The 57,671-nt window shown below is 47.8% G+C and carries 55 protein-coding genes, 1 tRNA gene, 2 rRNA genes and 2 pseudogenes (2 of these 60 cut by a window edge); 16 read left to right on the top strand and 44 right to left on the bottom strand.

What is annotated here, in order from left to right; translation table 11 throughout:
* On the top strand, positions 1 to 128 hold the 3' portion of the coding sequence (locus L0B52_RS00870) for a homocysteine S-methyltransferase family protein (protein WP_235064653.1). The gene continues 919 nt to the left of window position 1, outside the view; only the last 128 of its 1,047 coding nucleotides appear in the window; its start codon lies beyond the left edge, outside the window; it ends in the stop codon at positions 126 to 128.
* Between the two features lie 58 nt (positions 129 to 186).
* On the opposite strand, the gene L0B52_RS00865 is transcribed toward L0B52_RS00870, so the two are convergent.
* From L0B52_RS00865 to L0B52_RS00825, 10 genes are all read right to left on the bottom strand, one after another.
* Entirely contained in the window at positions 187 to 1,188 is a 1,002-nt protein-coding gene (locus tag L0B52_RS00865; RefSeq protein WP_235064652.1) for an amino acid ABC transporter substrate-binding protein, read from the bottom strand.
* Between the two features lie 151 nt (positions 1,189 to 1,339).
* Positions 1,340 to 1,663 (bottom strand): Grx4 family monothiol glutaredoxin, encoded by a 324-nt coding sequence (grxD, locus tag L0B52_RS00860; protein WP_235064651.1) that lies wholly within the window; start codon positions 1,661 to 1,663, stop codon positions 1,340 to 1,342.
* A gap of 10 nt (positions 1,664 to 1,673) precedes the next feature.
* Positions 1,674 to 2,030 carry an iron-sulfur cluster assembly protein gene (locus tag L0B52_RS00855; RefSeq protein ID WP_235064650.1) on the bottom strand — a complete coding sequence of 119 codons (357 nt, stop codon included), beginning with the start codon at positions 2,028 to 2,030 and terminating at the stop codon, positions 1,674 to 1,676.
* 77 nt (positions 2,031 to 2,107) lie between these two features.
* Positions 2,108 to 2,548 carry a Fe-S cluster assembly sulfur transfer protein SufU gene (gene sufU, locus L0B52_RS00850; RefSeq protein WP_235064649.1) on the bottom strand — a complete coding sequence of 147 codons (441 nt, stop codon included), beginning with the start codon at positions 2,546 to 2,548 and terminating at the stop codon, positions 2,108 to 2,110.
* 10 nt (positions 2,549 to 2,558) lie between these two features.
* Positions 2,559 to 3,764 (bottom strand): aminotransferase class V-fold PLP-dependent enzyme, encoded by a 1,206-nt coding sequence (locus L0B52_RS00845; protein WP_235064648.1) that lies wholly within the window; start codon positions 3,762 to 3,764, stop codon positions 2,559 to 2,561.
* Complete coding sequence (locus L0B52_RS09595; protein ID WP_260088702.1) at positions 3,757 to 3,957, bottom strand: SufD family Fe-S cluster assembly protein; 201 nt, start codon at positions 3,955 to 3,957, stop codon at positions 3,757 to 3,759. Before L0B52_RS09595 ends, L0B52_RS00845 begins: the two co-directional genes overlap by 8 nt.
* Positions 3,861 to 4,883 carry a SufD family Fe-S cluster assembly protein gene (locus tag L0B52_RS09590; RefSeq protein WP_260088698.1) on the bottom strand — a complete coding sequence of 341 codons (1,023 nt, stop codon included), beginning with the start codon at positions 4,881 to 4,883 and terminating at the stop codon, positions 3,861 to 3,863. The genes L0B52_RS09595 and L0B52_RS09590 overlap by 97 nt, the downstream gene beginning before the upstream one ends.
* Before the next feature lie 9 nt (positions 4,884 to 4,892).
* Positions 4,893 to 5,663 (bottom strand): Fe-S cluster assembly ATPase SufC, encoded by a 771-nt coding sequence (sufC, locus tag L0B52_RS00835; RefSeq protein WP_311195340.1) that lies wholly within the window; start codon positions 5,661 to 5,663, stop codon positions 4,893 to 4,895.
* Between the two features lie 22 nt (positions 5,664 to 5,685).
* Positions 5,686 to 7,128: a Fe-S cluster assembly protein SufB gene (gene sufB, locus L0B52_RS00830; protein ID WP_235064647.1), complete on the bottom strand. Its 1,443-nt coding sequence runs from the start codon at positions 7,126 to 7,128 to the stop codon at positions 5,686 to 5,688.
* Positions 7,125 to 7,550 (bottom strand): SUF system Fe-S cluster assembly regulator, encoded by a 426-nt coding sequence (locus L0B52_RS00825; RefSeq protein WP_235064646.1) that lies wholly within the window; start codon positions 7,548 to 7,550, stop codon positions 7,125 to 7,127. The genes sufB and L0B52_RS00825 overlap by 4 nt, the downstream gene beginning before the upstream one ends.
* 389 nt (positions 7,551 to 7,939) lie before the next feature.
* On the opposite strand from L0B52_RS00825, the gene L0B52_RS00820 reads away from it, so the two are divergent.
* Genes L0B52_RS00820 through L0B52_RS00785 form a run of 8 tightly spaced genes read left to right on the top strand, consistent with a single transcriptional unit; the run spans position 7,940 to position 15,296 of the window.
* Positions 7,940 to 8,743: a 5-bromo-4-chloroindolyl phosphate hydrolysis family protein gene (locus L0B52_RS00820; protein WP_235064645.1), complete on the top strand. Its 804-nt coding sequence runs from the start codon at positions 7,940 to 7,942 to the stop codon at positions 8,741 to 8,743.
* A complete protein-coding gene (locus tag L0B52_RS00815; protein WP_235064644.1) occupies positions 8,736 to 9,809 on the top strand; it encodes a toxic anion resistance protein in 1,074 nt (357 codons plus the stop codon). Before L0B52_RS00820 ends, L0B52_RS00815 begins: the two co-directional genes overlap by 8 nt.
* Before the next feature lie 2 nt (positions 9,810 to 9,811).
* A complete protein-coding gene (locus L0B52_RS00810; RefSeq protein WP_235064643.1) occupies positions 9,812 to 10,663 on the top strand; it encodes a DUF4339 domain-containing protein in 852 nt (283 codons plus the stop codon).
* Between the two features lie 11 nt (positions 10,664 to 10,674).
* On the top strand, positions 10,675 to 11,259 hold the full coding sequence (locus tag L0B52_RS00805) for a hypothetical protein (protein WP_235064642.1): 585 nt from the start codon (positions 10,675 to 10,677) through the stop codon (positions 11,257 to 11,259).
* A 38-nt stretch (positions 11,260 to 11,297) separates the two neighbouring features.
* Positions 11,298 to 12,350: a lytic transglycosylase domain-containing protein gene (locus tag L0B52_RS00800; protein ID WP_235064641.1), complete on the top strand. Its 1,053-nt coding sequence runs from the start codon at positions 11,298 to 11,300 to the stop codon at positions 12,348 to 12,350.
* Entirely contained in the window at positions 12,347 to 13,024 is a 678-nt protein-coding gene (locus L0B52_RS00795) for a lytic transglycosylase domain-containing protein (protein ID WP_235064640.1), read from the top strand. Before L0B52_RS00800 ends, L0B52_RS00795 begins: the two co-directional genes overlap by 4 nt.
* The gene (locus tag L0B52_RS00790) at positions 13,021 to 14,898 is read left to right on the top strand and encodes a transglycosylase SLT domain-containing protein (RefSeq protein WP_235064639.1); all 1,878 of its coding nucleotides are present in this window, start codon (positions 13,021 to 13,023) and stop codon (positions 14,896 to 14,898) included. Before L0B52_RS00795 ends, L0B52_RS00790 begins: the two co-directional genes overlap by 4 nt.
* Positions 14,899 to 14,909: 11 nt before the next feature.
* Positions 14,910 to 15,296 carry an MliC family protein gene (locus L0B52_RS00785; protein ID WP_235064638.1) on the top strand — a complete coding sequence of 129 codons (387 nt, stop codon included), beginning with the start codon at positions 14,910 to 14,912 and terminating at the stop codon, positions 15,294 to 15,296.
* 203 nt (positions 15,297 to 15,499) lie between these two features.
* Here L0B52_RS00785 and L0B52_RS00780 read toward each other — a convergent pair whose 3' ends face one another.
* The gene (locus L0B52_RS00780; RefSeq protein WP_235064637.1) at positions 15,500 to 17,836 is read right to left on the bottom strand and encodes an autotransporter outer membrane beta-barrel domain-containing protein; all 2,337 of its coding nucleotides are present in this window, start codon (positions 17,834 to 17,836) and stop codon (positions 15,500 to 15,502) included.
* A gap of 157 nt (positions 17,837 to 17,993) precedes the next feature.
* Here L0B52_RS00780 and L0B52_RS00775 point away from each other — a divergent pair.
* Positions 17,994 to 18,326, top strand: a pseudogene (locus L0B52_RS00775) (ABC transporter ATP-binding protein); the annotation flags it as partial.
* A gap of 85 nt (positions 18,327 to 18,411) precedes the next feature.
* Here the strand turns inward: L0B52_RS00775 and pfkB are convergent.
* From pfkB to L0B52_RS00735, 8 genes are all read right to left on the bottom strand, one after another.
* Positions 18,412 to 19,356, bottom strand: a complete 945-nt coding sequence (gene pfkB / locus L0B52_RS00770; RefSeq protein ID WP_235064635.1) for a 1-phosphofructokinase — start codon at positions 19,354 to 19,356, stop codon at positions 18,412 to 18,414.
* A 14-nt stretch (positions 19,357 to 19,370) separates the two neighbouring features.
* Complete coding sequence (locus L0B52_RS00765) at positions 19,371 to 20,105, bottom strand: alpha/beta fold hydrolase (protein ID WP_235064634.1); 735 nt, start codon at positions 20,103 to 20,105, stop codon at positions 19,371 to 19,373.
* 2 nt (positions 20,106 to 20,107) lie between these two features.
* Complete coding sequence (locus tag L0B52_RS00760; protein WP_235064633.1) at positions 20,108 to 21,805, bottom strand: NAD-binding protein; 1,698 nt, start codon at positions 21,803 to 21,805, stop codon at positions 20,108 to 20,110.
* A 13-nt stretch (positions 21,806 to 21,818) separates the two neighbouring features.
* Entirely contained in the window at positions 21,819 to 22,190 is a 372-nt protein-coding gene (locus tag L0B52_RS00755) for a DUF6394 family protein (protein WP_235064632.1), read from the bottom strand.
* 150 nt (positions 22,191 to 22,340) lie between these two features.
* A complete protein-coding gene (gene argH / locus L0B52_RS00750) occupies positions 22,341 to 23,732 on the bottom strand; it encodes an argininosuccinate lyase (RefSeq protein ID WP_235064631.1) in 1,392 nt (463 codons plus the stop codon).
* Between the two features lie 67 nt (positions 23,733 to 23,799).
* The gene (gene aceF, locus L0B52_RS00745) at positions 23,800 to 25,395 is read right to left on the bottom strand and encodes a dihydrolipoyllysine-residue acetyltransferase (protein WP_235064630.1); all 1,596 of its coding nucleotides are present in this window, start codon (positions 25,393 to 25,395) and stop codon (positions 23,800 to 23,802) included.
* 10 nt (positions 25,396 to 25,405) lie between these two features.
* Positions 25,406 to 28,066: a pyruvate dehydrogenase (acetyl-transferring), homodimeric type gene (gene aceE / locus L0B52_RS00740; protein WP_235064629.1), complete on the bottom strand. Its 2,661-nt coding sequence runs from the start codon at positions 28,064 to 28,066 to the stop codon at positions 25,406 to 25,408.
* 250 nt (positions 28,067 to 28,316) lie between these two features.
* Positions 28,317 to 29,384, bottom strand: a complete 1,068-nt coding sequence (locus L0B52_RS00735; RefSeq protein WP_235064628.1) for a TRAP transporter substrate-binding protein — start codon at positions 29,382 to 29,384, stop codon at positions 28,317 to 28,319.
* A 132-nt stretch (positions 29,385 to 29,516) separates the two neighbouring features.
* On the opposite strand from L0B52_RS00735, the gene L0B52_RS00730 reads away from it, so the two are divergent.
* Positions 29,517 to 30,830 carry a S41 family peptidase gene (locus L0B52_RS00730; RefSeq protein WP_235064627.1) on the top strand — a complete coding sequence of 438 codons (1,314 nt, stop codon included), beginning with the start codon at positions 29,517 to 29,519 and terminating at the stop codon, positions 30,828 to 30,830.
* A gap of 28 nt (positions 30,831 to 30,858) precedes the next feature.
* Here the strand turns inward: L0B52_RS00730 and L0B52_RS00725 are convergent, their stop codons facing one another.
* The 9 genes and pseudogenes from L0B52_RS00725 to rsmI all read right to left on the bottom strand — a co-directional run bounded on the left by L0B52_RS00725 (position 30,859) and on the right by rsmI (position 38,641).
* Positions 30,859 to 31,575, bottom strand: coding sequence for an SGNH/GDSL hydrolase family protein (locus tag L0B52_RS00725; RefSeq protein WP_235064626.1), 717 nt, complete (start codon positions 31,573 to 31,575; stop codon positions 30,859 to 30,861).
* A 36-nt stretch (positions 31,576 to 31,611) separates the two neighbouring features.
* On the bottom strand, positions 31,612 to 32,541 hold the full coding sequence (gene epmA, locus L0B52_RS00720; protein ID WP_235064625.1) for an EF-P lysine aminoacylase EpmA: 930 nt from the start codon (positions 32,539 to 32,541) through the stop codon (positions 31,612 to 31,614).
* Positions 32,531 to 33,906 (bottom strand): annotated as a pseudogene (locus L0B52_RS09670) (Na+/H+ antiporter NhaC family protein). The gene epmA and the pseudogene L0B52_RS09670 overlap by 11 nt, the downstream one beginning before the upstream one ends.
* Positions 33,907 to 33,908: 2 nt before the next feature.
* The gene (mnmE, locus tag L0B52_RS00710) at positions 33,909 to 35,249 is read right to left on the bottom strand and encodes a tRNA uridine-5-carboxymethylaminomethyl(34) synthesis GTPase MnmE (RefSeq protein WP_235064624.1); all 1,341 of its coding nucleotides are present in this window, start codon (positions 35,247 to 35,249) and stop codon (positions 33,909 to 33,911) included.
* On the bottom strand, positions 35,246 to 36,919 hold the full coding sequence (gene yidC / locus L0B52_RS00705) for a membrane protein insertase YidC (protein WP_235064623.1): 1,674 nt from the start codon (positions 36,917 to 36,919) through the stop codon (positions 35,246 to 35,248). The genes mnmE and yidC overlap by 4 nt, the downstream gene beginning before the upstream one ends.
* Complete coding sequence (yidD, locus tag L0B52_RS00700) at positions 36,909 to 37,145, bottom strand: membrane protein insertion efficiency factor YidD (RefSeq protein ID WP_235064622.1); 237 nt, start codon at positions 37,143 to 37,145, stop codon at positions 36,909 to 36,911. The genes yidC and yidD overlap by 11 nt, the downstream gene beginning before the upstream one ends.
* A gap of 69 nt (positions 37,146 to 37,214) precedes the next feature.
* Complete coding sequence (gene rnpA, locus L0B52_RS00695; RefSeq protein ID WP_235064621.1) at positions 37,215 to 37,562, bottom strand: ribonuclease P protein component; 348 nt, start codon at positions 37,560 to 37,562, stop codon at positions 37,215 to 37,217.
* Positions 37,563 to 37,575: 13 nt separating this feature from the next.
* A complete protein-coding gene (rpmH, locus tag L0B52_RS00690) occupies positions 37,576 to 37,716 on the bottom strand; it encodes a 50S ribosomal protein L34 (RefSeq protein WP_235064620.1) in 141 nt (46 codons plus the stop codon).
* An 88-nt stretch (positions 37,717 to 37,804) separates the two neighbouring features.
* Positions 37,805 to 38,641 carry a 16S rRNA (cytidine(1402)-2'-O)-methyltransferase gene (gene rsmI / locus L0B52_RS00685; RefSeq protein WP_235064619.1) on the bottom strand — a complete coding sequence of 279 codons (837 nt, stop codon included), beginning with the start codon at positions 38,639 to 38,641 and terminating at the stop codon, positions 37,805 to 37,807.
* Between the two features lie 11 nt (positions 38,642 to 38,652).
* On the opposite strand from rsmI, the gene L0B52_RS00680 reads away from it, so the two are divergent.
* The gene (locus L0B52_RS00680; RefSeq protein ID WP_235064618.1) at positions 38,653 to 39,024 is read left to right on the top strand and encodes a YraN family protein; all 372 of its coding nucleotides are present in this window, start codon (positions 38,653 to 38,655) and stop codon (positions 39,022 to 39,024) included.
* 3 nt (positions 39,025 to 39,027) lie between these two features.
* On the opposite strand, the gene L0B52_RS00675 is transcribed toward L0B52_RS00680, so the two are convergent.
* Genes L0B52_RS00675 through pgeF form a run of 3 tightly spaced genes read right to left on the bottom strand, consistent with a single transcriptional unit; the run spans position 39,028 to position 41,422 of the window.
* Positions 39,028 to 39,450 carry a histidine phosphatase family protein gene (locus tag L0B52_RS00675; RefSeq protein WP_235064617.1) on the bottom strand — a complete coding sequence of 141 codons (423 nt, stop codon included), beginning with the start codon at positions 39,448 to 39,450 and terminating at the stop codon, positions 39,028 to 39,030.
* Positions 39,450 to 40,664 carry a phosphoglycerate dehydrogenase gene (gene serA / locus L0B52_RS00670; RefSeq protein ID WP_235064616.1) on the bottom strand — a complete coding sequence of 405 codons (1,215 nt, stop codon included), beginning with the start codon at positions 40,662 to 40,664 and terminating at the stop codon, positions 39,450 to 39,452. The genes L0B52_RS00675 and serA overlap by 1 nt, the downstream gene beginning before the upstream one ends.
* A complete protein-coding gene (gene pgeF, locus L0B52_RS00665; protein ID WP_235064615.1) occupies positions 40,661 to 41,422 on the bottom strand; it encodes a peptidoglycan editing factor PgeF in 762 nt (253 codons plus the stop codon). The genes serA and pgeF overlap by 4 nt, the downstream gene beginning before the upstream one ends.
* A gap of 36 nt (positions 41,423 to 41,458) precedes the next feature.
* Here pgeF and L0B52_RS00660 point away from each other — a divergent pair.
* The 4 genes from L0B52_RS00660 (at position 41,459) to L0B52_RS09665 (ending at position 44,024) form a co-directional block, all read left to right on the top strand.
* Positions 41,459 to 41,535: transfer RNA gene (locus L0B52_RS00660), tRNA-Pro, on the top strand.
* A 169-nt stretch (positions 41,536 to 41,704) separates the two neighbouring features.
* Complete coding sequence (locus tag L0B52_RS00655) at positions 41,705 to 42,490, top strand: factor H binding family protein (RefSeq protein WP_235064614.1); 786 nt, start codon at positions 41,705 to 41,707, stop codon at positions 42,488 to 42,490.
* A 75-nt stretch (positions 42,491 to 42,565) separates the two neighbouring features.
* Positions 42,566 to 43,933 carry a surface lipoprotein assembly modifier gene (locus L0B52_RS00650; RefSeq protein WP_235064613.1) on the top strand — a complete coding sequence of 456 codons (1,368 nt, stop codon included), beginning with the start codon at positions 42,566 to 42,568 and terminating at the stop codon, positions 43,931 to 43,933.
* Positions 43,902 to 44,024 (top strand): surface lipoprotein assembly modifier, encoded by a 123-nt coding sequence (locus L0B52_RS09665; RefSeq protein ID WP_409202295.1) that lies wholly within the window; start codon positions 43,902 to 43,904, stop codon positions 44,022 to 44,024. Before L0B52_RS00650 ends, L0B52_RS09665 begins: the two co-directional genes overlap by 32 nt.
* A gap of 50 nt (positions 44,025 to 44,074) precedes the next feature.
* On the opposite strand, the gene cydX is transcribed toward L0B52_RS09665, so the two are convergent.
* From cydX to L0B52_RS00585, 13 genes are all read right to left on the bottom strand, one after another.
* The gene (gene cydX, locus L0B52_RS00645; RefSeq protein WP_235064612.1) at positions 44,075 to 44,194 is read right to left on the bottom strand and encodes a cytochrome bd-I oxidase subunit CydX; all 120 of its coding nucleotides are present in this window, start codon (positions 44,192 to 44,194) and stop codon (positions 44,075 to 44,077) included.
* Positions 44,195 to 44,202: 8 nt separating this feature from the next.
* Positions 44,203 to 45,348: a cytochrome d ubiquinol oxidase subunit II gene (gene cydB / locus L0B52_RS00640; RefSeq protein ID WP_235064611.1), complete on the bottom strand. Its 1,146-nt coding sequence runs from the start codon at positions 45,346 to 45,348 to the stop codon at positions 44,203 to 44,205.
* Positions 45,349 to 45,359: 11 nt separating this feature from the next.
* Positions 45,360 to 46,904, bottom strand: a complete 1,545-nt coding sequence (locus L0B52_RS00635; RefSeq protein WP_235064610.1) for a cytochrome ubiquinol oxidase subunit I — start codon at positions 46,902 to 46,904, stop codon at positions 45,360 to 45,362.
* Between the two features lie 101 nt (positions 46,905 to 47,005).
* Positions 47,006 to 48,667, bottom strand: a complete 1,662-nt coding sequence (locus tag L0B52_RS00630) for an amino acid ABC transporter ATP-binding/permease protein (RefSeq protein ID WP_235064609.1) — start codon at positions 48,665 to 48,667, stop codon at positions 47,006 to 47,008.
* A complete protein-coding gene (gene cydD, locus L0B52_RS00625; protein WP_235064608.1) occupies positions 48,660 to 50,348 on the bottom strand; it encodes a thiol reductant ABC exporter subunit CydD in 1,689 nt (562 codons plus the stop codon). The genes L0B52_RS00630 and cydD overlap by 8 nt, the downstream gene beginning before the upstream one ends.
* Positions 50,349 to 50,458: 110 nt before the next feature.
* Positions 50,459 to 51,358 carry a DMT family transporter gene (locus tag L0B52_RS00620; protein ID WP_235064607.1) on the bottom strand — a complete coding sequence of 300 codons (900 nt, stop codon included), beginning with the start codon at positions 51,356 to 51,358 and terminating at the stop codon, positions 50,459 to 50,461.
* The gene (gene secF / locus L0B52_RS00615) at positions 51,355 to 52,245 is read right to left on the bottom strand and encodes a protein translocase subunit SecF (RefSeq protein WP_235064606.1); all 891 of its coding nucleotides are present in this window, start codon (positions 52,243 to 52,245) and stop codon (positions 51,355 to 51,357) included. The genes L0B52_RS00620 and secF overlap by 4 nt, the downstream gene beginning before the upstream one ends.
* 37 nt (positions 52,246 to 52,282) lie before the next feature.
* Positions 52,283 to 54,142, bottom strand: a complete 1,860-nt coding sequence (secD, locus tag L0B52_RS00610) for a protein translocase subunit SecD (RefSeq protein WP_235064605.1) — start codon at positions 54,140 to 54,142, stop codon at positions 52,283 to 52,285.
* Between the two features lie 72 nt (positions 54,143 to 54,214).
* The gene (gene yajC / locus L0B52_RS00605; RefSeq protein ID WP_235064604.1) at positions 54,215 to 54,574 is read right to left on the bottom strand and encodes a preprotein translocase subunit YajC; all 360 of its coding nucleotides are present in this window, start codon (positions 54,572 to 54,574) and stop codon (positions 54,215 to 54,217) included.
* 193 nt (positions 54,575 to 54,767) lie between these two features.
* Positions 54,768 to 55,196 carry a DUF2147 domain-containing protein gene (locus tag L0B52_RS00600; protein ID WP_235064603.1) on the bottom strand — a complete coding sequence of 143 codons (429 nt, stop codon included), beginning with the start codon at positions 55,194 to 55,196 and terminating at the stop codon, positions 54,768 to 54,770.
* Positions 55,197 to 55,337: 141 nt separating this feature from the next.
* Positions 55,338 to 55,631, bottom strand: a complete 294-nt coding sequence (locus tag L0B52_RS00595; protein WP_235064602.1) for a helix-hairpin-helix domain-containing protein — start codon at positions 55,629 to 55,631, stop codon at positions 55,338 to 55,340.
* A gap of 378 nt (positions 55,632 to 56,009) precedes the next feature.
* Positions 56,010 to 56,125, bottom strand: a 5S ribosomal RNA gene (rrf, locus tag L0B52_RS00590).
* Between the two features lie 110 nt (positions 56,126 to 56,235).
* Positions 56,236 to 57,671, bottom strand: a 23S ribosomal RNA gene (locus tag L0B52_RS00585); it runs 1,436 nt beyond the window's last position.

Genomic DNA, 57,671 nt, shown 5'->3' with positions numbered 1-57,671 from the left:
AGGTGGCTGAAGCGGTAGGACTGACTACCAAAGCCAGTCGCTACAGTGAAAACATGGCGAATCACTTTATGTACGGCAACAACGAACGCTTACCCGAACATATCAAAGCCTACGGCAATAAAGCCTAACATTACTGACACAAAAAACGCCGTGGTTAACACGGCGTTTTTTTGTGTCTAAAACAGACTAACGTAGCGGTGGCGCGTACATAATGCCACCGTTACTCCATAGGTTATTTAAACCACGTTCAATTTTAAGCTGTGAGTCTTTACCGACATTGCGCGCAAACGATTCACCGTAGTTACCCACATTAGCGACAATGCGCTGACAGAAGTCTTCACCGACGCCGAGTTTGGCCGATCCATTGGTTTCCAAGCCCAGTAAGCGACGCACATTCGGATTTTCGCTCGTAAGTTTCTCACTGATATTCGCTTGCGTAATCCCCATTTCTTCGGCGTTAACCATACAGAAGTGTGTCCAGCTCGCTAAATCTTTGAACTGCGCGTCGTCTTGACGAACCACTGGTCCTAGTGGCTCTTTCGAGATCACTTCTGGGAGAATGATATGCGCGCTTGGGTCTTGTAATTGCTCACGCTGAACATACAACCCCGACACATCAGAAGAATACACATCACAACGACCATTATCGTAGGCTGTTTTTACTTCTTCAGATTTTTCGAAAATCACCGGATTGTAGTCCATGTCATGCGATTTGAAATAATCCGACATATTGACTTCGGTGCTGGTGCCGGTATTGGTACAAATCGACGCACCAGAGAGCTCATTAACGCTACTCACGCCCAAATCTTTACGTACCATGAAGCCTTGACCATCGTAGTAGTTGGTGCCAATAAAATCAAAACCAAGATCGACATCACGCTGAGTGGTCCAAGTGGTCACCCGCGCTAGCACATCGATTTCACCGGATTGTAGCACCGAGAAACGCTCTTTAGATGAAGTCGGACGAAATGCCACTTTGTTTGGATCATCAAAAATCGCCACCGCCAACGCGCGACAATAATCCACATCCAACCCTTTCCACTGACCCTGATCATCAGCGACTGAAAAGCCCGGCAAAGCTTGCGTGACACCACAGCGCAACTCACCGCGCTTTTTAATATCATCGAGTGTACCAGCTTGTGCGCTAGCAGCGGCTAATAGCGCTAAACTTAGTAGTGTTTTCTTCATCTTTAACTCCTTGCTCGGATTAACAGTACGAATTCATTAAACTACCGTTATTTTTAGTGACATGCAAGAAATGATTAAGCGATGCCCTAGCGAGCATCGCTTCATTCAATGACCAACCAGCCATCCGAAAAGACGTTGTTCAGCGCTGTGCTTATTGCTCAGGCCACTCAATGCCTTCAAGCAGTTCAGCCAGTTCGCCGTTTTCGTGCATCTCGATGATGATGTCACAACCGCCAACCAGTTCTTTATTAATCCACAATTGCGGAAAGGTTGGCCAGTCAGCATATTTTGGCAGCTCCGAACGAATCGCTGGATCTTGCAAAATATTGACGTAGGCAAACGGTTGCCCTTCATTTTTCATACATTCCACAGCTTTCGCTGAAAAGCCACACATCGGGAAATCCGGTGTCCCTTTCATGTATAACAAAACCGGGGTTTGTTCGATTTGTTGTTTGATACGCTCGATTGTATCCATTGATTACCTCTTAGATCATATTTAATTCAATTTTGGCGCGTAGACTCATCATCTCTATGCGCCACGGTGGATCCCATTCCATCTCAACGGTGCACCTTTCCACACCATCGACCGATTCAACAGCATCACGCACCCAATCGGGCATGATACCAGCGACCGGACAGCCAGGTGCTGTCAGCGTCATCCGCACCATCGCTTCGCCTGTTTTTTTCTCGTATTGCAATTCGTAAATCAATCCGAGCTCGTAAATATCAACAGGAATCTCTGGGTCATACACTTCTTTTAACGCCAACACCATATCGCGCTCTATCGGCGATAAAGTGGGGTCATTTGCGTCTTTTTGAAAGGGGACTTCATCAAGTTCCATTATCGTTCCTTTAACTATTTACCTAAACATGTACGCGCATGCTGCTAACAAAGGCATGATTTTGTATCCTCATCGCCCTACTCTGTTTTGACGCTGTCTTCTTTATGCAATGCAGCATCCAACGTATGCCAAGCCAATGTGGCGCATTTCACTCGCGAAGGATAATCGCGTACACCGACTAAAACCGCTAATTTACCCATATCGATATCAACCGGTTCTTGTCCGGTGACAATGTCATGGAATTGATCGTAGAGCTGTTGAAATTCAGTGAGCGTTTTACCACGCGCCAACTCGGTCATCAACGAAGCTGAGGCCTTAGAGATTGCACAACCATCACCAATAAAACTCACCTCATCGATCACATCGCCCTCAAGCTGCACATACACTTTGAGGTTATCGCCACATAGTGGATTATGCCCGGTGGCGCTATGCGTGCAGGGATCAAGCGCATGAAAATGACGGGGTTTTTTACTGTGATCTAAGATCACTTCTTGATATAGGGTTTTTAAAGGATTCATAAACTCTCAATCAGGCAAATAGTGCCTGCGTCGCTTTGACGGCTTCAATTAATTGCACGACATCCCGCTCATCGTTATATGCGGCAAAAGACGCACGGATTGTGGCCGGAATACCAAAAAATTGCATGACTGGTTCAGCGCAATGATGCCCGACACGCACGGCAACGCCCATCTGATCAAATACCGTGCCTGCATCATGAGGATGCACCTCATCTAACACAAAAGACGTGACTGCCGCTTTATGCGCTGCACGTCCAATAATATGCACACCGGGCAACGCATCTAGCGCAGCTTCAGCTTGAGCGCACAGAGCCTCTTCATGGCTGGCCAAGCGCGTCACATCTTGTTGAGTTAGCCAATCAATCGCCGCGCCCATACCGATCACTTCAACAATCGGCGGTGTGCCGGCTTCGAATTTGTGTGGTGGTGGTGCGTATTGCGTCTTTTCAAACGACACCGACAAAATCATATCGCCACCGCCTTGATACGGCGGCATCGCGTCAAGCAGGTCTTTGGTTGCATAGAGCGCACCAACACCCGTCGGACCATAAAGCTTATGCGCTGAAAACACATAGGCATCACAGCCAAGCGCCTGTACGTCAACCGGCAAATGAGCCACCGCCTGCGCACCATCAACAATACTCACCACACCGGCTGCTTTTGCTTGGGCAATCAAAGGCGCAATGTCGTTAATCGTACCAAGCACATTCGAGACATGAACAATGCTGAAAATCTTCACCCCATCAAGTAGTGCGGTAAAATCTTCGGTAAGCAATTCACCGCGCTCATTCATCGGCAGCACAACCAGTTCAGCACCAAAACGTTCACAAGCCATCTGCCAAGGCACGATATTCGCATGATGCTCCATCGCACTCACCAACACTTTATCGCCAGGCTCAAGCAATAGCTGTCCTAAGCTACTTGCGAGCAGATTTAATCCGTCGGTTGTTCCTTTGGTAAAGACAATCTCTTGTGATGAGCGTGCGTTTAATAAAGACGCCACCTTATCACGCACCGCTTCATACCGTGCGGTGAGACGCTGTGAGAGTAAATGCACACCACGATGAATATTGCTGTAGTCGTTACGCAGGCAATCATCCATCGCTTGAATCACTGCGTGTGGTTTTTGTGTACTCGCCGCGCTATCTAAGTAAGCCAGTCGCTCACCATGAATGCGCTGCTTGAGCACAGGAAATTCATCACGCAGATCAATCATGCTCGGTCCTCGACCAGAGTTCGCTAATTGCGCTGTGCATCGCCTCATCGAGCGCACGGTGCTCAAGCACGACCGCTTCATGTAAAAAGCTCGCAATCAGCATATTTTCAGCAGTTGCCTTGTCGATGCCACGGCTTTGTAGGTAAAACAACGCATCCGGATCCAAAAACCGACCGTTGAGCCATGCGCACATTGTACGTCATCGGCATAAATCTCCAAACGAGGCACACTGTGTGATTTCGCGGTAGTACTTTGCAAAATATAGCGGCTATCTTGTTTAGCATCAGTTTTTTGCGCACCGTGGGCGACATAAATCATCCCATCGAAGATACCAAATGAGGCATCGTTAAGCGCACCGCGTACCACTTGTTGACTCGTGCAATGCGCAGCCATATGACGCACATTAACGTGATAATCACCAACGGACTCGCCGGTTAAGCATTGCAGGCCACCGAAGGCAAAATGCCCTTCTTCACCGTGTAAAAAGGCATTCACATCCAAGCGTGCTAACGCGCCACTGTGCATCACCGCATTGATGTGCACATTTGAGCGTGCCTGTTGGCTTACTAGCACATTCGCTAATTGCACACTTTCAGCAGCACCATTAAGCCACAATGCAACATCACATTGGCTATTCGCTGCCGCATCTATTTCGAGTAACGGACATTGCCCGCTTTGCTCGCCAACGTTCATATCTAACCACAAAGCAACTTGTGCATCTTGGGCAACGCGTACCCGAACTCGCGCACATTGCAGCACTTTTTGATACTCACTCAGATTTAGCGCGATGATTTCTTGCGAGCTAAAGCCTTCTGGAATACTGATCTCAAGCGTATCATCGAGTTGCGCAATATTAAGCGCGGCAAATGGCGCATCAGCGAGCTCAAGCCAGGCTTGATTGACGGTTCGATCAAGGTTTTCTTCAACGCCTTCCGGCACACTTAGCTGATAATCAGCGGTGCTAAAATTCCAGGCTTTACTGCGCAGCGCTTTTAACGGCGTCCAACGCCATGATTCTTCTCGGTTCAACGCCCCATAATCACGCCAGGTTTGCCAAGCTGCCGTACTGTGGTCGTGAGTAGATTTGGGTGATAATTCGGCAAAAAGTGATTGCGTCATAATGCCTCCTTAAGAACGCACCGCGCCGGTTTCTTCACCGCGGAAATCTTGGTATCCGCGTTCTTCCAAGGCAATCGCAAGATCTTTATCACCAGTTTCAACAATCTGTCCGTTGATCAGCACATGCACCACATCAGGCACAATATGGTCTAACAAACGCTGATAGTGGGTAATCACTAAAAATGAGCGATTCGGGTCACGTAAATCATTTACGCCATCAGAAACGACCTTAAGCGCATCGATATCCAACCCTGAATCAGTCTCATCAAGTACTGCTAATTTTGGCTCCAATACCGCCATTTGCAGGATTTCATTACGCTTTTTCTCACCACCAGAAAAACCAACGTTCACCGGCCGGCTTAAAAAGGATTCATTCATTTTCACCGTTTTCATGCGTTTTTGCAGCAGCTCATAGAACTCCATCGCATCAACTTCCGGCTCACCAGCATAAGCACGCTTCGCATTGAGTGCCGCTTTAAGAAAATACATATTGCTAACCCCAGGGATTTCTACCGGGTATTGGAACGCCAGGAACATCCCCGCACAGGCGCGTTCTTCAGGGTCCATCTCCAGCAGGTCGCGCCCCATATATTCGATACTGCCTTCGGTAATCACATACCCTTCACGACCCGCGATCACATTAGCGAGCGTCGATTTACCGGAACCATTCGGTCCCATAATTGCGTGCACCTCGCCAGCGCCAATCTCAAGATTGACCCCGTTTAAAATCTTATTGCCTGTTTCTTCGATTTCAACGTGTAAATTCTTAATACTTAACATTTTTATATCCTTGTGCGTGGTTTTAACCGACGCTGCCTTCTAATTTCAATTCAATCAAACGCTGTGCCTCAACGGCAAACTCCATCGGAAGCTCGTTGTACACATCTTTACAAAATCCATTGACAATCAAACTCACCGCGTCTTCTTCGCTCAAGCCGCGCTGCATACAATAGAAAATCTGATCTTCACCAATTTTTGCGGTGGTGGCTTCATGCTCAACTTGCGCAGTCGGATTCTGCGTCATCAAATATGGGAAGGTATGTGCACCACAATCCGAACCAATCAGCAAAGAGTCACATTGTGAGAAATTACGCGCGTTCTCAGCGCCTGGTTGGATGCGCACCAAACCACGATAGGCATTTTGTGCATGACCTAATGAAATCCCTTTCGAGATAATCGTCGATTTGGTGTTTTTGCCTATATGAATCATTTTTGAACCGGTATCGGCTTGCTGGTAATCGCGCGCCAACGCAACCGAATAAAACTCACCCACTGAACCATCACCGCGTAATACGCAACTGGGATATTTCCAAGTGATCGCCGAGCCGGTTTCTACTTGAGTCCAGGAAATCTTACTGCGATCTCCAGCGCATAAGCCACGTTTAGTGACAAAGTTATAAACCCCACCAACGCCGTTTTTATCACCGGGATACCAGTTCTGCACCGTTGAATATTTTACTTCTGCATCGTCATAAGCCATGATTTCCACCACCGCAGCATGCAGTTGGTTTTCATCACGTTGTGGTGCGGTGCACCCTTCGAGATACGACACATACGAACCCTTATCAGCCACAATCAGCGTTCGTTCGAATTGCCCAGTGTTCGCTGCGTTGATACGGAAATAGGTGGATAATTCCATCGGGCAACGTACACCGGGTGGAATATAGCAAAACGATCCGTCGGTAAAGACGGCTGCATTGAGCGCGGCAAAGTAGTTATCACGTGCTGAAACCACCGTGCCGAGGTATTTTTTCACCAGTTCAGGATGCTCTTGTACCGCTTCTGAGAACGAGCAAAACACAATCCCTTCTTTAGCCAAGCGTTCCTTAAAACTGGTGGCTACTGAAACCGAATCAAATACTGCATCAACCGCCACACCAGCAAGCATTTCTCGCTCTTCTAAAGGAATGCCAAGCTTTTCATAGGTGCGCAATAATTCTGGATCAACTTCATCCAAGCTTTTTGGCCCATCACCAATCGATTTTGGCTTAGAAAAATAAGACACCGCCTGGTAATCAATCGGTTCGATATTGAGGTGCGCCCAATCAGGTTCTTCCATCTTCAGCCATGCGGCATAAGCCTTCAAGCGCCATTCAAGCAGCCATTCAGGCTCTTTTTTCATCGCTGAAATATGACGAATAACGTCTTCATCAAGCCCTGGTGGCAACGTTTCCTGGTCAATTTCTGTTTCAAAACCGTATTGATACTCGGTTTCAGCAATTTGTTTTAACTGTTCATTACTCATGACAACCCAACATTTTTATTTTCCATATTTTTCATTTCTGCCAATGTGCGTCCGGCAAGCATTTGCGTAATATCGTGATTAAGCTGATGCCAAAATGGGCTAATACGACAATGTGGCGCTAGCACACAATCCACCTCACCGTTTGCACATTCCACCAGCTCTGGCTTACCCTCCATGGCATGCACTACATCCAGCGCAGAAACGCTTTGTGGATTAATCGCTAAACGATAACCGCCATAAGCACCACGCAAAGACGATAAAACCCCCTCTTTAACGAGGCGTTTAAGTACTTTGCTGGTTACCGGTATCGTGATGCCCGTTTTTTCTGCTAATGCGGTTGCTGAAAGCGTGGTATCAGGGCCTTCGAGCAAAATGCTTAGCAGCATAAAAGCATATTCTGTTTCTCTGGTAATTCGGATCATAATGCACTAAATCGAACTAAATACGTACTATATAGTTTTCGCCCCTTCCTTGCAAGTCGGCGAGCTGATTTTAGTGATATATTGGATTTATTTAAGATAATAGCCATCAAGCAACTACTCGCACCAATCAAACAGATCTGTTCGATTACAAGCGTGGCGCATTATGCCATAATCTCCATTCAACGATAAACATAAACGTCAAATGGCGTATGTTAGAATGGTGTTTTTGCTTGGATAGTTTATGAATCCTGTTTTACGTTCATTGGGTTGGTTATTATTGGCGGCCGTGATTTTCATTCCCTCATGCATTGCCATATTTAATTGATATGAAACGTTTTCTTCGTAATCTAAAATTACAGTATTTGAGCCTTCGTGGCAGCAGTTTGTTTTTGTTTCAAGCGCCTTTGTGGTTAGCTGTGCCTTTTTCGTTACTGCGTGGGCAGTTTATAAAAAGTATCGCCTTACTCGCGGTAATTGGTTGTATCAGCTATGGTGCGGTGTTAACGCGTAATTATTTCCTACAATGCCGCGATAATTTAATCAAAAACAACCGTGAAGTGGCTGATAACGATCAGCGCCAGTTGGCGATGGGCTTTGTTGCGCTCGGTGTGTTTTGCTTGGTCGTGATTATCACTCGTCGTAGCCCACTGATTGGTGTGTTTAGCGCGGCTCTGGCTGCGGTTGGTTACTACCTCAATTATATCATCGGTGCCTGGCAAGAACCCACTGAAGGCATCGCGCCTCCGCCTGAGCCTGAAACCCTTGATCACCTCACCCCAACCCAGCGCGAGATGCTCAGTAACGCACAAGATTATTTACGCCGCATGCAACGCATTGGTGAACATTTGCGTGATGACGAAAACGGCATCTATTTAGCGATGCGTTTAAAACAAATTGCCCGACGTGGCCAGCAGTTACTCACTGAAATCACCCCCAGTGCTGAAAAAATTCGCAAAGTCCGTACGCTGCTGGTGATCCATTTGCGCGAAGCAGCAACGATCGGCGAGCAGTTCACCCTGCTCGCTTCAGAAAAAAGACTGCAATCGCGACAACAATTCTCTGCGTTATTAGATACAATACTTAACGAAGTCAATCAGAAACATGATGTCCTTAGTGACGCGCAACAGCGCCGCTTAGACATTCATATGCAAGTACTACAAGACCAACTGAAAGAGTCAAAACACCATGAATGAACAAACCACGCTAGAGCCAGTTGAAACGACCACGCTCGATCAAACACGGGTCAGTGAGATCGCAAACACCATTGATCTGCACAACACACAGAGTATTCTTGAATTTGGTTTTGACGCACAAAAGCAGCTCACCGAAATTTCTGATCAAATGCTGCTTGATGTAAAAAGCAAAGACAGTGGCGCGACTGGTGAATTGCTGAATAAAATGATCGGCGTATTACGCGGGTTTCAAGGTGAAGAAACCGGCCTAAATAAAAAACCGGGCTTTTTTGCCCGTTTATTTGGCAAAACACAGGCTTCTTTTGAACGTTTTCTCAGCCGTTTTGATACCGTCAGCGATCAAATCGATCAAATCAGCAACCATCTTGAAGAACAAAAGCAAACCCTATTAGTGGATGTAAAGTCCTTAGATGCGCTTTATGACGCGAATTTAGACTATTATCGTGAGCTTTGTCACTACATTGCCGCTGGCGAAAGCGCACTTGAAAAAAGCGATACGGTTGTGCTGCCGCGTTTACGTGAAGAAGCTGAAGCCAGCGATGATATCGCCGCCGCACAACGTTTACGCGACCATCAAGAACGCCGTGATGAACTCGATCGCCGCCTACACGACCTGCGTCTTACCCGGCAAGTGGCGATGCAGGGCTTGCCAAGCATTCGCCTGTTACAAGAAAACGACAAAGGCTTGGTGAATAAAATCAACACCACCCTGATTAACACCGTCCCACTCTGGCGACAGCAGCTCGCACAAGCGATTGCGATTCACCACGCACAAGATGCCGCTGATGCGCTTAAAGCCAGCAGTGATTTGACCAACGAATTACTTGAGAAAAATGCCACCAATCTCCAGCAAGCTAACCGCAGCAGTCGTGAACAGATTGAACGTGGTGTGTTTGATATTGAAAGCATTGAGCGCGCTAATCAAAATTTGATTAACACCATAGAAGAAAGTATTTCTTTACACGATCAAGCGCGCAATCAGCGCCAGGAAGCGGTAGGTAGATTGGATGCCGCCGAACGTGCATTAAAAGACAGTTTGACTAAAGCCAGCCAAGTTTCGAGGTAAGTATGTTTACATGGAAGAATTTATTAAATGCCTTACGCGGAGAAAAGACCAACGGTCCACTCTCAAGCTTTCTTGGCGAAGAGGATTTGGCGGTTTGCCAAACCATAAACTTAAAGCGCTATGAACCGACGCTCATCGTCCCCAAAAAACAATGTGCGACGATTGACCAAGGTGCTGATAACGCCAAATTCTACCCTGCTGGGGAACACGCATTAAAAGACTTAGCGCAAGATAAAGCCAAGGTCTTATTTATCCGTGAAGGTGCTCAGTATCAAGGATCGTGGCAGCTCGATTATCAGGATCACTTCAATGAGCGCCTAGCCCTTTCCGGCGAAGGCACGCTATTGATTAGTCACTGCGACCAATTTGCCTCAAACTGTCTGGCTGACCCTGAATTTCGTGATCAGCAATCGCTACAACGCTGGCTCAGCAAGGCGATTGAGCATATTTTACGTAACCAACGTATTCCTTGCCAGGATATACACGCCAAAAACACCCGTTTTGCCCAATTTTTACGCGATACCTTAGCGATTTATTTTCGCCCCAAAGGGTTAACGCTGGAGAATCTGTCATTAGATATCCAGGCGGTGGTCGATGAGCGTGAACAAAGCGATCATGATGCGGCAAGTGAGGAAGCAGCGCCAGCATCAACCCATATGGTCATTACGCAAAAAACCACCCCTGAAAAATTGTTTTATCGCATTTTTCGTGGCCAACAACAAGGTCCACTCAGTGCGGTTGAGGTACAAGCGCTGATTGATGATGGCACCCTCCGCCGCCACGATTTGCTATGGCATAAAGGGCTTTCTGCTTGGTCTAAAGCCGAAACATTTGATGTTTTTGATTGGTCATAACCGCCCCAATCATGGTGCGTACTGTCTTATGCTGGGCTTTGCTAATCACCACAAGGCTTGCTCTAGCTGATGATGTAACAGCCGGTTTATGGCTGTGTAGTGACCCGAGCGGTGTTGATAATGTGGTCAACACCGCCAATCGCCCTACTGATCAAAACTGTCGCCCTTATAGCGCTAATGCGCTAAAAAAGCCGTCACACGCTACCACTACATCTGCGCAAAAACCAACCTCCCCCAGTGTGCCACCAAGCCCCCCAGTGCCATCAGCTACCAAGATTCAGCTGCACTATGCCGATATGACCCAGGCACTGGCTTTCGATCACCCTGCGCAGACAACCCACCCATCAACCACACCGTTATATAAAGCCGACGTACAAAAAATTTACGCCTGTGAAGTGAATGGTCAGCAGCGCATTGTGGAACGCAAACAGCTGCCTAATGAGGATTGTGTGGTAATGGGTGCTAAGGGAGGGAGTGTTGCAGCGCTTATGGCCGAGCCCAGCCAAAAGCCCCCCCAGAAACTGAACAACCGACAGCTATCACAAAGCGCAATACGCGCATCTATCTCTGCCAAGACGGTGGTACGCAAAGCCTGATTGAAGCCAGCGAAGCCCCACATGCGCAGTGCACGGATATGGGCGGCATTGGCGATAGAACACAAGCTGATCGTCAACCGTTTGCTGAGAGCTCTTCAACCAGTCAGCCTGTCAGCCTCAATAGCGCACCAAATAACACATCGGTTGAAGCAACAGACTCACCACCAGCAGATATCTACAAATGTTTTGACCATGAAAACCTACCAACCTATGTAAATGCCGCAGATCGCGCTAATTTTCACCATTGTCAGTTTTTCTCACGCTCTTTTGCCGGCGTTACCGAGCAGCTTCGCCAACAAGCGCAAAACAGCGTAGCCCCCGCTCGTCCGATTCAAGAAACTATTGGCCCACGGTTAACCTGCAGTGGCGCGGGTAGCGTGAGCTTTCGTGGGCAAGAACGTGAATTTGAGTGTGCGGATTATTCATACAATTACAGCCCAGGCTCCACGGGGGGCGATATTCAATTCGGCACACAATACGCGGCTGTAGCGGCATACGATCAGGATTATTTAGCCACTGCTGGTAGCTGTGGCGGGACAATCACTAGTGAAAACGGCCGTGTATTGCATCTTGAGCCAACAAAAGACTGTCCACCGGCGCTGATTGTCGAAGCCAGACGGATTGCACAAGCAGTCCATGATGACCTTAATATCAAAGTCAGCGGCGCGTTTTTAGCCAGACAACAAGGCTTTAGCGCACAAATCAATCAAATTGCTGCAGATGTGGGCGTTGATCCCTTCTTAGTTCATGCGGTCATTTCTGCAGAATCTGCTTATAAACAACGCGCGATTTCACACGCTGGTGCGCAAGGTTTGATGCAGTTAATGCCCGCCACTGCAGCGCGTTTTAATGTTACAGACCCCTTCCATAGCGGGCAAAATATCCGCGGCGGAACGACGTATTTAAAATGGTTACTCAAAGAATTCAACGGTAATCTTGAGCTGGCGATTGCCGGCTATAACGCTGGTGAAGGTAATGTGCGCAAATACGGGTATAAAATCCCGCCATTTATCGAGACCAAAGCGTATGTGCCCAAGGTACTGCAATACTACGGCAAATATCGCGCTAATCCAGCGCAGGTCGGTTTATGAGAATACTCACCCTATTTATCGCCTTAATTGCCTTACCCGTATTTGCCGGAGAAAGCTGTGGCAGCTATGTTAAAGATGGCAAAACCCATTTGATCCCCTGTGATTATGGAGAGAAGCTACCGACCAAACGCAGCTGCCATGCCGTCATCATCATGGTGGGTAAAAAACACATCTTCAAACAAGTCTGTGAAGAACAACAGCAGCAACAAAGAACCATCCAAGTGGTCGAACCAAGTGGCGCATTTAAAGTGCGGATGAGCCAATATAAAGCGTTGGTTAATAGCTTAAGCGCTGAACACGGCATTGATAACGCGCTGCTCCATGCCATTATCACCGTAGAATCGAGCTATCATGCTGATGCGGTCTCTGAAAAAGGCGCTATGGGGCTGATGCAATTAATGCCAGCCACCGTTGACGCGTTGGGTATTGAAGATCCCTATGATCCACAGGAAAATATCAACGGTGGCATCCAGCAAATTAAGGTCTTGTTAAAACACTACAATGACGATGTACAACTTACTTTAGCCGCTTATAATGCAGGCATCGGAGCCGTCAAGGCGTATCAAAATACGATACCGCCATACCCCGAAACCAAACATTACGTCAAAACTGTGCAAACCTACCAGCAGCGATTTTCAACTGACTGGCAAAACCATATTCAGGATGAACCATGAAAGCGATGCTTTTCTTTCTTTTATCAAGTGCCTTACCACTGCAAGCACAGGAACGCTTGCTTAGCGCTGAGCAAGCCATTGAACAAGGTGCAGCGCTCGCACAATACGATCATTTTCGCGGCCACCCACTCTATCCATACCTAGAATACCGCGCGTATCGCAAACAAGTTGACCAAGGCTTTCTTACCGATGATTTAGCAGTATCCACCTTTTTGAAAGAGCATCCGGATGCACCCTATTCAGGCTGGCTCGCGGAACACGCTTTCCCGCTATGGCTCAAGCAAGGCAACTATAATGCGATTATAAACGCGTGGCATCCGCATCTCGCTGATGAATCGATTGAGTGTGAATACCGCCTAGCCCAGCTTGCGAATGGCAACACGCAACAAGCCTACAATGGTCTCGATAGTTTATGGTTATCAGCTAAAAGCATTGACGCTGCTTGTGACCCGTTATTTGCTCGGGCAAAAAGCAGCGGCGCACTGAATAACGAAAAAATAAAAGAACGTTTTTTCCTAGCTACACGCGCAAATAACAATGCCCTGGCAACCTATCTTGCTAATGAGCTAAGTGGTTCAGAAGGTACTGCGGCCCAGCAATGGATGCGTGCGGCGAACAGTGATAGTGCAAATGCAGCGTTAGCGATTAACAATCCATTTTGGCAACAAAGCGCACTCGCCTATATTTTGAGCCGTGATGCCTTTAAATCCACCGCTAGCGCGGCAAACATGGCGTTTACCCATATTCAAAGTAGGGTTGGCGATGCAGAGCTTGAGGCGCAGCTGTTTAACCGCCTGACTCGAGCCTTAGCGCAAATTGACGACCCGCGTGCAATAAAGGCGTGGCAAAGCATTCCATCAGGCTCGCATGATGATAATACCTTCTATGATTTACTCGCGTATTTCCTGCGTCAACACGACTGGTCGAGCATTAAACAAACCTTTAACAACAATCTTAGCCCAACACTGGCGAATAAAGCAGAAGTACAGTACTGGTTAGGGAAAGCCTCTGAACGCCTCGGCCAGGACGCACAAAGCCGCGCGCATTATCAAAAAGCCGCCACCCAACGCGATTTTTTTGGTTTTCTCGCTGCGGAAAAGCTCGGTCAACCTTATGCCTTTAACGACCGCTCGATTGCGGCCAATCCTACCGTCCGTGCACGCGTGATGGCGAAACCAGAAGCCTGGCGTATGCTGAGCTTTGCGCGCATGGGTTTAGATAATCGCGCGCTAAACGAATGGCAAGGCCTGCTTAAAGGCTTAAACGAACAAGAGCGCCAACAAGCTGCAATGGTTGCCAGCGACCTTAACTGGCACATTCAGGCGATTGTGACTTTAGCTGACCTTAAATATTGGGACGCGCTAAGCACTCGTTTTCCGCTGGAATACGAAACGAAAATTCGCGCGTTAGCGACCCAACATAACCTATCGCCAGCAACGATCTACGCGATTATTCGTAAAGAAAGTATTTTCCAACCAACTATTAAGTCTCCTGCAGGTGCGCTAGGTCTGATGCAAGTGATGCCGGCAACAGCACGCGATACTGCAAGACGCTATGGTATCTCTTATAGTGGTAGCCAATCACTGATGGATGTGAACACCAATCTGACCATTGGCACACAATACTTAAGCGATCGTCTGAATGAATTTGGTCACCTTGCTTATGCGGCAGCGGCGTATAACGCCGGACCGCATCGTGCACGCCGTTGGCTCAGTGGGCACCCAGGTTTGCCACTTGATGAATGGATCGCACAAATTCCCTTTGTCGAAACCCGTGATTATGTTAAGCGCGTGCTTGAATACGAAAAAGTCTATCAATACCGCTTAGCGATCCCTTATACCACTTACAGCAGCGCACGTGTTCAGGCGTGGTAACGGAGACCGATATGTATAAAATTTCGCTATCATTACTCACTGCCGCCTTGCTTGCTGCCTGCTCGAGCGCACCTCAGCCTTCACGCATCGCGCAGGTTAGCGATCAAGCAGCGATTGCCCAACTACCCAGCGTCAATTTACCAATCAGTGCGAGCAAGTGGAGCCAGTGGCAATGTCCACGTGGTGAAACCTTACGCACCCGCTACCAGGATAGTAACGCGCAGCAGCTCATCGTCGTTCACCAGCAGCGTGAGTACGTACTCAAACGCCAGGCAAGCACTAACCCGATCATCTATAGCGATGGACAAACCGGGTTTTACAGCAATGGGTATTATGCCGCGCTAGGCAAAGCCTACAGCGATGAAGTTCGCGTTGGCGGGTGTATTCCCCCACGCTAAGTAGATCATAGGCTGAAGCTAAAAGAACCCTCAGCCTTGATGGGTGATCACAACTTTAGCCTTGATCTCTTCGATCTCGGCAATTGACGGCAGAGAGATACCCTCTTTTTCGATAAATCTTATATTATCTAAGGGTGTTATAGATATTTACCCCACGTTGTTATACATCACAACGTGGGGTAAATTTGCGGTTGATTGTTCCGTTATAACGAATACACAAATTTACCAACCGCAGAAACGCCCCGGCGGTTACCAAAACTGCCTTGGGCACCTAAATTAATAGATAAGTTCTCATTGGGTTGTAAATTAAATCCTGCGCCAATTAATCCACTGCTGCCTTTTAAGGTCGGCTCCGGCATAGCAAAACCCAAAACCTTCCCTTTGGCAGTGCCTCGGAATTCGTGTTCCCAGGCAGCATTGGCATAAACCTGGCTCTTTTCACTAATGGCATATTGATAACGTGCCCCCAATTGACTGCGTAGTGAAGTGATATTTGCAAAACTAAAGGTCGAGCCGGCAATCTTTTTATTCAGACTGCCATAATTCGTGTAAAACAAATTCACATAAGGGGTTAGTCTGTTTTTCTTATCCATGGCAAAGGTTTTGCCCACACCAATATTTGCACTAATGTAGGTGGATTTATCATCAAAGGTCGTGGGGGTTCCTGAGGCATCAACCAGATCGGCACTAAAATAATCCAGTTTGCTTTTACCAACCCGCAGACCTGCGTCAATAAACCAATCATTGTCGAATTGCTGTTTTGCCAACATGCCCAGCCCATAATATTGAGTGTCGCCACTGGCATGAACGTTGGGACGATTAGCAAAGTCGTTATAGCTGTCGTAGTTGCCTTTACCGTATTCAGCAAAGCCACTGATCATAAGGGTGCCACTGCTGTTGGCAATGCCTGTGCCGGCACCGAGTAAGAGATGGGCACTGTTGACATCAATATGCGAGCCTGTATTAGTGCGGGTCTTATCGCCACCTACAACAGCAAAAAGCTTCACTCCATCGTCTTGTGTGATTTCGATCAGGTTACTCATGCCTTTACCGTTGGCAAGATCACCCCCGCGATTAATCGTTTCAACCGCAGCTAAACGGGCTTCAAGCAAAGATTTGACTTGTGGATTAACTCCGGTAGGTGCTTTAGATAAGGTAGCAATCAAGGTTTGATCGTCTGGTTTTGTAATGGTGAAATCATATCCCACAGCAATACCCTGCATGGCAGTAACGGTATTGGGCGTATCCGCATCGGTTAATAATGTACCTGTGGCATCGCTTTTATGGATAAGCACGACTTTATCGCCTTTCTTCAGCACGGTATCACTGCCTTCAATGCCTATGCCGACTTTGCTGCCTGTGATATCGGTATCTGACGTATCACTCAGGGTTAAAAACGTGGCACCATTTGCTGTGTCTTTTTGTACATAAAAATGCAGGTTTTCAAAGTTAGCAATGTTTTTTACCTCAATACCGGTGGTGTGTAGATTCAGCGTATTGCCCTTTGTAACTTCGTTTGTGCTGTAGATATTCGAATTATACCCACCATAGAGAACAGTATTTACACCAAAAGTTGGATTGCCCGTGCTGCCTTTTTTAATGGTGATGGTATTGTCGGTGTTATCTCCATCATGAGATACCCCACCATAAACAAACTTAACATCTACCGCACCACCGGAGATAGTAACGCTGTTATTACTGGCATTGCCATTAACAGAATACCCGCCGTAAACCTTATCACCAAGATGCCCTCCACCTACCTCACCACCAGAGATAGTGACGCTGTTATTGGCAGAACCAGCAATAGAATACCCACCCCAAACAAAACCTTCTACCGCACCACCGGAGACAATGACGCTGTTATTGTTGGCGAATTCGTGAAAAGAATCCCCACCGACAACATTACCACCTACCGTACCACTAGAGACGGTGACCGTATTATCGGTGACATCGCCACGGGCATACGCGCCTAAAATACTAGCGTCTACCGTACCACCAGAGACAGTGACACTGTTTTTCACGGCTCCACCGCGTAGAGAATACCCACCGTAAGCACTTTTTTTTACCGTACCACCGGAGACAGTGACACTGTTATCGGTGGCATTACCATTGCCATCAGAATACCCGCCATAAACATGATTTTGTACCATACCACCAGAGACAGTGGCACTGTTTTTCACGGTATCATTGTCTTGAGAATACCCACCGTAAGCAATTTCATTTACCGTACCACCGGAGACAGTGACACTGTTATCACTGGCATAACCGTAAAAAGAAAACCCACCGTAAGCTCTTTTTATAATCCCACCGCTTTGTATGTCTACCACACCGCCGGTGGCGGCAGCGTTTCCGGTGTTTACTAGCACACCATAGGCAATATTACCAGTCTGGTCTGAATTAATGATAGTATCAGCTAAGGTTGTGGCGCTAAAACCCAAACAGGCCACAGCAATCGCTGAAGCCAATAAGGGCCTTCTGTATCGTAATAAATAACATTTATGACAATCAGCTATCGAAGAAAGGTATAAAATTTTACTCATCGGCTCCACTTCCATGTGTTTAAGTGTTAACGTGAATTAACACAATTGTTGCCCAATGCTTTTACAACCACTTTATCATAGTAATTGATTTAAATAAATCCAATATTTTCCAGATGTTATCTTATATGTCGTGACGGCGGTGTTCGCCTATGGTCAAGCCAGCGAAGCGAATTTGTACATGCGCCTGGCGCAACTTGGTCTTAACGCACAAATTGTGACCACACCAAGTGTTCTGTTAAGCGGCGGCGAACGTTTAAAAGGCGCCCTTGCCTGCATACTCTATGACGAGTCGCCACCGCAACTGCTGTTGTTTGACGAACCGAACAACCACCTTGATCTACCTTCCACAGAAGCATTGGAGAGCATGTTGCGCAGTTACCAGGGTACGTGACTTGTCGTGTCACACGATGACTTATTTCTTAAGAACCTCGAACTGACTAATCGTTCGCTCGCCACCGAACAAGGCTGGCGTCTGCAGGCGCTTTGCTGAATATGTCATCTTCGGCTTGCGATAAAATTCACCTTTCGCGGCGTTTTTGAACGCCAACGCGCGAAGCAAGCTGGTCCCTATAGGATCATGCTTGATGGGTGATCACAACTTTAGCCTTGATTTCTTCAATCTCGGCAATTGACGGTAAGGAAATGCCGACTTTTTTGATATTCGCCACACTGTATGAGGTTGAGGTACGGGCGATTTCTTCGAGCGTACGTCCGAACATTATCCCACGTACGATGCCCGCAACCATCGCGTCCCCTGCGCCTACAGTGCTCGCAACCTTTACTTTAGGCGGTTGCGCATGCAGCGCTTCGTCTTTGCGCACAAACCACGCACCACGCGAGCCCAACGATACAACCGCGAGCTCAACGCCTTTATCAATAAAGCGACGAGCTTCGGCAATAATGTCTGCATCGCTTTCCAACGTGCGCCCGACTAGATTTTCCAACTCGTGAATATTGGGTTTGATCACTTGCGGCAAAATATCGGCTTTCATCAGCTCATCTAAAGCTTCATCACTGGTATCAACCACCACCGCACGCGTGCGGTCATGATAGCGTTTGACCATATCTGCGTAATAGCTTTTCTCTAAATCCGGTGGTAGTGAGCCGCCATAGACTAAAATCGTTTCTTCATCGACCATCGCGTCAATGAGTTCAATCAGCAAGGTGCGCGCTGCTTCACTCACGCTGTGCCCCGGCATATTAATGTCGGTGGTTTCGCCATTACTTTCATCGACGATTTTGATATTACGTCGTACATCACCCGGCACACGAACAAACTGATCTTCCAAGCCATTTTTATTGAATTCACGGCAAAAGTGGCCATCGTTATTTTGCCCCATCCAGCCAGTAACCGTACACGGCACACCAACCATCGCCAGGTTAATCGCCACCGTCAACCCTTTACCACCCGGAGTTACATCCATCGATTGCCCACGGTTGACAACCCCACGCTGCCAACCCTTGGCATGCATGGTTAAATCAAGCGCTGGATTCGGTGTTACAGTAATAATCTTGCTCATCAAAATCCCCTAAATCATTCTTCACGGGCAAAAAAACGCAGACATTCTTCGGCAAATGCGTCGCTACGCCAGGTATTACTCGCGGTAATATGGGTAGCATAAGGCATCACCCACAATCCCGCCTTAGGGATGGTGTGATACATATCAAGCACATCGTCTAATGGCGCCACAGGATCACGATCGCCGACAATCAAAAGCGTCGGTGCGCTAATCTGTGCCAAATCGTCTAACTGGTGATTGTGGGTTGAGGTTTCAGGATCGAGTGCTTCGGAAACCCGCGCAATGACGTCTTCCCAGGCATCAACCCCACCTTGCGGTTCGTGCAGCTTCGATAACCATTTATGCAGACCAAATTGTCGCCAATAACCTGGATCAGACATATTCTGTGTTTGCGCATGGGTTGCTTGGTTTTTGCGGTAGGTGATGCGATAAATCACCAGCTTTTTAATCCGCTCGGGATAGTTGAGTGCGAGCCACAGCGCCACCGCCCCACCCATCGACGAACCACAAACATGCGCTTGCTCAATCCCAAGCTCATCGCACAGTTCAATAACCGCTTGCCCCATCATCGCAATCGTTAAGGGCTCATCCTTAAGCAATGAACGCCCATGACCGGGTAAATCGGGCACAATCACCCGATAGCGCTTAGCCAGCGCAGGTATTTGTGGCTGCCATTCTTCACCAGCCATACCGCCGCTATGTAACAACAATATCGGCTTCCCTGAGCCGTGTTCCTGATAATAAAGCATCGTTAATCCAGTTTCTTCATGATGTAACTCATCACATACGACAGCGTTTTTTCTCGACCGTGTACCGCATAATACAGCTCGCCTTCATCAACAGTGGCACGGTGAATACGCTGCACCACAATCGGTTTATGATAAGCAATTAAAATCCGATCGCCTTTTTCCAATGGCGTTGCTGCATTCGGCAGTAAAATATTTTGATCCCCTCGCTGAAGTAATAAAGGCAATGCATCTTGCAGCGTTTCTGGTTCGTGCGGATGCATCCACAGGCTTTGTAGGCGCAACAAATGACCATTATCAAGCTCTCTATAAACCGCCGGCGCATAATCATTCTCAACCCGCAAAATATAATGCGACGGGTTGTGTTTACCGGAAAGTTTAGCAATACGCTCGAGTAATTTTTTACCCCACGCTTCATCTTGATGACGAACCATCAGCAAAAACCGACTGAGCAATGGACGGGCAATCTCGGGAAAACACTTGCTGACGATCAAATCCGCTTCTTCCATCACCCGATCAAAGCCGGCAGCACTAAACAAACGGTGATCTGAACTACGGTTCTGTTTACCCACCACAAACAACGATGGATGCATCGCTTTGGCAGTCATCGCAATCGATAAATTTTCTGGATCATTGGTACGCCCGGCAACAATCGCCTGTGCCCGGTCAATTTTTGCTTCCCGCAAGGTCACCGCTTCCATCCCTGTGCCCTTAACGCGTGTTTCGCTCGGGTTAGCATCTTCATAGATGACCACATTGTCCACGCCTTCAAAATCGAGATAACGCTCGAGGGTTTTCCCTAAATTATCATAACCACAAAGCACCCAACGCCCGGCTGGTGGTTGTGGTGAAGGATCAAATGGCGCACCGGGTTCAGCATGGATCAGCTCGATCAAATGCGCAATCGATGGTCGTCGCAAACCAATCGTCAAACGTTCGGCAAAAATGGCATTAGAATTGAGCACTACATCGGTATTAAACGAGCGCGCATTAGCACTCCCTTGACGGGTAAACGTGCGGCACACCACTTTAAAGCGTGAACGATCGGTCGATAATAAACGTGCAGCTAATGCTACTTTAATATTCACCGCTTCATTATCTGTAATCGCAATCACTGCGCGACAATACGGCGAACGAATGCCGGATTTTTCTAATAATTCAACGTTTTTAGCATCCCCTGCAATCGCTAATACGCGGTGCAATGCAGGATCGAGCGCCATACGGTTAACCCGGTTTTGATCACTTTCAATCACTACACATTCGTAGTCATCGGCTAAGAACATATCAACCAAACGGCGTCCGGACTCACCAAAGCCACAAATCAACACAAAGCGTTTATTTTGCTTGGCCACCCGTCGTGCAAAGCGGTTTTCTTCCAGCGCATGCTGAAAGGTCGCATCTTGCATGAGCCCAATGATTTTCCCCGCTGCATAAAGCCACGCTGGCACGGTGTAATAGATACTAAAGGCGACCCAGATTCGCTGCCAGTCAGAAAATGGTACCGGAACCTCACCATAGCCAATCGTGGTTGCGGTATAACTCACCCAATAAAACGACTGAAAGACGCTAAGAAAGGTCATTTCGCCGTCTTCACCGACCATCGGGATCAGCGACATACCCAACACAGCAACGCTATAGGTGCCGAGCACTACCAGCGCCGGGCGGCGCACTTGGCGAAGGATGAGATAGATAATTTCGTTCACGAGTTAACCCCGTTTAACGCCGAAGCGTTGCCACCTCAATAACCACTAGAACAACAGATACCAGGTTGGCCACTAAAGCCCCCATGGTGAACGAAACAATCGTTGATAAGGTCGAGGCGTCAAGCATTCCGACGCTAAACGTCCATACGCCAATCGCGATCAAGAGCTGTACGTCGGCAACCAGCGAGGTAGCGAGCAACAACGCGCCTAAATGCGAGCGATCCCCGAATTTCAAAATGGTACAGACAATACTGACCACAAACGCGAGATAGAGCTCAATCTTGTCGTGATGCTCAGGATTATCAATCGAGCCATAGACAAAGCCCACATTCAATGTCAGCGCTAATAAAATAAAAAAGCTAAACCATACTCGCTCACTGCGCATCGTGTTCCCCTTAACCGCGTCTCAAAACAGAATCTCTATTGTAACGAAAGCGCACGCAAGATATAAGCTTTTACGTGCACAAGCCTATAATATCGAAATTTTTCAGCACATGGGCTCTGATTATGAGCCTCAAACTAGCGAATATAACGCTTATGATGCTAATTGCGACCGCTGCTTTTTAACCTGCGCACGCACTTGTTCCGGTGCTGTACCGCCAATATGGTTGCGCGCTGCCACCGAGCCCTCTAAAAGTAATGACTCGTAGACATCTTCTTCAATCAACTCACAAAGCGCCTGTAAATCGGCCAGTGGCAAATCCGCCAAATCACAGCCTCGATCAATCGCCAGCCGCACCGACTTACCGACCACTTCATGCGCATCACGAAACGCCACACCTTTACCGACCAGATAATCGGCCAAATCGGTAGCGGTTGAGAAGCCTTGTGCGGCAGCGCGCAGCATATTCTCGGCATTAGTTTCCAGCATCGGCACCATGTCAGCAAAGGCGCGCAGACAGTGGCGCAAGGTTGTGATGGTGTCAAAAACCGGTTCTTTATCTTCCTGGTTGTCTTTGTTGTACGCCAACGGCTGCCCTTTCATCAGCGTCAGCAGACTGAATAAATGTCCGTACACCCGACCCGTTTTCCCACGCACCAACTCCGGCACATCCGGGTTCTTTTTCTGCGGCATGATCGATGAACCGGTACAAAAGCGATCCGGAATATCAACAAAGGCAAAAGCACTGCTGTTCCACAAAATGAGTTCTTCACAAAAACGCGATAAATGCATCATCGTGATGCTCGCCGCGGCGCAAAATTCAATCGTAAAATCACGGTCAGAAACTGCATCGAGCGAGTTTTGACACACCCCATCAAAGCCAAGTAGTTGCGCGCTATACTCGCGATCAATCGGATAGGTGGTGCCGGCGAGCGCAGCCGCGCCTAAAGGCGATTGATTGAGGCGCTTACGACAATCCTGTAAGCGCTCAAAATCGCGCTTGAGCATTTCAAACCACGCCAATAAATGGTGACCAAAGGTAATCGGTTGGGCGACTTGTAAATGGGTAAAGCCTGGCATGATTGTGGTCGCTTCACGTTCAGCAACGTCTAACAACCCCTGCTGCAAGCGAACCAGTTCGGCGCTGATTTCATCAATCTGCGAACGTAAGAATAAACGTAGATCGGTGGCAACCTGATCATTGCGTGAACGACCGGTATGGAGTTTTTTACCGGTTATACCAATGAGTGCGGTTAAACGCTGTTCGATGTTCATGTGCACATCTTCTAGCGCTACCGACCAGGCAAACGTTCCAGCAGCAATTTCAGAACGAACTTGTTCTAAGCCGCTACGAATCTGCGCACCTTCTTCTTCGCTCAATATGCCTTGTTTCACCAACATCGCCGCATGGGCTAATGAACCATCGATATCTTCTTGCGCCATTTGCTGGTCGAAATCAACCGAGGCAGTAAACGCGGCAACAAACGCATCGGTGGATTCTTGAAAACGCCCACCCCAGGCACTATTGGTTGTGTGTTCAGACATTGTGATACTCAGTAAAAAAATAAAAAAAGCCTCACAGCCCGTAAGCTATGAGGCATGGTGTGACACCTTACAACAAGCTGCGTTTCATGTCACTTAACAGTTGACCGAGCAACACGGTCATCCGTGCAGCCAGTGCGCCATCAATCACGCGGTGGTCATAAGACAGTGATAACGGCAGCATCAGGCGTGGTTCAAACTCTTTACCATTCCACACCGGTTGCATGGTTGAGCGTGAGACGCCCAAAATCGCCACTTCTGGTGCGTTAACAATCGGCGTGAAGTACGTACCTCCAATTCCGCCAAGGCTGGAAATAGTCATCGATGCACCTTGCATATCGCTAGGGCTCAATTTACCGTCTCGTGCTTTTTTGCTCATCGCCATCAAGTCTTCGGAGAGTTCATAAATCCCTTTTTTATCGACATCACGAACCACCGGCACAACCAGACCATTGGGTGTATCAACCGCAATCCCTAAATGAATATATTTTTTCATGATTAGCGACTGTTTGTCTGGCGATAAGGATGCGTTAAAGCGCGGCAGTTCTTGTAACGCTTTCGCCAGCGCTTTCATCAAAAACGCCAACATTGTCACGCGTACGCCCTTTTTCTCGGCTTCAGATTTCAACGCTTTACGGAACGCTTCCAAATCGGTGATATCAGCCAAATCATGCTGGGTGACATGCGGTATATTCAACCAGCAACGCGTCATCGCCTCACCAGTGAGCACATTAATGCGTGACAGCTTCTGCTCTTCAACCTCACCAAATTTGGCAAAATCCACCGCAGGAATCGCTGGAATACCACTACCTTGCGCAACCTTCGCACCACCACCGGCTAAGGCTTGCTTGATAAAGTCTTTCACATCTTGCTCAACAATCCGTCCTTTACGGCCACTGCCTTTAATTGCGCCCAAATCAGCGCCTAGCTCACGCGCAAAGCGACGCACTGAAGGACTGGCATGCGCTTTAGAAAACGCTTGTTCATCAACTTTTTGCGCTTTAGCTTGTGCTGGTTGTGGTGTTTCGGGCTTACTTGGCGCAGGTTGTGCTTGTTGCGTTGATTCGCTCTGTGTAGGTTTGGTCGATTGTTTAGCAGGTGCTTGAGCTTGAGCATCCGCACTCGCGGCACCTTTAATCTTACCAATCACATCCCCACTAGAAACCTTATCGCCAACCTTAACGCTTAGCTCAATAATTTCACCAGCTTGCGGTGCTGGCACATCCATAGAAGCCTTTTCAGACTCCAAGGTAATCAGACCTTGCTCCGCCTCAACCTGATCCCCAACAGACACGTTGATTTCAATCACATCAACCGCATCTTCACCAATATCCGGGATGACCAGATCGTGCGATTGACCACCTGATGCAGATTTGGCCGCTGGTTTATCAGCAGCATCTTGCGCAGGTTTGTTTTCTTTAGCGTTTGAACCAGCTTCATCGATTTCAGCGATCACATCACCGGTGCGCACTTGATCGCCAACTTTGACCAAAAGCTTGGTAATTGTCCCAGCAGCTTCCGCCGGAACATCCATCGATGCTTTTTCAGACTCTAAGGTTAATAACGATTGATCAACGCTAATCGACTCCCCTTCGCTGACCAACACCTCAATGACATCAACCGCATCTTCACCAATATCTGGCACACAAATTTGTTTACTCATCATTTAATCCCCTTTAGCGAACGGTTGGCATCGCCAAATCGGTTTCGATGCCATATTGTTCGATCGCTTTTTTGACCACTTCTGCTTCAATCGTGCCTTCTTCAGCTAACGTACTTAAGGCAGCAACCACCACGTGATGGCGATCAACCTCAAAGAACGAACGCAAAGCTTTACGGGTATCAGAACGGCCGTAGCCATCAGTTCCAAGCACCGTCATCGCTTTACCTTTAGGCAGATAAGCCCGTACTTGCTCGGCAAAAGCACGCATATAATCGGTTGCTGCAACCACAGGACCCTCGCGGTCTTTAAGTAAGCTGGTGAAGTAGGCATCTTTCGCTTCTTCTACAGGGTGCAGACGGTTATACCGTTCCACTTCCATCCCTTCACGAGCGAGCAAAGTAAACGATGGTGCGCTCCAGATATCTGAACCAACGCCCCAATCTTGCGCCAATAATTTAGCGCCTTCAATCACTTCCATCAAAATAGAGCCTGAACCCATCAGCTGGACATGGCCTTTTTTACCTTTATGTTCGCTGAAGTGGTACATCCCTTTGAGAATACCTTCTTCGCTGCCTTGTGGTAATTCTGGCATCGCATAATTTTCATTGAGCAGCGTGATATAGTAATACACATCTTCCTGATCTTGATACATACGGCGCATACCATCGCGCACAATGACCGCCACTTCATAAGCAAAGGTTGGATCATAAGGCACACAGTTTGGAATCGTGGCCGCATACATATGGCTATGACCATCTTCATGTTGCAAGCCTTCACCGTTCAGTGTGGTACGCCCTGCTGTACCACCGAGTAAGAACCCGCGTGCACGCTGATCACCTGCTGCCCAGGCTAAATCACCAAAGCGCTGGAAACCAAACATCGAATAATAAATAAAGAATGGGATCATCGGCACGCCATGTACTGAATACGAGGTTGCCGCGGCGATCCAATCGCTCATGCCGCCCGCTTCGTTAATCCCTTCTTGAAGAATCTGTCCGTTTTTAGACTCTTTATAGAACATCAATTGCTCAGCATCGGCCGGCGTATATTGCTGGCCATGCGGGTTCCAGATTCCGTATTGACGGAACATCCCTTCCATACCAAAGGTGCGTGATTCATCAGGTACAATCGGCACAATATGCTTACCAAGCGTTTTGTCCTTAAGCAAAGTGGCTAAAATACGCACGAAGGCCATGGTTGTTGAGATTTCGCGGCCTTCTTTGGTCGCCACCGTCACTGCGCTAAATTCTTGTAAATCTGGAATCGGCAAACTGGCCGATTTCGTGCGACGAGACGGAATGAACCCTTCTAGAGCCTTACGCTGTCCCATCAGATACTCATAGGCTTTAGAGTCCTTATCGAGCTTTAAATACTCAACATTTTCTACTTGCTCATCGCTCAATGGCAATTGGAAACGGTCACGGAAGCGTTTGAGCTGTGCCAAATCCATTTTTTTCGCCTGGTGAGCGATATTTTGCGCCTCAGCCGTACCGCCCATCCCGTAGCCTTTGATGGTTTTGGCTAAAATCAGCGTTGGCTTATCACTTTCCATCGCTTCTTTATACGCTGCGAAGATCTTCGCCGGATCATGGCCACCACGATTGAGTTCCCAGATATCCTGATCCGACATATCGGCAACCATCGCACGCAGTTCTGGGGTATTAAAGAAGAACTCACGCACATAGGCGCCGTCTTTAGACTTAAATGTTTGATAATCGCCGTCTAAGCATTCCATCATCCGTTTACGCAGCAAGCCTTCTGTGTCGCGAGCTAACAGCGCATCCCAGCGATGACCCCAAATCACTTTGATCACATTCCAGCCAGCGCCGCGGAATTCAGATTCTAATTCCTGGATGATTTTGCCGTTACCACGCACTGGACCATCTAAACGCTGTAAGTTACAGTTGATCACGAACACCAGGTTATTAAGGTCCTCACGTCCGGCTAAGCCAATCGCACCACGCGATTCCAGCTCGTCCATCTCCCCATCACCACAAAATGCCCACACTTTACGGTCGGTTTTCTCGATCAAACCTCGGCTTTGTAGATAACGCATAAAGCGCGCTTGATAAATCGCCATCAACGGCCCCAAGCCCATCGATACGGTTGGGAACTGCCAGAAATCCGGCATCAACCATGGATGTGGGTACGAAGACAAGCCTTTACCGCTCGCCTCCTGACGATAATTATCGAGCTGTTCTTCGCTTAAGCGCCCTTCAAGAAACGCGCGTGCATAAAAACCAGGTGCCGAATGGCCTTGGAAGAAGATCAAGTCGCCGCCATTCTCACCATCCTGGCCGCGCCAGAAGTGATTCTGTCCGACTTCATAAAGGGTTGCCGAAGACGCAAAACTGGCAATATGGCCACCAACGTTGGTGTTCTTGCCGGCCTTAACTACCATAGCAATCGCATTCCAACGAATATAAGAGCGGATTTTATGCTCTAAACCGGTATCTCCAGGATACGGCGATTGATGCGATAGAGGAATGGTATTAACATAAGGTGTGGTCGCGCTATAAGGCAAATCCATACCCGCAAAACTGGCGCGTTCAACCAGCGTTTCGAGCAAATAATGCGCCCGTTCGTTGCCATCCGCCTCTAGCACGCCCTCTAATGCGGCCAGCCACTCTTTAGTTTCTTGTGGATCAATATCATTGTACTCATTTTGTGCCATGACAGTTATCTCTCCTAATTAATCATCGGTATCGCCGCAAGCGGCTTTTTTCAGTCGCAGATTGTATCATGAATAGCGTATTCAGACGTTGCCAAGCTGTAGCAAAAAACGCTTGATTTGCGTGACGACGCTTACCTTAAACGCACAACGCAAAAGTTTATTATTTTCAAACTGATCGTTTATTCATACAATCATTATGGGCATAAAAAAAGGCCCCTGCGATACAGGGACTTTATGCAAAGATAAAATACTAAGGTAGGCGATAGCGCAAAATATGCGCCTCATTTTCTGAAAGCGCCACTTGTTTTGCTTTAAAGTCGAGGTAAGAATCGGCAATTTTCTTCGCCATATCACTTTGTGCCGCGTATTCAGTTAAGTATTCTTCGGTGATACTCTTGAACTTAGCCACGACATCATCCGGGAAGAATTTGAGCTCAACACCTTCGTTTTCTACCAAGTTCTTCAATGAAGACGCGTTATTTAGACGGAATTGGCTAAGCATTTTCTGGTTTAAGGCATCAGAAACAATCTCAACCTGTGCTTGAATGTCTTCAGGTAACTTATTCCACGCTTCTTCATTAAATAATAAGTCAATCGAAGAGCCTGGCTCCTGCCAGCCACCATAGTAATATTTAGCCGCTTTATACAAGCCAAACGCCTGATCGTTCCATGGCCCGACCCAATCTGCGGCATCAACCACACCGCTTTGCATTGAGGTAAAGATCTCACCACCTGGCATAGAGACAACGGTTGCGCCCGCGCGTTTAAAGACTTCGCCACCAATCCCCGGCATACGAATCTTCAACCCTTGTAAATCTTCTAATGAATTAATCTCTTTATTAAACCAGCCGCCCATTTGATAGTCTGAGTTACCACCAAGCAGTGGTTTAACCCCAAACGGTTTATAAAGTTCTGTCAGTAAATCCTGACCATCACCTTCGCTAAACCACGCATTGTATTCAACCGGGGTTAGGCCAAACGGAACCGAGGTAAATAGCTCTGCCTCAGGAATCTTACCTTTCCAGTAATACGCCGCACCGTGCCCCATTTCCGCTGTACCGTCGCTTACCGCGTTAAACACCTCAAACGCCGGCACCAATTCGCCTGCGCCATAAATGGTGATATTCAAGCGACCATTGGTGACCCGCTTAATTTGTTCGACAAACCAATCCATTTCTGTGGCCAAGCCAGGAAATTTCTTTGGCCAGGACATCACCAACTTCCAATTAAATACTTCCTCTTCCGCACGTACTGCAGAAGAAGCACCCAATGCCAACGCACCAGCCCCACCGGCTTTAATTAAATGACGTCTTTTCATGATTGCTCCTTTTTTAGTCGAACTAATTAATACTGCCATATTATTATCGTCACGTCACGTTATTTTCTAATAGCCAACGCTTTTGCTAAATATGTTATGCTCAACCCGTTACATTTTACTCTGATGTCATTCATGCGCATTTATCTCTCTAGTTTTGCTTTAGTTTTGCTGAGTTTTGTCCACGCCCAAGACCTCGCGCCGACGGCTGATGAACCTTTAGAGCCAATCTCCGCTGCAGAAGAAGCGGCTGGTGATATTGCCTATGGCGCAGCCAATAATTTAATCACCCTCACCTCACTTGAGGGGTCAGAAAACAATAATAGTGATATCCCTTTTCAATCGTTACGCACCTTTGTTGATGTTTTTGACAACATCAAAAAACACTATGTCAAAGACGTCAGCAACGAACAGCTGGTTGAATACGCTATCTATGGCATGTTATCGCGCCTCGACCCACACTCGCAGTATCTTAATAAAGATCAGTACCACAACTTTGAGCACCAAACTGATGGCAACTATGCCGGTATTGGGATTGTGATCGATGTAAAAGATGGCGTGATAGAAGTGGTTGCGGCGATTAAAAACAGTCCTGCTGCTGAAGCGGGGATCACTAACGGTGATGTGATTACCACCATTGGCGGCCAGTCAGTCTTTGAACTCGGTCTGCAAGAGGCGATGAATCGCTTAGAAGGTGGCGTTGGCACGCAAATCACCCTCGGCGTGCTGCGTGATAAAAAGAATCTCTCATTTACCCTCACCCGGCGTCTGATTCATACCAATAGTATTGCCAGTCAATGGTTAGAAAAAGGCATGCTCTATCTCAGTATCTCTCAATTCCAAGAAGATACCACCGAGAGTTTACAGAGCGCCTTAGAAGAGCGCCGTGCTGAACAAGCCATTGATGGCCTATTAATCGATTTACGCGACAACCCTGGCGGTTATTTATTCAGTGCAGTCGATAGCGCGGATCTGTTTTTAGAAAAAGGTGTGATCCTAACCGTGCGTGATCGCAACGATATGGAACAGCAACGCTATGAGGCGAAAGCTGGTGATGTGTTAGACGGTCAACCGATCATCATCCTGATCAACCGTGGCACCGCATCGAGTGCAGAAATTCTCGCAGCGGCCTTACAGGAAAATCAACGCGCAATGGTCGTTGGTGAGGCATCTTATGGTAAAGGGAGCGTACAGACGCTGTTTCCGCTCTATCACGGTGGCGCGATTAAGCTCACCACAGGCCATTATTTCACCCCGGATAACAAACTATTACAAGACCGTGGTATCGCTCCTGATGTTTCACTAAGCCCGTTAAGAAATACCACCGATAACCCATCGCCTGACAAATCGAGTGAGCGCGACAGCGTACTCACTCAAGCGAAGAATTTATTGAAAATTCTGCTGATTAACGCCCAGAACCAAACTGAAACCACTAAGCGCGCACCTTAACCAAGGGGTTTTAAGAAGTCGCTGACGGTCAATGGTGGGTTCGTATATGATCGGCGAGTGCATTAGCCCAAAGTCGATAAGCCGCCGCATTAGGATGAAAGCCATCTTCAGCCATATAATGCTGCGCGTCAGACGAAGAACCGGTTAAATCGGGCAGCGGCACAAAATAACAATCCGCATAATCCGCAAGCAATGCACGACTCGCTTTATTCAATCGAGTCGCTTCACGGCCCAAATACCAACGCAAAGGCTGGGGAAGCGCGGGAAAATGCGCCATCGGCGGGATTTCTGAGAGAATAATCAGCTTCGCTCGACAGCGCTGCTTAATTAAGGCAACGATTTTTTTCAGTCGATCTTGCCACAGCGAGACATCAATCATCGCTGTGACATCGTTAACCCCAATTACGACAACCACCACATCAATCTCCGCCGGTTCGAGTTTGTGTAATCGCTTAAGTAAACTGCGGCTATCACTACCGGTACGCGCGATCACCTGCCAATTGACTTGATAGTGCTCTGCGAGTAACGAGCCAAGTTGCCCAGACAAGGCTTCTTCCTGTCTACTGACACCAACCCCAACTGCTGATGAGTCACCAACAATTAACACCGACAGCGGCTCACCACTGCCGCTTTGCCCCTCTCGCGCACCAGAAGCTTCAGCGAGCTGCGGTGTGACGCGGCGTACGTATTTCCCTTGCAGGTATAAGATGGGTGCGAGCAAAAGAAACCATGGTGTGATCTTCATCGGCGTACGACCTTCCTTGTAAAACCGGTGACAACGCTAATCTAGCAACTGTACCGATTGTATCTCTTTTGCCTCCAAGGCAAGCATCAACAATCGATCGACACCAAGCGCCACCCCAGCACAATCGGGCAACCCTTGGTCAAGCGCGTGTAATAACGCCTCATCAATCGGCATCTCCGCTAAACCTTTAGCTTTGCGCTCGGCGTTATCCGCGATAAAGCGTGCGCGCTGCTCGTCCGCATCGCTTAACTCCCAATAGCCATTACACAGCTCCAAACTTTCAGCGTAGAGCTCAAAACGCGCCGCGACTACTTGTCCATCTTTGCGGGTAATGATTCTTGCTAATGCCGCTTGGCTCGGTGGATAATCGACCACAAATTGCCAGCAATCCTTGCCTAACTGTGGCTCGATCAGGTGCGTAAAAAGCAAGTCCAGGTAGCCATCACGCTCGAGTTGCCACTGCGTGCACCCAGCAACCACTCGCTCAGCCGCGGCTGTTAAATCCGCATCACCCACAATCAATGGGTCAAACCCCACGTGCTCGCGAAACAGCACATCATAAGCGCTAATCACTAACGGCAAAGCCTTACGCTGTGGCACGAGTTCACGCACTAAAGCGTCCACTTCCTTGATTAAATCCTCATGCGTCATCTGTTCACGATACCATTCAAGCATCATGAATTCGGGTAAATGGCGTCTACCTTGCTCTTCACCACGAAACACATGCGCGAGTTGGTAAATGTCCCCACTGCCTGCTGCAAGCAGGCGCTTCATGGCAAACTCAGGTGAGGTGTTCAAAAAACAGTCATTGCTCACCTGAAAACTGTGCAAATGCACATCCGTGCTTGCCGCATGTGATAAATGTGGGGTATCGACTTCAAGCACCTGACGTTCGGCAAAAAAACGGCGGATAGCAGCAAAAAACGCCGCACGCTTGGCCACATGCTCGCGAAAATCAGTCCTCACGACTACCAGGCAATACTAACGTAATCAGAATACTTAAATAGCAAAAAAAGGCGTAAGGTAAATAGCTCAGCACGCTAATCTCAAGCTGGTTGGCAATAAATACGCCACATACACTCCAAGGCACCAAGGGGTTAATCACCGTTCCGGCATCTTCTAGCGTACGCGAGAGCTGCTTGCGCGCCAACCCCAGGCGATCGTAAATCGGTTTAAACGTTTCGCCCGATAATAAAATACTCAAGTATTGCTCACCGATTAACACATTCACGCCCACGCTGGTCATCGCCACCGCTGCAGTGGCGCGTAAACGCCCAGTCAACCAGGCAGCAATAGCGGCGAGCAAACGCGGCACAACGCCAAGTGCAAACAATAACCCCCCATACTCACCGCAAGTATCACGATAGTCAGGGTGAAAAACATATTCTGCAGGCCGCCACGACTAAACATCCGCACAATATCAGGTGCCCAAGCCGTATCTGGTTGGAAACCAGCAAAGAAAATCGTGCCGTACTGTTGCCAGTCGCTGTAGGTGAAAAACTGGGCAATAATAATCGCCAGCACCGAGGTATAAATCATCGCCATCACCGCTGGCACACGCAGCAGCGCTAATACCACCAACAGGACAAATGGTAGAAAAGAAACTGGATGAATAAGGCCTGTGTCTAATAGTGCAGCGCGAAATTCATTAATCCTCGCCGCATCGCCAATCTGGTTATCGCCTGTCAGTGATAATACGCCATACAAGATACAACAGATCACAAACGCAGGTACGGCGGTATAGAGCATATTTCGGATATGACTGAACAAATCAATACCCACCGTTGCCGCGGCGATCGTTGTCGTATCAGATAGCGGCGACATTTTATCGCCCAAAAAAGCACCAGAGACTACGGCACCCGCTGTGATCGCGGCATTCGCCCCAAAAGCTTCACCAATGCCCATAAAAGCCACACCTAATGTTGCGGCTGTGGTCAAACTGCTGCCTAACGCGACCCCAATAATGCCAGTAATCACAAACACCGACACATAAAATACTTTGGCGTGCATCAACTCTGTACCATAGTAAATCAAGCTGGGAATCGCCCCACTGATCAATAAAGCACTAACCAGAATACCAATAAAGAAGAAGAGGTACAGTGCGCCAACGCTCGCTAGCAAAGACGATGCCATCGCTTTTTGCATCGCTGCATAATCAACCGCGCGCACTCGCCCATATACCAATAAGCAGATCATCACCACCACAATCCCAATATGTGGTGCCCAGCCAGTGCCAATAATGAGCAAGGAAAGTGTGGTTACGGTAAAGAGTGCGACAAGCGCTGCCTCAGTAAGTGAGGGTTGATGAAGTCGAGTGGTGGATTCGCGCATTTTTATTTCCCAATGCAAAATGATGAAAAAATAACGCCGAGCAAATCATCAGCGCTAACCGTACCGGTAATTTCGCCAAGGGCGTCATGAGCGAGACGCAAATCTTCAGCAATCAACTCCGCTAAGCGCGCACCACGCGTTTGTGCGTAGGCGTGTTGGTAGTATTCCTGGGTTCGCTGTAAGGCGCGTACGTGACGCTCACGGGCTATAAACAGCGTTTCTTCACGCTGATTTTTCCCCACTAATTGTGCGACACGTCGGGTAAAATCATTGAGCCCATCACCGGTTTTGGCTGCTAGATACAGACGCTCAGTATGTTCGCTTTGCTGCGCGCCATCTAATAAGTCCATTTTGTTATACACATCGAGCACCGGAATATGCGCCGGTTTATCGGCAAGCGCTTGTTCACGCGCGGCTTCATCGAGCGCTGTCGCGTCGCTAATCCACACCACAATATCGGCTTGGGCCATCGCTTGATGCGAACGACGAATGCCTTCTTGCTCAATCGCATCATCGCTCTCACGCAACCCTGCCGTATCGAGAATATTGACTGGAATCCCTTCAATCACCACCGTTTCACGAACAATATCGCGCGTGGTTCCGGCATGTTCGGTGACAATCGCACGTTCTTCACCAACCAAAGCGTTGAGCAAACTCGATTTACCCGCATTCGGCTTACCAAGCAATACCATATTAACGCCTTCATTGAGTAAACAACCTTGACTGGTTTGACCAATGAGTTCCTCAAGCTGCGCACCCCAGGTTTTTAGACGCCCTTCGATATCGCCTTCAGTCAAAAAATCGATTTCTTCTTCTGGAAAATCGAGCGCCGCTTCAATATAAACACGCAGCGCGAGTAATTCTTCAGCGAGTGCTTCAACCTTTTGCGAAAAAACGCCTTGCAGGGATTGGGAGGCCGCACGCGCTGCCGCTTGTGAACGCGCGCTGACCAAATCAGCAATGGCTTCGGCTTGTGCTAAATCGATTTTATCGTTTAAGAACGCACGTTTAGAAAACTCACCAGCCTCAGCCAAACGCGCCCCAGCGTTAATACATTCTTGCAACAGGCTTTGGGTGACCGCAACCCCACCATGACCTTGCAGCTCAACCACATCTTCACCAGTAAACGAATGGGGTGCGCGAAAATACAGCACTAAGCCCTGATCAATCACTGCGCCATCAGCAGCTTGAAAATTGCTGAATACTGCGTAGCGAGGTTCTGGAGTTTTTCCTGTGATCGCTTTGGCAATGGCTAAAGCTTCTGTACCACTTAAGCGTAAAACAGCGACGCCGCCCTGTCCAGGCGGCGTAGCGAGTGCAACGATAGTATCTTCGTTGGTCATGCTTTCTTCTTGACCGGTTCACCGTAGCGCTTGTTCATAATGTACTGCTGCACAATCGAGAACGCATTACTCACGGTCCAGTACAATACCAAACCTGACGGGAACCACATGAACATAAAACCAAACACCAACGGCAACATCATCATGATTTTTGCCTGTAATGGATCCGGTGGCGTTGGGTTGAGTTTTTGCTGTAAAAACATCAACGAGGCGTTCAATACCGGCAGAATAAACAGCGGATCTTTCGCCGAGAGATCTTGAATCCACATCATCCATGGCGCTTGACGCAATTCAACCGACTCAACCAACACCCAATAAAAGGCGATAAAGAACGGAATCTGTAACAGCATTGGTAAACAGCCGCTTGCAGGATTCACCTTCTCATCACGATAGAGCTTCATCATCGCCTGGCTCATCGCTTGACGGTCATCACCATAGCGTTCTTTGAGGCGGGTCATGTGTGGCTGCAGGCGACGCATTTTCGCCATAGATTTATACGCCCATGCTGACGGCATAAAGAACATCAGCTTAATCAACAGCGTCATGACGATAATCGCCCAACCCCAGTTGCCAATGATGCCATGAATAAAGTTCAGCACATAGAACATCGGCTGCGCGATCATAAACAAGAAGCCATAATCGACTGTTTTATCGAGTGCCGGCGCGACTTCTTGTAAACGGCTTTGGATTTTCGGACCAATATAGAGACGGCTCTCCATCAGCGTTTCTTCACCTGGCGCAACACTGTGATTTTGCCCAGAAATACCAATGATATGGTTGTTATTGTAATAACGGGTGTAGAAATTACTGTTATTACCTTCCGGTGGAATCAGCGCACCTAGGAAGTAATGCTGGATCATCGCAACCCAGCCATCTTTGCTGCTAACTTCGGTATTGCTTTTACGAATATCATCGAGATCGATTTTGCGGTAACGATCATCAGAAGTCGACATCACCCCGCCGGTAAAGGTATAGACCTGGCCAATGCCACCACGTGGTGGGGCAGTACCAAAATCAAGCTGCTGATATGGATAGCCCTGCCAAGCGCTGTCACTGCCATTCTCAACCTTTTGCTCTAAGCCAACTTCGTATTTTCCACGCTGGAAGATAAAGGTTTTGGTGACTGTAATGCCTTGCTCATTGACCCACTGGAACGGCACACGCAGCTCGTCTTGACCATCGCTTAAAGTGTATGTTTTTTGCTGGGCGCTAAAGAGTGCATTATGAGTTGGGGCAGCACCTGAATCACTCGATGCCAGACCACTTTGCATAATAAAACGCGCTGGGTTTTCGGTACGCATCAACGCCAGTGGTTGATCGCTGTTTTTACTCGCGGGATATTCGAGCAACTCTGCACGGGTAATGGTGGCGCCTTGTAAGTTAAACGTCACATTAAGCACATCGGTTTGCACCGTGACCACTTCGTTAGAACTTACTTGCTGCTGTGGGACTTCGCCGGCATTATTAGCGGCATTAACACCACCTGAAGCTGCGCCAGGAATCGGTGCATCTTCACCACTTGCAGAAGCCGCTGCTGGTGCTGCGCTTTGCTGCGTGGTGGTTAGTGTGGCAGTTGGTTCAGGTTGATTGGCTAATTGCCATTTATTCCACAAAATAAACGCGATGCCAAAAGCCACCACATACAAAATCAATCTCAGATTATTCTTCATTCTTCCCCACAGTTTTTTTAGGTACCGGATCATATCCGCCACGATGCCAAGGGCCGCATTTTACAATCCGTTTTATCGTTAGCCAACCACCTTTTAACGCACCATGCGTTTCGATGGCTTCTTCGCCATAGCGTGAACACGTTGGCTCAAAACGACACTGCTGCCCCATGATGGGGCTTAACACCAAGCGATATAGTCGGATTAAGCGAATCAGGACCCATTTCATCGCGGCATTATATAGCGCTAATGGCCCTTGGACAAACCGACATAATGACGATTGCCAATTCCTTCAGCATTACAGCTTGATTTTGCGCCAATGGCGCTCTAATGAGGCTATTAATCGCGCATTATCCGCATCTTTCGCAGCGCTTTTAGCCAACAACACCACATCTAAAGAGCGGTCATTTTTAAAATGATGGGTGCGAAAACTCTCGCGCACAAGGCGCTTAAGACGATTCCGCTCATGGGCACGTGCAATACGGCGTTTAGCAATCGCCAAACCCAGCCGTGACATACCTTGCTCGCGACAACGCCCCAAAACAGTGAAGTAGCGATCGCTACTACGCTCTTCTGGGGCGTTAAATACAGCAGTGTAATCACTTTGCGTGAGCAGTCGCCGGTCTTTACCGAAAGACTGGTTCATCACGCGCTAAAAATTACACGGTTAAGCTATGACGGCCTTTAGCACGACGACGGTTTAGTACCTGACGGCCATTTTTGGTTGCCATACGCGCACGAAAACCGTGGGTACGCTTACGCTTGATATTACTTGGTTGATATGTTCTTTTTGTAGACATGATTCTCTCCGCTTGGGGGACGCAAAACGCGCAATCATACGGACACTACGCGCCATTGTCAACCATTCTTTAACTGAAATCATCAGACTCACTGACGAAATATGTCGAGCAAATATTGATAGACCTTTTTCTTCTTAACGCTACAGTATTTCGCCACTAACGCCGCATTGTCTTTATCGGATAATCCTGCATGGTGAAAATCATCGGCCATCGCCTGCCACTGAGCCTCTTCAACCTGTTCACCTGAACAGCCGGCAAGCAGCAACACAAACTCACCGCGACTGCGATTACTGTCTTCAGCAAGCCACGCTTCGGCTTCAGCCAAAGGCAGGCGCACGATTTGTTCAAACTGTTTGGTCAACTCTCTGGCAATCACTAATTCGCGCTGCCCGTTAAGTTGCTTAGCCAATTCAGCCAACGTTGCCGCGATACGGTGTGGCGTTTCAAACATCACTGTAGTGAGTGATGAAGCCGCAAAATCAGCGATAAAACGCTCGCGTTCGCCTTTCTTACTCGGCACAAAGCCAGCAAAGACAAACTGATCAGCCGGCAGTCCACTCACTGATAAAGCTGCCATCACACTACTTGCGCCAGGAATTGGCGAAACGCGAACCCCTTCTGCGAGTGCTGCCTGGGTGAGCCATTGCCCGGGATCACTAATCAGCGGTGTTCCAGCATCGCTGATTAATGCAACATCGCCGCCCTCTTTTAAGCGGTTAAGTAAGCCTGAAGCGGCGCTATGTTCATTATGCTGGTGTAGCGCCAATAACGGTTGGTCGATCCCATAACTCTCTAAAAGCCGTCGTGAATGCCGGGTATCTTCACAGGCAATCACATCCACTTGATGTAAAATATCGAGTGCACGCGCCGAGAAGTCTTGTAAATGACCGATGGGTGTGGCAACAATATACAACGTTCCAGACACGGACACTCCTTATGCTTTTTTCTAAAATTGCCGAGCACTTACAACGTGGTCAACACGGCGAACGACTCGCCGCAGGTTATTTACGTAAACACGGCCTGGCTATACTAGCAAACAATGTGCGCAGTCGATACGGTGAGATCGATTTGATTGCCCAAGACGGTGATACGGTGGTGTTTATTGAAGTCCGCACACGCAAGGCTGGCAATCAGGTCAGCGCTGCAGCATCCATCACGCCAACCAAGCAGCGTAAATGGCATAACAGCGCCGCAGATTATCTACAAAAACAGTTTGGCAATAACCCGCCACCGTGTCGCTTTGATGCGGTGTGTATCGAGATAGACGGCCGCAAAGCTGATATTCAATGGCTTAAAGGCGTGATGTAATCATCACTCGCGATAACTGATCACTTTTTGCCACTGCTGATCCGCGCCTTGCAGAACAATCACCTGACTTAAACCGACCGCTTGCGGACGCCCATCACACAACGCGGCGATCACTTCGCTAATCCACGGCATATGTCCAACAATAATCACGTCTTGTCCGGTTAAAGCACGCAATGCGGCCCACACATCATCCTGCGGTCCATCAGGATTTAAGCCTGATAATGTCGCACTAGGAGAGGCGTAGGTATTCGCAGTTTGTTGCGCGCGCGTGGCTTCAGAGCAAACTATCGGCAATTCATAACCTTGCTCGTGCAACCACAGCGCGCTGTCTTCAGCCTGCCGCCAACCACGCTCAGTTAACGGTCGCGCCAAATCATCACCCGCAAAGCCTGCTTCCGCGTGACGCCATAAAATCCAAGTATTCATCAATAGAGTAAACGCACGCGAATCGTGCCGTCAATCCCTCGGATCTGTTCTAAAGCAACTTCAGCATCGCTTTGATCAACATCCATCACCAAATAACCAATCTCACCTTTGGTCAGCAAGCTTTGCGCAGCAATATTGATGTTATGTACGGCAAAAAGCTGGTTAATCGCTGAAAGCACGCCCGGGCGGTTATGGTGAACATGCAATAAACGGTGCGTATCGTCACGTTTTGGCAGGGCAATTTCAGGAAAATTCACCGCACCAACAGTCGTACCCTTATCAATAAATTGCGAGAATTTCTCCGCGACTTCCAAACCAATATTGGCCTGTGCTTCCATAGTCGAGCCGCCAACATGCGGGGTTAGAATCACGTTTTCCAAGCCACATAACGGACTGTCGAGCGCCTCCGTGTTACTTTTTGGCTCGGTTGGGAACACGTCAATCGCCGCACCTGCTAAATGTTCGCTACGCAGCGCTTCCGCTAAATCATCAATCACCACACAATGGCCGCGCGCGGCATTAATCAGTACCGAGCCTTTGCGCATCAAATACAACTCGCGCGCAGTAATCAAGTCTTTAGTGCTCGGCAGTTGTGGCACATGCAGACTCACCACATCACTTTGTGCCAAAAGCTCATCTAAGCCTTCTACCTGCTTGGCATTGCCCAACGGCAGCTTGGTCACAATATCGTGATAAATCACCTTCATCCCGAGACTTTCTGCAAGCACTGAAAGCTGTGCACCGATGTTGCCATAGCCAATAATACCGAGCGTTTTACCGCGCGCTTCATACGCACCACGTGCCTGTTTTGGCCATGTACCACGATGCACCGCATTACTTTTACTCACCAAGCCACGCAATAAGGCGATGATTTCGCAAATCACTAACTCAGCAACGGAACGGGTATTCGAATACGGTGCATTAAACACCGGAATACCTAAACGCTGCGCGGTATCAACATCCACCTGATTGGTACCAATACAAAAACACCCTATCGCTTTAAGATGCGAAGCTTTTTCGAGCACAGCCTGGGTTAATTGTGTTCGCGAACGAATTCCAATCACATCGACCTCAGCAAGTTTTGCCGCCAGCGCCTCTTCTTCTAAAGCTGTATCAAGCAACTCAACATCGCTAAACCCAGATTGCTTGAGTGCGGTCACTGCGTTGGTGTGAATATTTTCCAATAACGCAATCCGTACCTGCTTATTATTCATACTGTTCCCTTTTGCTCTAAAAAGATAAAATTCGCAATCCGCCCAGATTGTGCGCTATCGCGTCGATACGAAAAATAACCCGCATCGGCATAAGTACAAGTCGTACCGCCGTGAATATGTGACGCATCAAGGCCACATTCGCGTAGTTGCCGACGCGTGATGCCAACCAAATCAGCCAAATAATGGCCAGCGCGGCTGGCTGTAAAAAAGGTGCTATTATATGGATCGAGCATGACAAAGCGCTGATAAAATGCCTCATCAATTTCATAATGCTGCTGACTGATACACGGGCCAATCCACGCAGAAAGCGAAGCAGGATCAACATTCATCTCGGTAACCGTGTTGCCAATGATTTTTTTAAATAATCCTTGCCAGCCAGCATGAATGGCTGCAACAACGCGTTGATTCGTATCCGCAAGAATAATCGGCACACAATCTGCGGTGAGCACCACCGGCATCATCATTGGATCACGGCTAATCGCTGCATCGGCTTCAATACCCGGATAATACTCATGATCGTGTATCACGGTAGCTGAATGGGTTTGTGACAGCCACATCGCCGTGCGCCCACTTGCGCCAATACATTTTAACAATGTAAGTCGATTATCACGCACTTGATCTGAGCCACAATCGGCATGCTTGGCCAGGGTGAATCCACGTGCTGCTTGTGGGTATGGTGTCTTGCTCGAACCTGCTGTAACACCAGCTAAAGACCAATCAGCTGACACATAAAATGTTGGATTTTCGTTAACTTGCATCTTCCCTAAAACCCGCTATAATGCGCCGCCTTGGTTCGGGGTGTAGCGCAGCCTGGTAGCGCACTTGCATGGGGTGCAAGGGGTCGCAGGTTCAAATCCTGTCCCCCCGACCATTTTCTACACAAATTTGCTAGCATTTTTTGTAACTACAGCTCTTCCTTAGCGCGAAAGTCGCAATCATATAGTAAAGCTAGCGAGATTCCCAGATATTTCGCAAATTATGATAAGAGCATATTTTTATCATTTTCTAATAAACATTTAATAAAAAATACGGAGAACTTGATGCGTCAACATCTTACCTTAACTATTGCTATGGCCATTGTACTGACTGCCTGCGGAGGCGGTGGATCTTCAAACATCAATGATATCCCGCAAGTAAGCAATAAACCGACAAATAAGATACAGATTACTAATGATGACTATCGCATCACATTGGATGGCGAAGTATATGAGGTTGGAAAACCCATCGATATTTCTAAACTATCACAACAAGAGGTACATAAATTCACAGATTCTGTCTTGGCAGGAAAAGAAGAAGAACTTAGAGGTACGCTGCTTATCTATAAGCAAAACTACTCTGCCATCTATGGTCTCTTGGCTGATAAAAAGATAGATCTTATAAATGGGACTACTGAATCAAGTGATGAATATCGTACTTATGGAGAGTCCAATTCATATACACCTAAAGAAAATATACCTTCAGAAGGAAAATTCAATTATCAAGGAATTGCTTTTGATGGCAGGCACAATAATGGACGCCTTAGCTATCAAGTAGATTTCAAAGAGAAAACCGGATCGGGGAAAATAGAAGGGTTAACCGATGTAGGAACAGTAGTCTTACAAGAAGGTAAAATCAATCTAAATAGCCCTTCAGACTACAGCCATCCTAAGATAAGTGGTGCCGCTTCTTTTACTGATCTTAGTGGTAGTATTGGTGATACATACTCACTTAGATTTATGGGACCCAATGCCGAAGAAATTGTCGGTTCAGCATATACCTATAAAAATACAGGGGAATATGTGGATGTCAGTTTTGCAGGGGAAACGAAGACAAAAACAACGGAATAACCTTAATTTGACCCATACCACCTTGAGTAATATCAAGGTGGTTTTTTCACCTTCTAAAGCCATATTCCTGCAATCATGAGAACGCTCCTATTACTCAATGTATTGTTGTTCAGTATGAACGGCATTGCGCAAACTACCATCCCCATCCCATCAACGCCTCATTTTCAACAAGATAACCTTTGGGCAGTTGATGATCTGCCATATCAATCCATTGCCGATTCATCACAGCAATCACCCACGCAAAACAACGCAACATCCATCAACGAGCAAGACATACGCAATAATTTACCTTTAGCCGAAGAACTGATTAACCAGGCATTACGACAACAACAATGGCCATTGCTTACTGCATTATTAGCTATCTACCCACAAATACAGGGCTATGATCCTGTTCTCCTAGATTATGCACAAGGCGCTCTGCACAGACAAGAAGGTCGGCAGAAATCAGCCATCACTGCCTACCGCCGAATTATTGCCAAAGCACCCGAATTGAGCAATGTACGCCTGGATTTAGCAATCATGCTTTATGAGGACAAACAATTTGCTGCAGCCAAAGATCAATTTCAGCGCTTGAGGGCAAATGAAATCAGCGAAGAGATGCGAGCGATTGCTAATGTGCATCTTGAGCGTATCGAACGGCAAAGTCGCTGGCAGAGCAACGTAAATATCGAATACCTGCACAATAACAACATCAATAACGCTTCTCCAGTTCGTGTTTTGAGCAATGGCGCACGTAAAAATGATGAATCCATGCCTAAAAGCGGCACAGGGCTACGTTATTTTATTGGTGCAGAACGCAATTTTAATATTGCAGGCAATCATTATGCCCACCTGAATTTAGACTTTAGTGATACGTACTACCACAAACAGGCAGATTATCGCGAACAAACCTTTCACCTATCCGCCGGCTATCAATACCAAACCATTGATCAATGGTTCAAGATTTCACCATTCATCGAGCGCAATCGCTTGGGCGGTGAATTTTACAGTACTCTAAGCGGTGCCTCTTTGGAATATGGCGCTTGGATAACACCCCACCAGCAATGGATTGGCCGTTATACATTGACACATAAGAATTACGATGATGATACGAACGCTCGCTTTGCAGGCAATAGCCAGGAACTAAGCCTCACCAGCGCGTATTTGTTCTCTGCCTCCAGCATCATCTATGGTGGCGTGGATCTTCTTTATGACGACCTACAGGCGAAAGAAGCGTCTTCCTGGCGCTATGGCGTCCGTCTTGGTTGGTCACAAGAATGGTCTGGTGGGTTAAGCACAAATGCCAATCTGCGTTATGCCCAGCGTAATTTTCTAGAAAAAACCAGACCCATTCACTGTTTTTTGGAGCGGTTACGATTTTCGGCGTCAGGATCAAGAATACCAAGCTATACTCACCGTTTGGCATCGCGCTTTGCACTGGCAAGGCATCACCCCAAAAATTAATGTGAGTTATCTAAACATAGACAGCAATATGCCAGCATTTTATAGCCGCGATCGTTGGCAAAGCTATCTTTCGTTCACGAAAACATTTTAATCATCGCGATGTATCAGAGGCCAGAAAAAGCCATATTGAACCGCGCATTTTTATTCTTCAGGCTCGTCAAAGCGATCGATTCGGTCTTGTTCGAATTCGCCCCACAGTGCGTTCAAAATGGCGAGCATCACCGCAAAACCCAAGCCTAAAATCCAGGAAAAATACCACATATCTCCTCCTAATAGGATTGATGTTCGTTTTCACGAATATACGCTTCAGTGACTTTGCCACGCATCACAGCAAACGCCCAGCCGGTATATATTGTGACAATCGGTAAAAATATTACCGTGACCACCAGCATGATCGTCAAGGTTAAATGGCTCGATGTACTATCCCAGACGGTCAGGCTCGAACCTGGGTCACTGCTCGAAGGCATAATAAATGGGAACATCGAGACACCCACTGTGCCGATAATCCCGAGCAGCCCAAACGATGAACACACAAAGCCGAGCAAGGTACGTCCGGTACGCGCTAAAAACAGCGCCGCGAGAATCCCCAAATAACCCAACAGCGGCACCGAGATGGTCAGCGGATAATGTTGATAATTATTGAGCCACGCGCCGCCGGCCCTGGTGACCGCTTTTGTGAGTGGATCAGGCGCCATTGCTGGATCAATCATCGAAGTAATCACATAGCCTTGCAGGACAAAAGCCACCCATAGACCGGCAAGCGTAAAAGCAATTAAAGTGGCTGCCGCGCTATAGACGAGAGTCTGCCGCGTACGCGCGTAGACCGCATCTTCAGTGCGATGCATCAGATAAATACCACCGTGAAACACCAGCATTGCCGCAGAAACGACACCACAGAGCAACGCAAACGGGTTGAGTAATGCCCAAAACGATCCGGTATAAAATGAGCGCAGGTCGTTATCAAAATGAAACGGGACACCGAGCAGTAAATTACCCATCGCCACGCCAAAAATCAACGCCGGTACAAACGAGCCAACAAACAGCAACCAATCCCAGGTTCGCCGCCATAAGTCATGTTGAATCATGCTGCGATACTTAAACCCTACCGGGCGGAAAAATAGCGCCCACAGCACAGCAAGCATCGCCCAATAAAAGCCGGAAAATGCGCTGGCGTAAACCAGTGGTAATGCGGCAAAAATCGCACCCCCACCGGTAATAAACCACACTTGATTGCCTTCCCAGTGTACCCCGATGCTGTTGATAATCACCCGTCGCTCACTATCGGTTTTACCAACAAACGGCAACAAACTGCCAATCCCCATATCGTGACCATCCATGATCGCAAAACCTATCAACAAGGCACCAATCAACAACCACCAAATCACTTTCATCGTCGGATAATCAAAGAATTCCATGTTCTGCTCCTTTAATGATGTGCTTCGCGGTCATAACGCCCAGTACCCAAGCTACCGGGACCTTGGCGGATAAAACGCTGCATTAGATAGATTTCAACAATCGCGAGAATCGTATAAAAACCAATAAACCCAGCCATCGAACCCCATAGTGTGGCTTCAGATAGCGATGATGCGGATAGTGGTGTCGGCAGAACGCCATAGACCGTCCACGGTTGTCGCCCATATTCAGCGACAAACCAACCACATTCAATAGCAATCCACGGTAGTGGCAAGGACCAAAGCAACGTTCGTAGCATTCGTGGACGACTGGTAAAACGCCCTTTTACCGAGTTCAAAAATGCCCAAAAAATGAGTAACAACATCACAAAGCCTAGCACGACCATAATGCGGAACGTCCAAAACATCGGCGCCACTCGTGGCACAGACTGTCTTGCTGCAAGTGCTATATCCGCGTCACTAGCCTGCGATACATCGTCAACATAGGATTTCAACAATAAACCAAAGCCAAGATCTTCTTGGTATGCAGCCAGTTGTTCCTTAGCTTGCGAATCACTGCGATCTTCGCGCAAACGATCTAAAGCCACCACCGCCTTTTGTCCATTGCGAATGCGTTGTTCATTAAACTCGATAATTTCTTTAATTCCTGGAATCGGCGTATCCAGCGAACGTGTGCCGATAATCCCCATCAACCATGGAATAGAAATAGCAAAATCATTCTTCATCTCTGCTTCATTGGGAATGGCAAACAGGTTGAATGCTGCTGGTGGCGGCTCGGTTTCCCACATCGCTTCCAGTGTGGCAATTTTGGTTTGTTGTGCTTTACCGATGCTGTAGCCTGATTCATCGCCCAGCACAATCACCGATAAAATTGAGGCCAGACCAAATGCGGCGCCTATACGAAAACTTTTCTTGGCAAACGCCACATTGCGCCGACGCAGTAAGTAATACGAGGAAACCGATAAAACGAACATCGACGCACAAACATAACCGGCCGAAACGGTGTGCACAAACTTATTTTGCGCCTCAGGGTTAAAAACCACCTCAGCAAAGCTGGTCATCTCCATACGCATGGTCTCTGGGTTAAATGCCGCACCAATCGGGTTTTGCATCCAGCCATTGGCCACCAGAATCCACACCGCCGATAAATTCGTGCCCAGAGCGACCAACATCGTGATCACTAAATGCTGGCGGCGCGACAATCTATCCCAACCAAAGAAGAACAAACCAACAAAAGTGGCTTCGAGGAAAAACGCCATCAACCCTTCGATGGCCAGTGGTGCACCGAAGATATCGCCGACATACGATGAATAATACGACCAGTTGGTGCCAAATTGAAACTCCATGGTCAGACCGGTGGTTACACCAAGGACGAAGTTAATCCCGAACAGTTTACCCCAGAACTGGGTCATGTCGCGGTAGATAACTTTGCCGGTCATTACATACACCGACTCCATAATCACCAGAATCCAGCTCAAGCCCAAAGTGAGTGGTACAAAAAGAAAATGATACAACGCGGTGAGCGCGAATTGCAGGCGCGAGAGTTCAATGAAATCCATAACCAGCCCCGATAGTGCGTAAAAAAGATGGCTCAAGGTGAGTTAATACATATTACTTTTTATATATATGAATAACAATCTTTAGTAAGACAATGATCTATTTATGGCGTAACGTTAATCATTTTCACCCCGTCACCCCAATCAAGCGGGTGATGACTAACGATCACCAAAAGTCCGTGTCGTTGATGGCTGCGGAGCTGTTCATAAACCCTCTGTCGTTGCCGAGGATCAAGTCCGGCAAAAGGTTCATCAAGCAACAGCAGTGGGTACGGTTTAAGCAGTAGCCTTGCCAACGCAATCCGTCGCGCCTGTCCACCAGAAACCGCTGCACCATATTCACCTAATGGTGTATTCAGCCCTTGAGGTTGTGCCTGCGCCCATTCAAGTAAACCTACCTGCGCTAACACGTACTCAAGCGATTGATCATCTGCATCGGCATGACCTAAGCGCAGATTTTCTGCAAGCGTGAGATCAAACACATCCCAGTACTGGGTTAAATAGCCAATTTTCCCTGTCCAATCATAGTATTCATAAGGTTGGTTATTGACGAACATCGATCCAGCGCAGCGGTCTAACTCACCAGCAAGCACCTGAAGTAAAGTCGTTTTACCAGCACCCGACGGACCTTGGATGATTAATACCTCACCTGAGTGTAACGCAACGCTGATATCATTCGGCCCACTCAGTGCTTGTGGTTGACGTGCGCTCAACTGATTCAATGTAAGGGCTAAATCTTTTGTTGGCAGCATGTAACGCTGCGGCTTCTCACTAGCGCCTGCTTTCGGCAATAGGGCATTTAAGCGCTCTCTTGCAGCCGTCGTATTGCCCAAAGCTTGCATTTTTGCACTAAGTGGCAACAATATTTCCGCCAGCCCAAAAACAGCCAGGATGAGTGCCAACAACCAAGCGACACTCAAATCATCCGTACTCAGCAGTAGTCCACCGCGATAAAGCAATATAATGAACACACTCGCCAAAGCAAACTGTTGCAACATTTGTAACGCTGATGCCCAGTGTTGTGCCCGCAGCAGTTCTTCGTTATGGCGCTGATCTTGTGTGCGGAAATGGTTTGCATATTCTTGCCAACGCCCCCACTGTAGCAAGGCAGTTAAGCAGCTCAGTGGGTTTAATAACGCCAGTCGCCGCTGTTCTGCGTACTCTGCTTGTCTGCGCGCAGAAACCATGCCTAAACTTAGACCCACTAATGGAAGGAATACCCCAGCCAGTAGCAAAGGGGGTAGCGTCCATAAAAGTAAGCTCGGTGCGACCCACAGCAGCACCACCAACCAGATCACGATAAAACACACGCCCCACAGCCACGGCAATAATAAGGCGAGTGGCCATTCATTCAGTGTATCAATATCCGTGGTCAGGCGATGCATGTGTTGCTCGCTGCGTAATACGCTAGGTTTGGTGCTACCTGCCAGGCGTGCAAACAGACCAGCGCGCAAATCAGCAAGAACAGCCAACGCCGCATTGTGTGAGGCCAGTCGTTCGCCATAACGCCCTACCGTACGCACAATCGCTAAAAATCGGATGATCGCGGCTGGAGTAAAGTAGTTAAAAGTATACGCTGTACTCAATGCAACAACTCCGGCTAATCCAGCCGCGCTGATAAACCAACCCGATAACGCGAGCAAACCGACGCTGGCAAGTAGTGCCGATAATCCTATGAGGAATGCCAGCAACCAGGCTCGCCGACGCGTGCGCCACAATCCAACTAATGAGAGTCGTCCTTGAGCGTCAAATAAGCGCTTATTCACGATCACGCTCCACAAGATGGTGTACACGATCTAACCAAGTAGCCTGTTGCGCGTCATGACTAACCAGTATGAGCGTTTTGCCCACGCTAAGCTTACCAATGAGCGCCAAGATTTGTACTGCCATTGACGGATCGAGATGGGCAGTGGGTTCATCAAGCAACCAGATTGGCGTATTACGCAACAGCAGTTGTGCCAGCGCCAAACGCTGTAATTGCCCACCCGATAAACCTTGACCACGCTCGCCTAATGGCGTCTCTATTCCTTGTGGTAAAGCCTGTACAACGCCTAACAAACCAACCTGTTCTAAGACATCGTTTAATTGTGCATCACTAGCCTGCGCTGCAGCAAGTCGTAAGTTTTCTGCGATACTTATCGGCATAATTGGCGCCTGTTGTGCTAAATAAGCGACATAGCTACGCCAATGCGTTTTATTGAGATTGGCGAGTGAATGACCGCCAATAACAATCTCCCCGCTATAAGGCGCAAAGCCGAGCAACGCTTGTAATACACTCGATTTCCCAACCCCACTCGCCCCACTTAGCGCAATTCGCTCACCAGGTTTTACCGTAAAACTGCAGGTATGTAGGCGTGTGCGACCATCTGGTGCAACCATCGACAAATTATCTACGATGATGCCAGGTGATGAGTTTAAGACGCTTTTTTCACCACCATCTTCTGCTAAATCTAGCGCTAATAAAGGGGATAATGCCTCAATCGCTGCTTCCGCCTTTGCTTTATCGTGATAATCAGCGCCTAATTGACGTAAGGGTTGGTAAAATTCTGGCGCTAATAACAAGATAAACAGCGCACCTTGATAAGCAACCGGCACATCGCCTTTTGCCCAAGGTAAAACGCCAATCAATCCTAAACCAAGATAGACCGCGACCAAGGCGATCGATAAAGCAGCAAATAATTCCAACACTGCTGAAGATAGAAACGCTAACCGCAACACCGCCATTGTGCGCTGACGATAATGCTGCGCACCCTCATTGATACTGTGTTGCACTTGCCCAACAGCCTGTAAACGCCGTAAGGTCGGCAGCCCACGCAACCAATCCAGGTATTGACCACTTAGGCGCGCCAACGCTTGAAACTGCGCACGGTTCTTATTCGCCGCAGCGCGTCCTAATAGCACCATAAATAGTGGCACTAGTGGCGCTGTTAATAAAAGCAAAACAGCCGCCAACACACTGTACCAACTCACCGCCGCAACAATCATTAATGGAACAAACACCACCAAACGCTGCTGCACATAATAGCGACTGATGTAGCCATCGAGCCCATCAACCTGATCAATCACCTGGCTCGATAACTCTCCATCGCTACCTAAATAACGCCGGGCAGGACCAAGCGTTGCCAGTGCGGCTAATAAACGTACACGTAGTGATTGACGGACTGTCAAACTCACCTGTTGCAACAAGTGCTCTTTAAGCCAAGTTAACATCGGGCGTAATAAAACACACAATGCGATAAAAGGTATGAGCGCCAAGAAGGCTGCTTGATAGGCTTGAGGTTGGCCACTGCCAGCGGAAAGCTGTAGCCAGCGCGCAAAAAGTGTTGCCAGTAGCGCATTGTTGATGATCATCACCACAGCGCTTAATAAGCCTAACCCAAGTGCTACATGCAGCTGGCGGCGCTGAGGGTGTAATAGACTGGTTAATTGTGCGCGTATCGAGGTCATGAGATCAACAAAGTCAGCAAAATATCAGTCAATGGCGGCTTAGCGTATAAAAGCAGCCATTGACCACCATAAGATAACAATGTTGCCCAGCACAGGCTAATGTCGGTTCGTTAAGAGTGACTGCCCAGATCGTCAAACTGTGCGCTGAGCATTGCAGCAAACATGAACGCACAGCCAAAGAGCATCATCATAGTAACCGCTTCATGTAAGAAAAACCAACCGAAGAGTAAGGCAAAAACAGCCTCTAATGACAAGATGATCGCTGCATGGGTTGCCAGCACACGTCGCTGGCCGACGGCTTGCAAGAAAAAGGCGATTGCTGAAGAACCAATCCCGGTAAAGACGATATCCCAAAAAGTGATGCCTAACAGTTCGCTTGAAAACAGCACGATCACCCCTTCCTGGGCGATACTGCCGAGAATGCTGAGTATAGCCACCACCAGTAACTGCATTAATGAAAAAGCCAGTACATCGCTATGGCGCACCGCAACCGCTGTCCATAGCACTTGTAGCGCCCAACACAACGTTCCGAGCAGGGTAACGCTATCACCAATATTCCAATTAAGCGCACTGCTAGCGCTACGAATATCGGCAAAGAAATAGAGTCCTACAGCGGCCAAAAGTACCGCTAGTGCGGTTGCTTTACCCGCACGCAGTCCAAACAGCAAGCCAATGATTGGCACCAGCACCACATATAGGCCGGTTAAAAACCCTGATTTACCAGCGGTGGTATGCGCCAGTCCCCATTGCTGGGCCATCATACCGGCAAACATCAACAACCCACTGACTGTGCCATAAAAGACCCAGCGGCCATAATCGCCACGTGGATTGCGACGGTGTAGCCACCACCAAAAAATACCTAAAGCAATCGTACCTAGACTAAAGCGCCAACTCATAAACCACAAAGGCGCGACATGTTGGGCAGCATGGCGTTGAAAAATAAACGCCAAACCAAAGAGCGCTGCTGTTGATAGCAGCGCCAAGTGTCCACGGTTAAAAGATTGCGTCATGGAAGTTCATCAACCGCTTCTTTTTCTTTAGGCAATAAATCGACGTGTTTCACGCCGAGACGATCGACCAGAGAACTCGCCACAAAAATCGATGAATACGTACCAAAGACGACCCCGAAAATCATTGCCGCTGAAAAACCAAATAGGGTTTCACCACCAAAAATAAGCAGCGCGACGACGGCAAGTAGCGTCGTTAAACCGGTAACAACAGTACGTGCAAGAGTTTGGTTAATCGAGAGATCAATCAACGAGCGCGGTGTTTCATTGCCATGATTGCGGAAATTCTCACGAATACGGTCATAAACCACCACCGTATCGTTGACTGAATAACCTAACACCGCGAGCAATGCAGCAAGTACTGTTAGGTCAAACGTCCATTGGGTGAGCGCAAACAACCCAGCGGTCACAATCACGTCATGCACCTGCGCAAGTACAGCGCCCACGGCGAATTTCCACTCAAAACGTAAACTCAAGTATAAAATCATCCCGATGGTGGCAAAAATAAATGCGGTAATCCCTTTTTCAATTAGCTCTGTTTTATATTGACCACCGATTTTGGATTGGCCAACCAAACGAACCTCAGGCTCAGCACTACGCAACTCAGCAACAATATCACCCATCATGTCATCGCTGCTGATCCCTTCTTTCTCGGCAAAACGGATTTGCACATCGCGCGACGAACCGTATTGCACCACACTGGCATCGGGGTGAATCTGATCCACTGTTTGACGAATTTCAGCAATATTAGCCACCTGTGGGTAATTTAACTCAATCGTCGCCCCACCAGTAAACTCTAAGCCAAAGTTAAAGCCACGCAAGAAAATCAGCACCACACAAGTCGTTGTCAGCGCCAATGAGAACCACAGCCCTTTGTTGGCGTGGTTCATAAAGTTTATAAAAGGAAGTTTCAATCTCATGGCTGCCTCACATCTTCAACTTCGGCTGCTCACGACGCAGCAAGAACCACTCAATGAGTGCACGTGTGACATAAATCGCAGAAAACATTGAGGTAAGCACCCCAACTGATAACGTCACCGCAAAGCCTTTAATTGGACCTGCACCAAAGCTAAACAGCAATATCGCGACGATTAACGTCGTTACGTTCGCATCAACAATGGTTGAAAACGCATTGTCAAAACCACTACGTACCGCCTCACGCACCGCCAGGCCACTATGAAGCTCTTCACGAATACGCTCATAAATCAGCACGTTGGCATCAACCGCCATCCCAAGGGTTAAGATAATCCCGGCAATCCCTGGCAAAGTTAGCGTTGCACCAAGTACCGACATCAGCGCAATCAACAAAATGATATTCGCGGTTAGCGCAATATCGGCGAAAACACCGAGTTTGCGGTAATAAAGGAGCATAAAGACCGCCACCAGTAACAAACCCAGAATAGAGGCTTGTGTACCTTGTTCGATATTTTGCTTACCCGCGCTCGGGCCAATTGTTCGCTCTTCAACGATATACACTGGCGTGGTTAACGAACCAGCACGCAGTGTTGCCGCAAGTTTACGTGCACGCGTGATCGGTTCCACCCCGGTAATCTGGAAATTCTTTGAGAATTGGCCACGAATGGTCGCTGAATTAACCACGAACTCGCGTTTACTCATTTGCGTGGTTGTCTCGCCATCCTCACCAGCTACCGTTTCCGGGACAAACTCAACGTACATCGTCGCCATCGGCTTATTGATATTATCGCGGGTCACGTTCGACATAATCGCGCCACCGGCAGAATCGAGCACCACATTGACTTGCGGCAACCCTTCTTGCCCGTAACTCGCACTCGCGTCAACAATATGCTCACCACTCATTATCACCCGACGCTTGAGTAGTATGGGTTGTCCGTCTTCAAAATAGGCGAGTTTGGTACCAAAAGGCGCACGGCCACTACGTACAGCTTGGTTAACATCGCCTTTTTCGTCGACTAAATAAAACTCTAGGGTTGCGGTTGAACCAAGTATCTCTTTCGCCGCAGCAACATCTTGAATCCCTGGCAACTGGATTAATACCCGATCATCGCCAACCACTTGGATCGATGGCTCTGCAACCCCTAAACTATCAACACGCCCAGACATTTGCATGCGGTTTTGTTCAGCTGCTTTACGTTTCGCCGCAGCAATCCCTTCGTCAGTGTAGCGTAGTTGTATGCCGTATTGCCCCTGTTGGGTGGTATTTAAGCGCTCAACCGTATTCGGCACAATGCTAAAAATCGCATCTTGAGCAGCATTACGTTCATCTTCACTGGCAAATAATAGCAATGCCCCACCTTGCTCACTCGCCTCAGCGCGCAGATAAGACAACCCTTGATCACTTAACGTTGACGTCGTCAGATCAATAAGCTCGGCGCTCTTACGTTCGAATAATTGCTGAGTATCGACTTGCAGCAGGAAAGATACCCCGCCGCGTAAATCCAGGCCCAGGCTCATCGGATCCAAACCGAACGATTGCATCCATTGCGGCGCATCAGAGAGTAAGTTAATCGCCACCACAGCATCAGGATAAGCTGGTGTTAATAGGTCTTTGGCGGCAATTTGCTGGTCCGTATCGGCAAACAGCAAATTCAGACTCTTATCTTTTTGTTCCCAGCGAACCGGGTTTAAATTAGCCTCAGCAAGCGCATTGTTTACTTCAGTTGCAGCGGCACTCGCCACGTCCAACGATTCAAACTGCATTTGTACAGCGGGCGATTTGCCATACCAATTCGGTAAAGCAAAAATCAGCCCCGCAGCCAATACCACCGCAATCAGGGCATATTTCCAAAGGGCAAAAGGTTTAGGCATGGGTTATTCCACAAAAATCAGGCAGGAGCAAGCTCCTACGAAATGAAGCCGCACTAAGTGCGGCAATGGCAATTATTCTTCGCTAGCTTCCGCAACTTCGCTAGTCAACGCGCCTTTCAAGCTGCCTTTAGGCAAAACCTGGGTAACAAAGTTACGCTGCAGGCGAACAACCGTATTCTTGGCAATTTCTAAATCGATTGCTTGACCGTCAAGCGCAATCACACGCCCCATCAAACCACCACCAGTAATCACTTCATCGCCTTTAGCTAAGGCTTCTACCATTTTTTTATGTTCTTTCATGCGCTTTTGCTGAGGGCGAATCATCAAAAACCAAATAATCGCAAACAGGCCAACCATTAGAACCAATTGAATCATACCGCCGCCAGCAGGTGCTGCCGCATCTTGAGCATAAGCTGATTGAATAAATAACATCGTTTCCTCCTAATCAAAATAAAGCGTGCATTATAACGCAAAATAAACCATTCTTCTGTGCTGTGACCATATATTATCTTTGCGTCGCTGCGCAAAAAAATCCACACGTCACACATCATAAAGCATTGTGTTTTCTTTCTAAAACTAAAAATCCGCCATTAAGGCGGATTTATTAGATCATTGACGTACGAGATTATTTTATACGCTTCCAGGTTTGTGTCCGTCCCAAAAGAGAAACGCCAACATAACCACGTAGATCCATCGTATTACCGTCTTCGGATAACTCGATTTTTAAGTTATACGTTTTGCCATTAGCGGGATCGAGCACTTCACCATCAGTCCATTCATTCTCGCCATCGGGTTGCAAACCCCAAATAACGGTCATCCCTTCGATAGGTTGATCTTTCTTGCTGCCCTTACATTCGACACACAGTGCACCCGGCTTTTGGTTTAGCAGCAAAATTTTGCCGGCAAGCTCACCACTTGAAAGCTCAATAATCTCCACTTCGGACTTTTTCTCACCGCTATCTTCATCAAAGGTTTGCCAAACACCAACCGGCGAAGCTGCCCAAAGTGCGGAACTCAAGAGAGAACCCAAACCTAATAACCAACGTTTTTTCATACCTATGCTCCTTTAAATAAGCCACTTGTTAGCTACCGTTTATTATAAGCATTCACTAAGAAATGTCCAACAAATGTTTGAAAGACGAATGATCTCCTATCTAACGTCTAAAAGGCTGCGGAGATCGCAGCCTTTTACTCATTATTGGGATAAATGTTCAACATCAGATAAATCCGTTTTGCCCGTAACGGACAGGTCATCTTTTAATTTATCTAAGGTTCCTTGGCCGATGCCTTTGACATTAACCAATTCATCAACAGCAGAAAAATCACCATTAGCTTCCCGATAGTCAATAATCGCCATCGCTTTAGCCTCTCCTATGCCAGATAAGGCAGAAAGTTCATCAACATTTGCGGTATTGATATTAACTTTCGCTAGTGAAGCTGCCGATAATAATAAGGCAACGAATAAGATCAACAGTTTTTTCAATTTCATAATAATCTCCTTATTTTTATGAAATGTGGCCATACCACAAGCCTATTATAAAATAATTTACTATAAATCTAATTTATACATTTTTAAATATTTCTTTTATATTAGAATAGTATATAGATATCAATCGTTGGCTTGTGAATATTTTATATAACAAATAGTGGCTAATATTCAGATAGTTAAACTCCATAAATGACACGATTCTCGCTGGATTCTTCAATTAAGAGACACACCTTATTTATGCATAAACAGCATCAGCATTAGGTTTCTTATTCTAACATTTCATTAATGTTGGTGAAAAAAACAGCAATTAAAACCTATAAATCTTTATCTCAGGCATTAAAAAAGCCCCTAGTATTGCTACTAGGGGCTTGTGTTAAACCCTGATGGTGACCTACTCTCACATGGGGAGACCCCACACTACCATCGGCGATGCTGCGTTTCACTACTGAGTTCGGCATGGATTCAGGTGGGACCACAGCTCTATGGCCATCAGGAAAACCGGTTGTCAGTACTGGATATAGAGCCTTAGCTCCGTTTTCCCATCCAGTACTCAAGAAACATTCAATATCTCTTCTAAATCGTCTTAAGATAACTTGAGCGTTGTATGATCAAGCCTCACGGTCAATTAGTATCGCTTAGCTTCATGTGTTACCACACTTCCACAGGCGACCTATCAACGTCGTCGTCTTCAACGGACCTTGAGAACGCTTATAGCGTTAGGGAGATCTTATCTTAGGAGGGGCTTCCCGCTTAGATGCTTTCAGCGGTTATCCCTTCCGAACATAGCTACCCGGCAATGCAATTGGCATCACAACCGGTACACCAGAGGTTCGTCCATTCCGGTCCTCTCGTACTAAGAACAGCTTCCTTCAAATCTCCAACGCCCACGGCAGATAGGGACCGAACTGTCTCACGACGTTCTGAACCCAGCTCGCGTACCACTTTAAATGGCGAACAGCCATACCCTTGGGACCTGCTACAGCCCCAGGATGTGATGAGCCGACATCGAGGTGCCAAACTCCTCCGTCGATATGGACTCTTGGGAGGAATCAGCCTGTTATCCCCGGAGTACCTTTTATCCGTTGAGCGATGGCCCTTCCATTCGGAACCACCGGATCACTAAGACCTACTTTCGTATCTGCTCGACTTGTATGTCTCGCAGTTAAGCGGGCTTCTGCCTTTGCACTCTTGGTGCGATTTCCGACCGCACCGAGCCCACCTTCGCACTCCTCCGTTACTCTTTAGGAGGAGACCGCCCCAGTCAAACTACCCACCAGACACTGTCTGCAATCCCGTTTCAGGACCTACGTTAGAACATCAACATTACCAGGGTGGTATTTCAAGGATGGCTCCACCAAAACTAGCGTCTCGGTTTCATAGCCTCCCACCTATCCTATACAAGTAAGGTCAATGTTCAGTGTCAAGCTGTAGTGAAGGTTCACGGGGTCTTTCCGTCTTGCCGCGGGTACACAGCATCTTCACTGCGATTTCAACTTCACTGAGTCTCGGGTAGAGACAGCGCCGCCATCGTTACGCCATTCGTGCAGGTCGGAACTTACCCGACAAGGAATTTCGCTACCTTAGGACCGTTATAGTTACGGCCGCCGTTTACCGGGGCTTCAATCAAGAGCTCTCACCCCATCATTTAACCTTCCGGCACCGGGCAGGCGTCACACCGTATACGTCCACTTACGTGTTTGCACAGTGCTGTGTTTTTGATAAACAGTCGCAGCGGCCTATTCTCTGCGACCCTCCAATGCTTACGGAGCAAGTCCTTCACATCAAAGGGCATACCTTCTCCCGAAGTTACGGTATCATTTTGCCGAGTTCCTTTACCCGAGTTCTCTCAAGCACCTTAGAATTCTCATCCCACCCACCTGTGTCGGTTTGGGGTACGGTTGTCAATAACCTGAAGCTTAGAGGCTTTTCCTGGAAGCATAGCATCAACTACTTCGTCTCCGTAGAGACTCGTCATCACGCCTCAGCCTTAAGATCCCGGATTTGCCTAAGATCTCAGCCTACACGCTTAAACACACATCC

The organism is Suttonella sp. R2A3 (genome assembly GCF_021513215.1).
Classification (GTDB): domain Bacteria; phylum Pseudomonadota; class Gammaproteobacteria; order Cardiobacteriales; family Cardiobacteriaceae; genus JAHUUI01.
Note: the sequence above shows the minus strand (reverse complement) of the source record. Positions and strands in the feature narration are given on the sequence as shown.

What these genes read in the sequence shown, in the direction of transcription:
- L0B52_RS00865 (WP_235064652.1), bottom strand. Translation starts at nt 1,188, where the DNA reads ATGAAGAAAACACTACTAAGTTTAGCGCTATTAGCCGCTGCTAGCGCA.
- grxD (WP_235064651.1), bottom strand. Translation starts at nt 1,663, where the DNA reads ATGGATACAATCGAGCGTATCAAACAACAAATCGAACAAACCCCGGTT.
- L0B52_RS00855 (WP_235064650.1), bottom strand. Translation starts at nt 2,030, where the DNA reads ATGGAACTTGATGAAGTCCCCTTTCAAAAAGACGCAAATGACCCCACT.
- sufU (WP_235064649.1), bottom strand. Translation starts at nt 2,548, where the DNA reads ATGAATCCTTTAAAAACCCTATATCAAGAAGTGATCTTAGATCACAGT.
- L0B52_RS00845 (WP_235064648.1), bottom strand. Translation starts at nt 3,764, where the DNA reads ATGATTGATCTGCGTGATGAATTTCCTGTGCTCAAGCAGCGCATTCAT.
- L0B52_RS09595 (WP_260088702.1), bottom strand. Translation starts at nt 3,957, where the DNA reads ATGTGCGCATGGCTCAACGGTCGGTTTTTGGATCCGGATGCGTTGTTT.
- L0B52_RS09590 (WP_260088698.1), bottom strand. Translation starts at nt 4,883, where the DNA reads ATGACGCAATCACTTTTTGCCGAATTATCACCCAAATCTACTCACGAC.
- sufC (WP_311195340.1), bottom strand. Translation starts at nt 5,663, where the DNA reads ATGTTAAGTATTAAGAATTTACACGTTGAAATCGAAGAAACAGGCAAT.
- sufB (WP_235064647.1), bottom strand. Translation starts at nt 7,128, where the DNA reads ATGAGTAATGAACAGTTAAAACAAATTGCTGAAACCGAGTATCAATAC.
- L0B52_RS00825 (WP_235064646.1), bottom strand. Translation starts at nt 7,550, where the DNA reads ATGATCCGAATTACCAGAGAAACAGAATATGCTTTTATGCTGCTAAGC.
- L0B52_RS00815 (WP_235064644.1), top strand. Translation starts at nt 8,736, where the DNA reads ATGAATGAACAAACCACGCTAGAGCCAGTTGAAACGACCACGCTCGAT.
- L0B52_RS00810 (WP_235064643.1), top strand. Translation starts at nt 9,812, where the DNA reads ATGTTTACATGGAAGAATTTATTAAATGCCTTACGCGGAGAAAAGACC.
- L0B52_RS00805 (WP_235064642.1), top strand. Translation starts at nt 10,675, where the DNA reads ATGGTGCGTACTGTCTTATGCTGGGCTTTGCTAATCACCACAAGGCTT.
- L0B52_RS00800 (WP_235064641.1), top strand. Translation starts at nt 11,298, where the DNA reads ATGGGCGGCATTGGCGATAGAACACAAGCTGATCGTCAACCGTTTGCT.
- L0B52_RS00795 (WP_235064640.1), top strand. Translation starts at nt 12,347, where the DNA reads ATGAGAATACTCACCCTATTTATCGCCTTAATTGCCTTACCCGTATTT.
- L0B52_RS00790 (WP_235064639.1), top strand. Translation starts at nt 13,021, where the DNA reads ATGAAAGCGATGCTTTTCTTTCTTTTATCAAGTGCCTTACCACTGCAA.
- L0B52_RS00785 (WP_235064638.1), top strand. Translation starts at nt 14,910, where the DNA reads ATGTATAAAATTTCGCTATCATTACTCACTGCCGCCTTGCTTGCTGCC.
- L0B52_RS00780 (WP_235064637.1), bottom strand. Translation starts at nt 17,836, where the DNA reads ATGAGTAAAATTTTATACCTTTCTTCGATAGCTGATTGTCATAAATGT.
- pfkB (WP_235064635.1), bottom strand. Translation starts at nt 19,356, where the DNA reads ATGAGCAAGATTATTACTGTAACACCGAATCCAGCGCTTGATTTAACC.
- L0B52_RS00765 (WP_235064634.1), bottom strand. Translation starts at nt 20,105, where the DNA reads ATGCTTTATTATCAGGAACACGGCTCAGGGAAGCCGATATTGTTGTTA.
- L0B52_RS00755 (WP_235064632.1), bottom strand. Translation starts at nt 22,190, where the DNA reads ATGCGCAGTGAGCGAGTATGGTTTAGCTTTTTTATTTTATTAGCGCTG.
- argH (WP_235064631.1), bottom strand. Translation starts at nt 23,732, where the DNA reads ATGTCTGAACACACAACCAATAGTGCCTGGGGTGGGCGTTTTCAAGAA.
- aceF (WP_235064630.1), bottom strand. Translation starts at nt 25,395, where the DNA reads ATGATGAGTAAACAAATTTGTGTGCCAGATATTGGTGAAGATGCGGTT.
- aceE (WP_235064629.1), bottom strand. Translation starts at nt 28,066, where the DNA reads ATGGCACAAAATGAGTACAATGATATTGATCCACAAGAAACTAAAGAG.
- L0B52_RS00735 (WP_235064628.1), bottom strand. Translation starts at nt 29,384, where the DNA reads ATGAAAAGACGTCATTTAATTAAAGCCGGTGGGGCTGGTGCGTTGGCA.
- L0B52_RS00730 (WP_235064627.1), top strand. Translation starts at nt 29,517, where the DNA reads ATGCGCATTTATCTCTCTAGTTTTGCTTTAGTTTTGCTGAGTTTTGTC.
- L0B52_RS00725 (WP_235064626.1), bottom strand. Translation starts at nt 31,575, where the DNA reads ATGAAGATCACACCATGGTTTCTTTTGCTCGCACCCATCTTATACCTG.
- mnmE (WP_235064624.1), bottom strand. Translation starts at nt 35,249, where the DNA reads ATGACCAACGAAGATACTATCGTTGCACTCGCTACGCCGCCTGGACAG.
- yidC (WP_235064623.1), bottom strand. Translation starts at nt 36,919, where the DNA reads ATGAAGAATAATCTGAGATTGATTTTGTATGTGGTGGCTTTTGGCATC.
- yidD (WP_235064622.1), bottom strand. Translation starts at nt 37,145, where the DNA reads ATGAAATGGGTCCTGATTCGCTTAATCCGACTATATCGCTTGGTGTTA.
- rnpA (WP_235064621.1), bottom strand. Translation starts at nt 37,562, where the DNA reads ATGAACCAGTCTTTCGGTAAAGACCGGCGACTGCTCACGCAAAGTGAT.
- rpmH (WP_235064620.1), bottom strand. Translation starts at nt 37,716, where the DNA reads ATGTCTACAAAAAGAACATATCAACCAAGTAATATCAAGCGTAAGCGT.
- L0B52_RS00680 (WP_235064618.1), top strand. Translation starts at nt 38,653, where the DNA reads ATGCTTTTTTCTAAAATTGCCGAGCACTTACAACGTGGTCAACACGGC.
- L0B52_RS00675 (WP_235064617.1), bottom strand. Translation starts at nt 39,450, where the DNA reads ATGAATACTTGGATTTTATGGCGTCACGCGGAAGCAGGCTTTGCGGGT.
- serA (WP_235064616.1), bottom strand. Translation starts at nt 40,664, where the DNA reads ATGAATAATAAGCAGGTACGGATTGCGTTATTGGAAAATATTCACACC.
- pgeF (WP_235064615.1), bottom strand. Translation starts at nt 41,422, where the DNA reads ATGCAAGTTAACGAAAATCCAACATTTTATGTGTCAGCTGATTGGTCT.
- L0B52_RS00655 (WP_235064614.1), top strand. Translation starts at nt 41,705, where the DNA reads ATGCGTCAACATCTTACCTTAACTATTGCTATGGCCATTGTACTGACT.
- L0B52_RS00650 (WP_235064613.1), top strand. Translation starts at nt 42,566, where the DNA reads ATGAGAACGCTCCTATTACTCAATGTATTGTTGTTCAGTATGAACGGC.
- cydX (WP_235064612.1), bottom strand. Translation starts at nt 44,194, where the DNA reads ATGTGGTATTTTTCCTGGATTTTAGGCTTGGGTTTTGCGGTGATGCTC.
- cydB (WP_235064611.1), bottom strand. Translation starts at nt 45,348, where the DNA reads ATGGAATTCTTTGATTATCCGACGATGAAAGTGATTTGGTGGTTGTTG.
- L0B52_RS00635 (WP_235064610.1), bottom strand. Translation starts at nt 46,904, where the DNA reads ATGGATTTCATTGAACTCTCGCGCCTGCAATTCGCGCTCACCGCGTTG.
- cydD (WP_235064608.1), bottom strand. Translation starts at nt 50,348, where the DNA reads ATGACCTCGATACGCGCACAATTAACCAGTCTATTACACCCTCAGCGC.
- L0B52_RS00620 (WP_235064607.1), bottom strand. Translation starts at nt 51,358, where the DNA reads ATGACGCAATCTTTTAACCGTGGACACTTGGCGCTGCTATCAACAGCA.
- secF (WP_235064606.1), bottom strand. Translation starts at nt 52,245, where the DNA reads ATGAACCACGCCAACAAAGGGCTGTGGTTCTCATTGGCGCTGACAACG.
- secD (WP_235064605.1), bottom strand. Translation starts at nt 54,142, where the DNA reads ATGCCTAAACCTTTTGCCCTTTGGAAATATGCCCTGATTGCGGTGGTA.
- yajC (WP_235064604.1), bottom strand. Translation starts at nt 54,574, where the DNA reads ATGTTATTTATTCAATCAGCTTATGCTCAAGATGCGGCAGCACCTGCT.
- L0B52_RS00600 (WP_235064603.1), bottom strand. Translation starts at nt 55,196, where the DNA reads ATGAAAAAACGTTGGTTATTAGGTTTGGGTTCTCTCTTGAGTTCCGCA.
- L0B52_RS00595 (WP_235064602.1), bottom strand. Translation starts at nt 55,631, where the DNA reads ATGAAATTGAAAAAACTGTTGATCTTATTCGTTGCCTTATTATTATCG.